This window comes from Shewanella litoralis (genome assembly GCF_009828585.1).
GTDB classification, from domain to species: Bacteria; Pseudomonadota; Gammaproteobacteria; order Enterobacterales; family Shewanellaceae; genus Shewanella; species Shewanella litoralis.
Map to the genome: position 1 here is coordinate 57,672 of NZ_WSRZ01000012.1, position 57,671 is coordinate 115,342.

The 57,671-nt window shown below is 41.3% G+C and carries 47 protein-coding genes and 1 pseudogene; 19 read left to right on the plus strand and 29 right to left on the minus strand.

The features are described 5' to 3' along the window. Positions 1-86: 86 nt before the first annotated feature. From GQA99_RS11095 to GQA99_RS11105, 3 genes are all read right to left on the minus strand, one after another. On the minus strand, positions 87-1,151 hold the full coding sequence (locus tag GQA99_RS11095; protein ID WP_160053952.1) for a CobW family GTP-binding protein: 1,065 nt from the start codon (positions 1,149-1,151) through the stop codon (positions 87-89). Next, the gene (locus GQA99_RS11100) at positions 1,148-2,422 is read right to left on the minus strand and encodes a DEAD/DEAH box helicase (RefSeq protein ID WP_160053953.1); all 1,275 of its coding nucleotides are present in this window, start codon (positions 2,420-2,422) and stop codon (positions 1,148-1,150) included. The genes GQA99_RS11095 and GQA99_RS11100 overlap by 4 nt, the downstream gene beginning before the upstream one ends. A gap of 147 nt (positions 2,423-2,569) precedes the next feature. Beyond that, positions 2,570-5,638, minus strand: coding sequence for an EAL domain-containing protein (locus GQA99_RS11105; protein WP_160053954.1), 3,069 nt, complete (start codon positions 5,636-5,638; stop codon positions 2,570-2,572). Between the two features lie 418 nt (positions 5,639-6,056). Here GQA99_RS11105 and yiaY point away from each other — a divergent pair, with 418 nt between their 5' ends. Continuing rightward, positions 6,057-7,205, plus strand: a complete 1,149-nt coding sequence (gene yiaY / locus GQA99_RS11110; protein WP_160053955.1) for an L-threonine dehydrogenase — start codon at positions 6,057-6,059, stop codon at positions 7,203-7,205. Positions 7,206-7,430: 225 nt separating this feature from the next. After that, positions 7,431-7,796 (plus strand): cytoplasmic protein, encoded by a 366-nt coding sequence (locus GQA99_RS11115; RefSeq protein WP_160053956.1) that lies wholly within the window; start codon positions 7,431-7,433, stop codon positions 7,794-7,796. A gap of 92 nt (positions 7,797-7,888) precedes the next feature. Here the strand turns inward: GQA99_RS11115 and GQA99_RS11120 are convergent, their stop codons facing one another. The 5 genes from GQA99_RS11120 to GQA99_RS11140 all read right to left on the minus strand — a co-directional run bounded on the left by GQA99_RS11120 (position 7,889) and on the right by GQA99_RS11140 (position 11,702). Continuing rightward, positions 7,889-8,257, minus strand: a complete 369-nt coding sequence (locus tag GQA99_RS11120; RefSeq protein ID WP_160053957.1) for an acyl-CoA thioesterase — start codon at positions 8,255-8,257, stop codon at positions 7,889-7,891. Positions 8,258-8,471: 214 nt separating this feature from the next. Continuing rightward, on the minus strand, positions 8,472-9,491 hold the full coding sequence (gene ltaE, locus GQA99_RS11125; RefSeq protein ID WP_160053958.1) for a low-specificity L-threonine aldolase: 1,020 nt from the start codon (positions 9,489-9,491) through the stop codon (positions 8,472-8,474). Between the two features lie 47 nt (positions 9,492-9,538). After that, on the minus strand, positions 9,539-10,129 hold the full coding sequence (tpx, locus tag GQA99_RS11130) for a thiol peroxidase (protein WP_160053959.1): 591 nt from the start codon (positions 10,127-10,129) through the stop codon (positions 9,539-9,541). A gap of 66 nt (positions 10,130-10,195) precedes the next feature. Continuing rightward, a complete protein-coding gene (locus tag GQA99_RS11135) occupies positions 10,196-11,029 on the minus strand; it encodes a mechanosensitive ion channel family protein (RefSeq protein WP_160053960.1) in 834 nt (277 codons plus the stop codon). Positions 11,030-11,054: 25 nt separating this feature from the next. Next, a complete protein-coding gene (locus GQA99_RS11140; RefSeq protein WP_160053961.1) occupies positions 11,055-11,702 on the minus strand; it encodes an OmpA family protein in 648 nt (215 codons plus the stop codon). A gap of 531 nt (positions 11,703-12,233) precedes the next feature. Here GQA99_RS11140 and GQA99_RS11145 point away from each other — a divergent pair. Continuing rightward, a complete protein-coding gene (locus tag GQA99_RS11145) occupies positions 12,234-13,703 on the plus strand; it encodes a peptide MFS transporter (RefSeq protein ID WP_160053962.1) in 1,470 nt (489 codons plus the stop codon). 91 nt (positions 13,704-13,794) lie between these two features. Here the strand turns inward: GQA99_RS11145 and GQA99_RS11150 are convergent, their stop codons facing one another. Next, the gene (locus tag GQA99_RS11150) at positions 13,795-14,916 is read right to left on the minus strand and encodes a response regulator (RefSeq protein ID WP_160053963.1); all 1,122 of its coding nucleotides are present in this window, start codon (positions 14,914-14,916) and stop codon (positions 13,795-13,797) included. A gap of 46 nt (positions 14,917-14,962) precedes the next feature. Next, positions 14,963-15,742, minus strand: coding sequence for an MlaA family lipoprotein (locus GQA99_RS11155; RefSeq protein ID WP_160053964.1), 780 nt, complete (start codon positions 15,740-15,742; stop codon positions 14,963-14,965). A gap of 340 nt (positions 15,743-16,082) precedes the next feature. On the opposite strand from GQA99_RS11155, the gene GQA99_RS11160 reads away from it, so the two are divergent. Continuing rightward, positions 16,083-18,251 carry a flagellar hook-length control protein FliK gene (locus GQA99_RS11160; protein ID WP_160053965.1) on the plus strand — a complete coding sequence of 723 codons (2,169 nt, stop codon included), beginning with the start codon at positions 16,083-16,085 and terminating at the stop codon, positions 18,249-18,251. A 45-nt stretch (positions 18,252-18,296) separates the two neighbouring features. After that, positions 18,297-18,608: an EscU/YscU/HrcU family type III secretion system export apparatus switch protein gene (locus GQA99_RS11165; protein WP_160053966.1), complete on the plus strand. Its 312-nt coding sequence runs from the start codon at positions 18,297-18,299 to the stop codon at positions 18,606-18,608. Positions 18,609-18,653: 45 nt separating this feature from the next. On the opposite strand, the gene GQA99_RS11170 is transcribed toward GQA99_RS11165, so the two are convergent. Both GQA99_RS11170 and GQA99_RS11175 read right to left on the minus strand, forming a co-directional pair. Continuing rightward, positions 18,654-18,992 (minus strand): hypothetical protein, encoded by a 339-nt coding sequence (locus GQA99_RS11170; protein ID WP_160053967.1) that lies wholly within the window; start codon positions 18,990-18,992, stop codon positions 18,654-18,656. A 2-nt stretch (positions 18,993-18,994) separates the two neighbouring features. Next, complete coding sequence (locus GQA99_RS11175) at positions 18,995-19,213, minus strand: hypothetical protein (RefSeq protein ID WP_160053968.1); 219 nt, start codon at positions 19,211-19,213, stop codon at positions 18,995-18,997. A gap of 356 nt (positions 19,214-19,569) precedes the next feature. On the opposite strand from GQA99_RS11175, the gene GQA99_RS11180 reads away from it, so the two are divergent. Next, the gene (locus tag GQA99_RS11180; protein WP_229785902.1) at positions 19,570-20,541 is read left to right on the plus strand and encodes a DUF3187 family protein; all 972 of its coding nucleotides are present in this window, start codon (positions 19,570-19,572) and stop codon (positions 20,539-20,541) included. Positions 20,542-20,804: 263 nt separating this feature from the next. On the opposite strand, the gene GQA99_RS11185 is transcribed toward GQA99_RS11180, so the two are convergent. The 5 genes from GQA99_RS11185 to GQA99_RS11205 form a co-directional block, all read right to left on the minus strand. Beyond that, entirely contained in the window at positions 20,805-21,224 is a 420-nt protein-coding gene (locus GQA99_RS11185; protein ID WP_160053970.1) for a copper resistance protein CopC, read from the minus strand. Positions 21,225-21,323: 99 nt separating this feature from the next. Then, complete coding sequence (locus GQA99_RS11190) at positions 21,324-21,629, minus strand: DUF3240 family protein (RefSeq protein WP_160053971.1); 306 nt, start codon at positions 21,627-21,629, stop codon at positions 21,324-21,326. Continuing rightward, complete coding sequence (locus GQA99_RS11195) at positions 21,626-24,679, minus strand: efflux RND transporter permease subunit (protein ID WP_160053972.1); 3,054 nt, start codon at positions 24,677-24,679, stop codon at positions 21,626-21,628. The genes GQA99_RS11190 and GQA99_RS11195 overlap by 4 nt, the downstream gene beginning before the upstream one ends. Position 24,680: 1 nt before the next feature. Then, positions 24,681-25,712: an efflux RND transporter periplasmic adaptor subunit gene (locus GQA99_RS11200; RefSeq protein WP_160053973.1), complete on the minus strand. Its 1,032-nt coding sequence runs from the start codon at positions 25,710-25,712 to the stop codon at positions 24,681-24,683. Next, on the minus strand, positions 25,709-26,941 hold the full coding sequence (locus tag GQA99_RS11205) for a metal transporter (RefSeq protein ID WP_160053974.1): 1,233 nt from the start codon (positions 26,939-26,941) through the stop codon (positions 25,709-25,711). Before GQA99_RS11205 ends, GQA99_RS11200 begins: the two co-directional genes overlap by 4 nt. Before the next feature lie 170 nt (positions 26,942-27,111). Here GQA99_RS11205 and GQA99_RS11210 point away from each other — a divergent pair, with 170 nt between their 5' ends. Further along, on the plus strand, positions 27,112-27,609 hold the full coding sequence (locus GQA99_RS11210) for a helix-turn-helix transcriptional regulator (protein ID WP_160053975.1): 498 nt from the start codon (positions 27,112-27,114) through the stop codon (positions 27,607-27,609). Between the two features lie 148 nt (positions 27,610-27,757). Here GQA99_RS11210 and GQA99_RS11215 read toward each other — a convergent pair whose 3' ends face one another. After that, positions 27,758-28,717, minus strand: a complete 960-nt coding sequence (locus tag GQA99_RS11215) for a diguanylate cyclase (protein WP_160053976.1) — start codon at positions 28,715-28,717, stop codon at positions 27,758-27,760. Positions 28,718-28,720: 3 nt separating this feature from the next. Next, a complete protein-coding gene (locus GQA99_RS11220) occupies positions 28,721-33,604 on the minus strand; it encodes a PAS domain S-box protein (protein ID WP_160053977.1) in 4,884 nt (1,627 codons plus the stop codon). Between the two features lie 343 nt (positions 33,605-33,947). On the opposite strand from GQA99_RS11220, the gene GQA99_RS11225 reads away from it, so the two are divergent. Continuing rightward, positions 33,948-35,570 carry a methyl-accepting chemotaxis protein gene (locus GQA99_RS11225; RefSeq protein ID WP_160053978.1) on the plus strand — a complete coding sequence of 541 codons (1,623 nt, stop codon included), beginning with the start codon at positions 33,948-33,950 and terminating at the stop codon, positions 35,568-35,570. A gap of 66 nt (positions 35,571-35,636) precedes the next feature. On the opposite strand, the gene GQA99_RS11230 is transcribed toward GQA99_RS11225, so the two are convergent. Both GQA99_RS11230 and GQA99_RS11235 read right to left on the minus strand, forming a co-directional pair. Further along, entirely contained in the window at positions 35,637-36,707 is a 1,071-nt protein-coding gene (locus tag GQA99_RS11230; RefSeq protein ID WP_160053979.1) for an L-dopachrome tautomerase-related protein, read from the minus strand. 11 nt (positions 36,708-36,718) lie between these two features. Continuing rightward, complete coding sequence (locus GQA99_RS11235) at positions 36,719-37,363, minus strand: peroxiredoxin-like family protein (RefSeq protein WP_160053980.1); 645 nt, start codon at positions 37,361-37,363, stop codon at positions 36,719-36,721. A 172-nt stretch (positions 37,364-37,535) separates the two neighbouring features. Here GQA99_RS11235 and GQA99_RS11240 point away from each other — a divergent pair, with 172 nt between their 5' ends. Continuing rightward, on the plus strand, positions 37,536-38,099 hold the full coding sequence (locus GQA99_RS11240; RefSeq protein ID WP_160053981.1) for a TetR/AcrR family transcriptional regulator: 564 nt from the start codon (positions 37,536-37,538) through the stop codon (positions 38,097-38,099). A 78-nt stretch (positions 38,100-38,177) separates the two neighbouring features. Here GQA99_RS11240 and GQA99_RS11245 read toward each other — a convergent pair whose 3' ends face one another. Next, positions 38,178-38,852 (minus strand): TetR/AcrR family transcriptional regulator, encoded by a 675-nt coding sequence (locus GQA99_RS11245; RefSeq protein ID WP_160053982.1) that lies wholly within the window; start codon positions 38,850-38,852, stop codon positions 38,178-38,180. A 108-nt stretch (positions 38,853-38,960) separates the two neighbouring features. On the opposite strand from GQA99_RS11245, the gene GQA99_RS11250 reads away from it, so the two are divergent. Genes GQA99_RS11250 through GQA99_RS11260 form a run of 3 tightly spaced genes read left to right on the plus strand, consistent with a single transcriptional unit; the run spans position 38,961 to position 40,702 of the window. Next, the gene (locus GQA99_RS11250) at positions 38,961-40,133 is read left to right on the plus strand and encodes a phytanoyl-CoA dioxygenase family protein (protein ID WP_160053983.1); all 1,173 of its coding nucleotides are present in this window, start codon (positions 38,961-38,963) and stop codon (positions 40,131-40,133) included. Positions 40,134-40,184: 51 nt separating this feature from the next. Continuing rightward, positions 40,185-40,391 carry a dihydrodipicolinate synthase family protein gene (locus tag GQA99_RS20940; RefSeq protein ID WP_160053984.1) on the plus strand — a complete coding sequence of 69 codons (207 nt, stop codon included), beginning with the start codon at positions 40,185-40,187 and terminating at the stop codon, positions 40,389-40,391. Beyond that, positions 40,388-40,702, plus strand: a complete 315-nt coding sequence (locus tag GQA99_RS11260; RefSeq protein WP_160053985.1) for a dihydrodipicolinate synthase family protein — start codon at positions 40,388-40,390, stop codon at positions 40,700-40,702. The genes GQA99_RS20940 and GQA99_RS11260 overlap by 4 nt, the downstream gene beginning before the upstream one ends. A 156-nt stretch (positions 40,703-40,858) precedes the next feature. Here the strand turns inward: GQA99_RS11260 and GQA99_RS11265 are convergent, their stop codons facing one another. Both GQA99_RS11265 and GQA99_RS11270 read right to left on the minus strand, forming a co-directional pair. Continuing rightward, a complete protein-coding gene (locus GQA99_RS11265) occupies positions 40,859-42,637 on the minus strand; it encodes a putative bifunctional diguanylate cyclase/phosphodiesterase (RefSeq protein ID WP_229785901.1) in 1,779 nt (592 codons plus the stop codon). Between the two features lie 134 nt (positions 42,638-42,771). Further along, positions 42,772-43,902: an FIST signal transduction protein gene (locus GQA99_RS11270; RefSeq protein WP_160053987.1), complete on the minus strand. Its 1,131-nt coding sequence runs from the start codon at positions 43,900-43,902 to the stop codon at positions 42,772-42,774. Between the two features lie 508 nt (positions 43,903-44,410). Between GQA99_RS11270 and GQA99_RS11275 the strand changes: the two genes are divergently transcribed. Continuing rightward, a complete protein-coding gene (locus GQA99_RS11275; protein ID WP_229785900.1) occupies positions 44,411-45,457 on the plus strand; it encodes a GGDEF domain-containing protein in 1,047 nt (348 codons plus the stop codon). Between the two features lie 247 nt (positions 45,458-45,704). Here the strand turns inward: GQA99_RS11275 and GQA99_RS11280 are convergent, their stop codons facing one another. Then, positions 45,705-46,061, minus strand: a complete 357-nt coding sequence (locus tag GQA99_RS11280; protein WP_160053989.1) for a DUF4124 domain-containing protein — start codon at positions 46,059-46,061, stop codon at positions 45,705-45,707. A gap of 260 nt (positions 46,062-46,321) precedes the next feature. Here GQA99_RS11280 and GQA99_RS11285 point away from each other — a divergent pair, with 260 nt between their 5' ends. The 4 genes from GQA99_RS11285 to GQA99_RS11300 are packed head-to-tail and all read left to right on the plus strand — an operon-like array spanning position 46,322 to position 48,697. After that, positions 46,322-47,293, plus strand: a complete 972-nt coding sequence (locus GQA99_RS11285) for a CsgG/HfaB family protein (RefSeq protein ID WP_160053990.1) — start codon at positions 46,322-46,324, stop codon at positions 47,291-47,293. Positions 47,294-47,302: 9 nt separating this feature from the next. Beyond that, positions 47,303-47,605 (plus strand): hypothetical protein, encoded by a 303-nt coding sequence (locus tag GQA99_RS11290; protein WP_160054026.1) that lies wholly within the window; start codon positions 47,303-47,305, stop codon positions 47,603-47,605. Next, positions 47,580-47,981 carry a DUF4810 domain-containing protein gene (locus GQA99_RS11295; RefSeq protein ID WP_229785899.1) on the plus strand — a complete coding sequence of 134 codons (402 nt, stop codon included), beginning with the start codon at positions 47,580-47,582 and terminating at the stop codon, positions 47,979-47,981. The genes GQA99_RS11290 and GQA99_RS11295 overlap by 26 nt, the downstream gene beginning before the upstream one ends. A 5-nt stretch (positions 47,982-47,986) precedes the next feature. Beyond that, positions 47,987-48,697 carry a GNA1162 family protein gene (locus GQA99_RS11300; protein WP_160053991.1) on the plus strand — a complete coding sequence of 237 codons (711 nt, stop codon included), beginning with the start codon at positions 47,987-47,989 and terminating at the stop codon, positions 48,695-48,697. A gap of 201 nt (positions 48,698-48,898) precedes the next feature. Here GQA99_RS11300 and GQA99_RS11305 read toward each other — a convergent pair whose 3' ends face one another. The 3 genes from GQA99_RS11305 to GQA99_RS11315 all read right to left on the minus strand — a co-directional run bounded on the left by GQA99_RS11305 (position 48,899) and on the right by GQA99_RS11315 (position 53,132). Next, positions 48,899-49,594 (minus strand): hypothetical protein, encoded by a 696-nt coding sequence (locus GQA99_RS11305; RefSeq protein WP_160053992.1) that lies wholly within the window; start codon positions 49,592-49,594, stop codon positions 48,899-48,901. 326 nt (positions 49,595-49,920) lie between these two features. Beyond that, positions 49,921-52,389: an alpha/beta hydrolase family protein gene (locus GQA99_RS11310; protein ID WP_160053993.1), complete on the minus strand. Its 2,469-nt coding sequence runs from the start codon at positions 52,387-52,389 to the stop codon at positions 49,921-49,923. A 56-nt stretch (positions 52,390-52,445) separates the two neighbouring features. After that, entirely contained in the window at positions 52,446-53,132 is a 687-nt protein-coding gene (locus GQA99_RS11315; RefSeq protein ID WP_160053994.1) for a DUF6933 domain-containing protein, read from the minus strand. A 513-nt stretch (positions 53,133-53,645) separates the two neighbouring features. On the opposite strand from GQA99_RS11315, the gene GQA99_RS11320 reads away from it, so the two are divergent. Beyond that, entirely contained in the window at positions 53,646-55,052 is a 1,407-nt protein-coding gene (locus tag GQA99_RS11320) for an MBL fold metallo-hydrolase RNA specificity domain-containing protein (protein ID WP_160053995.1), read from the plus strand. Between the two features lie 50 nt (positions 55,053-55,102). Here GQA99_RS11320 and GQA99_RS11325 read toward each other — a convergent pair whose 3' ends face one another. Further along, on the minus strand, positions 55,103-57,169 hold the full coding sequence (locus GQA99_RS11325) for a TonB-dependent receptor plug domain-containing protein (protein WP_160053996.1): 2,067 nt from the start codon (positions 57,167-57,169) through the stop codon (positions 55,103-55,105). Positions 57,170-57,245: 76 nt separating this feature from the next. Between GQA99_RS11325 and GQA99_RS11330 the strand changes: the two are divergent. After that, positions 57,246-57,634 (plus strand): annotated as a pseudogene (locus GQA99_RS11330) (Cd(II)/Pb(II)-responsive transcriptional regulator). Positions 57,635-57,671: the final 37 nt, after the last annotated feature.

A 57,671-nucleotide genomic window follows, 5' to 3' on the forward strand; every position in this document is an offset into this window, starting at 1 on the left:
AAGTATGATTAACGCGGTAAAAACAAAATGGGCATTGATAATTTATCAATGCCCATTCTTTATTGGATTATTGCTGATTGATTAGGTCAATAACATTCAAATAGCTGCTGTTGAAGTGTGTCGCCATCGAGCGGGTTGCCGCTAATGATTTCGATGCGTGAATCAAGCGCATCATCTAGTTCGTCGAGGGTTAATTTATCATCGACCATATTGACACTGAGAATACCGTCAAAGGTAATCACAATGGCTTTTAATCTTATAACATTTAACGATTTTACTGACTCTACCCACGCCATAAAACGTTCAAAGACAGCACTGCGTTGACTGTCTACAATCCAACCGTAACTAAAACAGCACTCACCTTGATTGGTTTTATAAATATAGCCCTGTTCAGCGAGCTGTTGCTGTAATTTATCGTCACCCGAGGTTGGTGTTACCATCGGCAATAACCATTGGTCAGCGGTTCGGGACAATAAAAGACTAGACTTCAATGTTGGCGCAAAGTTGCTTCTTGCCTGGTCGCTACGGCGAGTTAATAATTTAATGATCTGCTGCAGTTGCTCTTTTTGATTAAAATAATCATCACGCTTAATAATCGGTGTATTTGCTCTACCTAATCTCGCCATCAATTCGATTAAGTGTTGCTGTTCTTGCTCACCATATTGCTGAGCTTTGTTAGCAATCACAATGTCGGCAATTTGCAACTGTTGAATAAAAATGTCATGGCTGTAATAGCGGCTGTCACTGACCTTACGAGCATCGACTAAACACACTGTGGTCTGCACATTTATCACCTGCTGCAAATGCGCTGCTTGTAATAATTTGACGATTTCTGCCGGGTGGCCAAGCCCGGTAGGTTCAATCAATAACCTATCAGGCTTAGCCTGTTGAATAATCTGGTTTATCGCAACTTGAGTTGGCACGCCAGCGGCGCAGCAAAGGCAACCACCTGGTACTTCTTTAATCACCACATTTGCAACAGAGCCGGCATTGAGTAAGCCGCCGTCTATGCCAATCTCGCCAAACTCATTGACTAAGACCGCCCACACTTCATGTTCAGGTTTATTGGCCAGCAAGGCTTTAATGAGCGTGGTTTTACCCACACCCAAAAAGCCAGTAATAATATTGGTGTTTATTGGTTTAGTGATCATTTCTTCGCTTTAGCAGCATACTTACCTTTACGCATGGGTTTTGCGGCGCCTTGAGGCGGCTTTCCGCGTTTATGCTTAAAAGCTTTCTTGGGTTTTTCAGGGCTGACATCTCGATATCTAGCGGGCAATGGTGCCCCTTCTTCATAGCCATTTGGGATCAGTGTCGGTAACGTTTGGCCAATAAGCTGTTCAATATCATTGAGTAATTCAAGTTCTTGGGGGCTCACTAAAGAAATAGCTTCACCCGCTAACCCAGCGCGGCCTGTGCGGCCAACACGGTGAACATAATCTTCACACTCTTCAGGCAACTCAAAGTTAATCACCCGTGGTAAAGCTTGAATATCGAGACCTCGAGCGGCTAAGTCTGTGGCAATTAACACTCGTAACTGCCCTGCTTTAAATTCTTCTAAAGCGCGATTACGTGCGCCTTGGCTTTTATCGCCATGGAATACCGCTGATTTAATGCCGTCTAACGACAATTCACGCAATAAATGTTCTGCCGTTTCTTTGCGACTAGTAAACACCATCACTTGTTGCCAGTTGTGTTTACCAATAAGCTCTGACAACAATTCGGCTTTGCGACGGGCATCGACTCTATATACTTGCTGAGCAACGTTCGCAGCAGTTGTGTGGGTCTCAACGTGAACATATTCAGGTTGGTTAAGCATCTTAGCCGCAAGGCTTTTAACATCGTCAGAAAAGGTGGCAGAAAACATCATGGTTTGATGTTGTTTCGCAATAAGGCGTTTGACCTTTTCAATGTCTTTTACAAAGCCTAAATCAAGCATGCGGTCGGCTTCATCTATCACCAGGTGAGTCACAAATGATAAGTCCAATTCATGTTGGCCGATGATGTCAAATAAGCGTCCAGGGGTTGCCACTAACACATCAACGCCCTGCTCTAATGTTTTACGTTGCGGATTAATGCTGGCACCGCCGTAAACGGCTAAACTAGAAAGGTCGCTAAATTGGCTGTATTTAATGAGGTTTTGTTCAATTTGAATCGCAAGCTCACGCGTTGGCGTCATGATCAGCACGCGCAAGCGCTGACTGGGTATAATGTCTGCGATAGGCTGCTGCAGTAATTGATGTAACAGCGGCAACGCAAATGCAGCCGTTTTACCGGTACCGGTTTCGGCACTGGCCAACACATCTTGCCCATTTAGCGCTAGAGGGATCACCGCTTGTTGGACAGGGGTTGCGGTGTGATAACCAGATTGATCAATCGCATCTAGCAATAATTGCGATAACCCTAGCGAAGTAAATGACATAACAGACTCAATAAACAATAAAATAAGGCGCTATTGTATCGTATTCACTATTTCAATTGTACTTGATATTACGCTCATAGCTGACGTATATGACTATCGATAAGGTTTATCATTCGAACAAACTCAATCAACAAACATAAACAGTCTTTAGCCACTGACAAGCTCATTTAATCTCATTGGCGCAACATATTGCTGCATATATTTATTTTCAAATTCTTCGCTACATAAAGCATGCGAAAACAAATAGCCCTGGCCATAATCACAACCGGCAAACTCCAATAAGTTTCGTTGTTGTTCCGTCTCAATACCTTCGGCAATCACTTTCATGCCCAATTTGTGGGCCATCACGATAATCGCTTCACACAAACTTAAATCGTTACTGTCTGGGGTGAGGTTATTCACAAACGACTTATCAATTTTAAGGTAATCGATATTGAATTTTCGTAAATAGGATAATGAAGAATACCCAGTACCAAAGTCATCTAACGACACTTCAAGCCCAGCCTCACGATAAGCTAGCAACTTGGCTTCGACATTTTGTTCTTTTTCTAACAGCAAACCTTCGGTAATTTCGATGCAAATGTTTTTTGCATCGACATGCTGTTCAGCCATTTGTGATAACCAATCGCTGACGTCGGTAGTGTCATCTCTAAACTGTATCGGTGATTTATTAATGCTTATCTGAATATCAACGTTAAAGCGTTGTTTCCATTTAGCCGATTGTGCAACCGCCTGACTAAACACCCAGTTACCAATCTCGATAATCATCCCAGTCTCTTCTGCAATAGGGATAAAGTCGGCAGGGGAAACAAACCCCATGGTTGGATGGTTCCAGCGAATCAGCGCTTCTACTTTAACAATATCCTCACTGCCCAGTTCAACAATAGGTTGATAATACAGCTCGAATTGTTGTTGAAGGATGGCATTCTTTAACTCTTGTACCAGTAGCATGCGTTTTTGGGCATCGTTTTGCATTGCAGGGGTAAAATAATTAAAGCGATTTCGACCATGCGTTTTTGCTGAATACATGGCTTGATCGGCGTTTTTAAGCAAGGCCTCAGTCGTGGTAGCATCATCTGGAAATAGCGTGATGCCGATACTGCCACTAATGTAAGCTGTCTGTTGACCTAAAATATAAGGTTCTGCAAGGCGTTTAAGAATTTGGCTAGCCACCCGCTCCACCCCGTGATTATCATCCAGATTGGTTAATACAATGGTAAATTCATCCCCGCCTAAACGCGCCACCACATCGGTCTCCCGTACGCTGCTTTTCAAACGTTCAGCCGTTTCTAACAACAAAATATCGCCCATATCGTGGCCTAGTGTGTCATTAATCTCTTTGAAGTAATCTAGATCTAAAAACATCAAGGCAAAGTGATTATGCTGTCGGTCACTGTGCAGTACTTCTTTGGTTAAAAACTCTAATAACATTCTGCGGTTAGGCAAGCCTGTAAGGGCATCATAGTTAGCTTGGCGCCAAATGAGTTCTTCCGTTTGCTTTTTCTCGGTAATATCTGAAAATAGCGCCACATAACGTGCTGATTGCGTTTTAGTTTGGCTAATTGAGTTTATCGTTAACAGAATAAGGTAGTTTTCACCATTTTTACGCCGCATCCATACTTCACCTTGCCAACGCCCTAACTGATTGAGCTGTTTATCAAGCTGATCGTAAAAGCGCTTAGGCTGAAGTTCAGATTGAAATACCCGCAAATTTTGCCCCTGGATTTCATCTCGATGAAACCCAGTAATCAATGAAAAAGCGGGATTAGAGTCAACAATAGTGCCATCTGATGTAAATACACTCATCGCTTCACTGGAGTTTTGATATACCGACGCAGCTACATTAAGCGACTCCTCAACCTGTTTAATATCGGTAATGTCACTCAAAGTGCCGCAAACACGCAGTGGTCTTCCTCTATCATCAATATCGACGACCTTCCCTGTCTGTAAAATCCATCGCGTTTCACCCATTAAATTGATCAGTTGGTACTCTATCCTTTGACTGGTACATCGGCCTCGGCGTACATCAATGATTGATCGTAAAAAACGGAACTTATCTTGCGGATGAATCGCATCAACCCAAATTTTAGGTGTTTGGTTTAACTCAGCCACGGAACAACACAAAATATCTGCACTATAACGATTAATCTTCATGGCCTGGCTGTCAACGTCCCAGTCCCAAACCCCTAATTCACTGCTGTCGAGTACCAGATCCAATTGCTCTTTACTTTGTAATAAGGCTTGCTCTGCTTTTTTTTGTTTGGTGATGTCAAGAAAACCGGCAATCACCAAAAAGCCGTTATTTTCGACATTGCGTCTGCACGTTATGGTGATATGGGTGTAAATAATGGACCCGTCTTTCGCCACAAAACGTTTGTCCATTTCATATTCATCAATGTCGCCCTTCACCATCTTGTCGTATAACAATAAGTCTTTATTTAAATCATCTGGATATGTTAATTCTACCCAAGTGCGCGCTTTTAACTCACTCTCTGTGTAACCAAACATTTGGCACAAATATGGATTCACTTTAAGCCAATATTTAGCTTTAGAAGTAATCGATATACCAATATTACCGATATCGAATTGATTTTTAAAAAGAAAGTCTTCTTGAAGCTTTACCTGCATGTCGCGTTCACGAAATACTATTTTCGCCAGTAAGTGACCTATCACCATGGTTAACAGTGGAAATATAATTAAGATCGGCAATGAGACTTGTAATAACGAGTCAATGGCTTGATTGAGCGGTAATAACAATAACGATGACAACAAAACAAGGTGAACAACAACACCAAATAGATAAAACGCTCGTTTACTAATTTGATCAAGGTGGTCTTTGCGGTAATGGCGCCAAATAGCTCCCATAAAACCACTGCAGAATAACATCAGGATCCCGACCAACGCCCCAGAGCCCCCAAGGTTGTATCGATATAACGCCATGCAAGCCGAAGCGATAATGGTAGGAATAAACCCAAAAAACAACCCAGAAAGACACAAAAGTACAGAACGAGTATCGAACAGTAGCCCTTCTTGGAAAGCGAATGGATTCATCATAATAATCACACCAAAGATACCAATCAGCACACCCATGCTAAATTGCCATGCAAATAAGTGAGATTGACGTTGATGAGAAGGAAAAAGCGAATACAAGTATACCAACGCTAACAACAGCGCAGCATTTTCGAAAAAAGAGAAAAAGATATTCAGATTTACCATCTACACATTCCCTTAAGCATCCTTAACAAGCTCATTTGCATCCTTGCAGTCTTTAATTAGTGTAGCAGAATCAAACAAATGACATGATTCTTTTGTACTTTATACCGTATGAGAGGTCATTAATAAATGCCAAATAGCATTTATTAAAAGAACTCAACTTGATGATTCACCATGTTAGCACTCGCTAGGCGATTATTTCATCTTATCAAACTACCGTTATCACCACCAATTGATACCCCATAAAAGACAAACTAAGCCTTGATCACAGTTTGCCATCAAAACACCGACTATGTAGTAAAAGCACCGACAATTAATGCGTTACAGATCGTTATTTAGAGGTGAATCACACAATATCCTTCACCATGTTGGTACTTTTACTACAGAGAAAATTTAAAATTAACATACAGGGGTTCTACTTATGGCGACTAAATTTTTTATTCCAAGTGTCAACATACTCGGTCAAGGCAGTGTCGATGAAGCCATTAATGATATTAAAGCGCTCGGCTTTACTAAAGCATTAATCGTAACTGATAAACCATTAGTCAATATCGGCCTAGTGGCCAGAGTACAAGACAAACTAAATACCCAGGGTATTGAAGTGGTGATCTTTGACGGCGTACAACCAAATCCTACAACAGGCAATGTTACTGCGGGGCTAGAGTTACTCACCAGTAATCAATGTGACTTTATTATCTCTTTAGGCGGCGGCTCACCGCATGATTGTGCTAAAGGCATCGCGCTTGTAGCAACAAATGGCGGTCATATCAAAGATTATGAAGGTGTTGATGTGTCTAAAAAGCCACAAATGCCGCTGGTTGCCATTAACACCACTGCAGGCACCGCGAGTGAAATGACTCGTTTTTGTATTATTACCGACGAAGCCAGACACATTAAAATGGCCATCGTTGATAAAAATACCACGCCGATTTTATCAGTAAACGATCCTGAACTGATGTTAGAAAAGCCAGCTGCATTGACCGCAGCAACGGGAATGGACGCGCTAACTCACGCTATTGAAGCTTATGTATCTATTGCCGCAAACCCCATTACTGATGCTTGTGCAATTAAAGCTATCGAACTTATCAAAGCAAACTTAGTCAACGCCGTTAAAAAAGGTGATGACATTAATGCCAGAGAACAAATGGCCTATGCGCAATTCCTAGCGGGTATGGCATTCAATAATGCCAGTTTAGGTTATGTGCACGCTATGGCACATCAATTAGGTGGGTTCTATGACCTACCACACGGTGTATGTAATGCTTTACTATTGCCTCATGTTCAAGCTTATAACGCTCAGGTTGTGCCTCAACGCTTAAGTGATGTGGCCAAAGCAATGGGTGTTGATGTGAGTTCATTAACCGCTGAGCAAGGGGCCAGTGCCGCAATTGACGCCATAAAAACATTATCAGTAGCCGTTAATATTCCTGCCAATCTAACCGAGTTAGGGGTTAAAGCAGAAGACATTCCAACGCTAGCAGATAACGCCTTAAAAGATGCTTGTGGCTTTACTAACCCTAAACAAGCGACGCATGAGGAAATTTGTCAGATTTTTACTAACGCACTATAAAGGTTAAATTTAGCTTCACGTTTTAACGCTCTCAGCGTGCTGAGAGCGTTATTTTTATGCGAGTAAACTCTCGGCTTTTAAATCGAATATTCAACAATGACAATAGGTTATTTATAATTTAGTAAAAAGTGATGCATAGATCTAAGTTCTCGAAATAACCATTGACCAAAACAAAAAATAAGGACTATGATGAAACCACTTAGATAGCGAATAGGTAGGTAAATAATGACAGCAATCACTCATGTATATAATTACACCGTTCGATGCCCGCACTATAAAGAAAATGAAAAACCCGCAACATGGCTCAACCATATCGAAGTTAATCAATCTTGTGAAATCGCATTAGATCGCATCACCAAATGGCATAACCTTTCAGGCACAAAATCTTTTGAACTCAATGATTTTGTCGTGAGAAAAGCAGATAACGAAGAAGCTTATTTTGCCATGCAAAGTAGCCGACTAAAGCATGATGGACATGCGTTAGTCACTTTCAAAATATATTTAGATAACTGCTGCCAAGAAGCCTCTCCAAATACGATTATGGAGCACTTAATCGAAGATTATCAGCACCGTATTGCTAAAGTTGAATAAGCATTACAGTCCAATTCAATGACAGCTTGTACATTGATATAACGAATTTTCAGGAGCAAATAATCCCTTTATTTGCTCCTTTTGTTTCAAACTTAAGCCGCATTTGCACGCATACCGTGTGGGATAGGCAACCCATTTTCATTAATATTCACAAACACCATTTTATCTATAAACGCGATAGGGGCATGATTCACTTTATTGCGAATTTTACAACGCACGGTCACCGAGCTTTGTCCAAGACTAACGAGCTCAAAACCAAATTCAATAATGTCACCCACATAAGCTGGCGCCATAAAGTTAATTTCAGAAATGACTTTAGCAATATGAAATTGGCTGCGCATTTGGCAACTGGCAAAAATAGTCGCTTCTTCATTCACCCAGCTGAGTAATTGTCCGCAACACAAACTTTGGCTACTGTTAAGGTTAATTGGCATAACCATATGGCGTGTAAAATATTTCATGATGACCTCGCGATTTATCTATTCATTTTATGCCACCAGGCATATACCTCATAATAGGTAGCAACGTTCAGGCCAACTATTTACCTGTTATTATTCAATTAGATAAAATCCACGACCAACATAACAACGTAAAAATGCTCGAATTAAAGGCAATTATGCACCAAAAAAATACAAAGACCGCATTGCGGCCTTGGTATTTAACAAGTAGCTTATGTTACTTAACAAGGAGGATAGCTTGCTTGAGCTCATGAACAAATGTGGTGATGTCGTGCTGGTTGATATCATTATGTGTCACGAGACGTAATTGCTGACTAGCGCTGATTAATATCCCTTTACGACTTAACGCATGTGCTAACACAATTGGATTAATATGTTCTGCTAGCTTGGCAAATACCATATTGGTTTGCACGCTTGCAATATCGACATTTAGCTCGGGGATGTCCGCCAATAATAGTGCTAAACGTTTCGCATTGTGATGGTCTTCTGCCAGGCGATCTACTTGCTCAGTCATGGCTAACTTAGCCGCTGCGGCTATGATCCCCGCCTGTCTCATGCCACCACCGAGCATTTTGCGCCATCGCGTCGCTTTAGCGATTAATCGCTCATCGCCTAACAAAATCGAACCAATAGGCGCACATAAACCTTTAGAGAGACAAATGGAAACCGAGTCAAAATATTGAGTAATATCAGCAATCGCAATCCCTTGAGCCACAGCAGCATTCGCGACCCGCGCACCATCTAGGTGTATTTTTAAGCCACGATTAAAAGCCAATGTTTGCGCTTGTGCTAAATAATCTTGGCTAAGCACTTTACCACCAATAGTGTTTTCTAAACTCAATAAGCGAGTGCGGGCAAAATGCACATCATCAGGCTTAATTGCGGCTTCGATGTCACTGAGTAAAATACTGCCATCCGCTTGATTATTTAGCGGTTGAGGTTGAATACTGCCTAAAACGGCTGCTCCGCCACCTTCAAACTTATAATTATGTGCTTGCTGGCCACACAAATATTCATCACCACGTTCACAATGAGCCATAAGAGCCAACAAATTAGCTTGAGTGCCCGAACTGACAAATAATGCACCGTCAAAGCCAAACATGTCAGCGGCCATGTCTTGCAAACTATTAACCGTGGGATCATCACCGTAAACATCATCACCCACTTCAGCTTGTGCCATCGCTGCACGCATAGCTTGGGTGGGTTTAGTTACGGTATCACTTCGAAAATCAATCATGAGTTACTCTATTTTATCAAAGGTATATTGTTAAACAGTCAAATAGACTATTTGGCTGCTGCAATCTCGGTAAGCGCGGTTAATGCTGCATCATAATCAGGGTGTTCACTCACTTCAGTAACCAGCTCGTGATATTTTAAAATGCCCTGGGCATCAATGATAAAAATAGAACGTGCAAGTAGACCGCGGTCTTTAATTAACAAACCGTATTTTTCACCAAAGTCACGCCATACAGAATCCGACAGCACTTTAATCTTATCTACATTTTCAGTTTGGCAAAAACGTTTTTGAGCAAAAGGTAAGTCTTCACTTACCGTTAGCATTACGACATCTGCGCTAAAGTTAGCAAACTCTTTATTAAACCGTTTGGTTTGTAATGCGCAAACTCCGGTATCTAGACTGGGTACTGCACTGATGAGTACCGTTTTACCTTTAAAGTCACTTAAGCTAATAGGATTAAACTTCTCGTCGACCACTTTAAACAGTGGCGCTGGAGCTCCTATGTTAGGTATTTGACCTTCAAGTGCGACAGGATGACCACCCATCGTAATCATGGTTTTATCACCAGCAAAGCTGAGACTACTGACAACAGACGCTGATACTAAGGTCATTACTGCAAGGGTCGTGATTAATTTCATACAAACTCCTGGTATAAAAAAACCAGCAAATGCTGGTTTTTGTTGATAAACATACGTTGCCGTAATTTATTTTGCTGGAACTTCTTTCACATGTAAATCCATTTGTGGGAATGGAATTTCAATTTCAGCAGCATCTAATGCATTTTTGATTTGCTCAAGCAATTCAAAGCGAACTGGCCAGTAGTCACCAGTGCTAACCCAAGGACGTACCACAAAGTTAATTGATGAATCTGCAAGCTCAGCTAAACCAATTGTGTATCCTGGATCTTTCAATACTAATGAGTGGCTATCTAATACATCAGCAATAACTTTCTTGGTTGTTGCAATATCAGCAGTGTAAGACACACCGATGGTTAAATCGATACGACGCTTTTCTAATGCTGAATAGTTAGTGATTGTGCCGTTCATGATGGCTGAGTTAGGTGCAATAATCACTTTGTTGTCACCCGTGCGTAAACGTGTTGAGAAAATAGTAATTTCATCAACAACACCCGCAGTACCTGCCGCTTCAATAAAGTCACCAACACGACATGGACGGAATAACACCATCAACACGCCTGAAGCAAAGTTAGATAAAGAACCTTGTAATGCCAAACCAACAGCTAAACCGGCGGCACCGATAACGGCAACAAGTGACGCGGTTTGTACACCAACCTGACCCAGTGTAGCGATTATGGTAAATACAAACACCAATGCCCAGGCTAAGTTTCCAACAAATGATACAACCGTCGCATCAACTTTACGGCTGTTTAACACTTTAACCGTTACGCGTTTTGCAACGCCAGCAAGATATTTACCTATAATAAAGATAACAATTGCGGCTAACGCTTTTAGACCATATGTCATAAAGAACTCTGGTGCTTTCTCTATTAGTCCGTCTAAACCTTCTAGGTGTTCCATTTTTCTCTCCCTTAAATTAGCAGAATTATTCTGCCGAAATGATGAACTCAACTCTCCGATTACGCTGACGCCCTTCTACTGTGGCATTATCCGCTGCCGGCTTTTTGTTACTCATCCCCACAACATCAATTGATGCGGGTTGAAATTGGTATTCATTAATCAATAATTCTTTAATCGCATTAGCACGCTTAAGTGATAACGCCATGTTAATTGCTTCACTACCTAAAATATCGGTGTGCCCTTCTAAACGAACACTCACTTGAGGGTGCTGCTCAATATATTGTTGCACTCTAACCAGTGTTGGGCGCTGAGTTAGCAACACATTAGCTTTATCAAAGTCAAAATACACTGGCTGAAGGATTGAACCAAAACAATCTGCGGCAACATTAACATCAGGTTGTTGTCGACATTGTTCGGCAATTAATGCGGCATTATTAGTAATAGTTGCACCAATTTCGCCTTCATCAAACTCATCGTCATCGTCGCCATCTTCATCAACAATCAAGATGTCAGTATCAATACAACCATTGGCCATAACCACAGTATTGACCGGTGTGTCTTTGCAGGCATCTTTCTTGTCAGGGACACCATCAAAATCGGTATCGACCCAAGCCAATGCGCTGTGAGTAAAAAAGATGAAAGTGAACAATGTCAAAGTACGAACGATAGTCATAAGAACCCCTTCGACATAGTATCGAGATGCATGAATAAAACATATTTTAACTGTTTATCAACAAAATTAAAAGACAATACTTAATAATCAATACCTTGCAAAACAGCTGTCACAAAAATGTCATTGTTATATGGTAAGTCTATCGGCCGCGTATCAAAAAACCTAATCGATTAACCGCTCACATTACATTCAAAAACTTACAACTCACTAACAAGTAACCCTTTTTATTTTTAGTACGGACACAATTGCTAACAGGGTTAACCTCTCTGTTCCCCGCATTAACATTGACTTTATCGCCGCTAAAAGGGTATATAAGGTTAGCTTTTTGGTGTTTGGTCAGCTTTTAGCATCAAAATGACATAATTTCTTATAAAAATTAACCAATAAGGTCGCTCAGCAATGCAATCGCTTTAATTTTGTTCTTTTTCACAAGAACGGGTTGAGGTGCATTACTAGACGATCAATGCAAACAAATAATTTCTGTGTCGACATTTTCGCACAGGCAATCACAAGCTTAAGGTGGAAGACTTAATGAGTGAAGCAAAACCACAAGGAACGATGTTTGGACACCCTAAAGGGCTGTTCTTACTGTTTACAACGGAATTATGGGAACGCTTTAGCTACTATGCTATGCGGGCAATCCTGGTACTTTATTTAGTTGATAAAGTTCAAACAGAAGGCGGTCACGGGCTTGGCTGGAGTCAAGCTGATGCTATTTCGCTATATGGCACATTTACTGGTTTGGTATATTTAACCCCGCTGATTGGTGGATGGCTAGCAGATGCTCATTTGGGGCAACGCAAAGCAATCTATATTGGCGGCTTTTTGATGGCTGCTGGACAATTTTTATTAGGTACTCCTCATGCATGGGTACCTGGCATGGAAATCGAAATGTTTTATTTGGGCCTAGGTACCTTAATATTAGGTAACGGCCTTTTCAAACCAAATATCTCAACCATGGTTGGTGATCTCTACGAGGAAGGTGATCATCGTCGTGACGGTGCATTTACTATTTTCTACATGGGTATCAACGTCGGAGCTTTCTTATCTGGTATCGTTGTAGGCTCTGTAGTTGCAGCATACGATGGTAATTTCCAAGCTGGCTTTATTTGTGCAGGTATCGGTATGATTGCATCTTTAATCATCCAATTTTTCTTCGCGCAAAAACTCCTTGGTGATATCGGTACTGTACCTGCTGCTAAACTTGAGCAAAGCAAAAATGAAGCAAAAGGCGAAGTTCGCAAAGAACCGTTAACTAAAATTGAACGTGACCGTATTAAAGTCATCATGGTAATGGGTTTATTTACCATCGTTTTCTGGGCTGGCTTTGAGCAAGCCGGTGGTTTAATGAACTTGTTCACTAACGATTTTACTGACCGTATGATTGGCTCATGGGAAGTTCCTACCACTTGGTTCCAATCACTTAACGCGATGTTCATTGTTCTTTTCGCACCAGTTATTGCCTCAATTTGGATTAAACTTGGCAAAAATGAACCTAACTCACCTGTCAAATTTGCTTTAGGCTTATTCTTTTTAGCCGTAGGCTTCTTGTTTATGATAGGTGCTGTACTTGAAATGGGCGGCGACGCATCAGTCAAGTCAAGTATGTGGTGGTTAGTGGGAGCTTACTTCTTCCACACTATGGGTGAACTGTGTTTATCACCTATTGGTTTATCAATGGTGACTAAGCTTGCTCCACTGCGTATAGCTTCGTTAATGATGGGTGCATGGTTCCTGTTTATTGCTGCAGCAAACAAAATTGGTGGTCTAGTAGGCTCATTAATTGGTCATGGTGGTAGTGTTGAAGACCAATTAGCTAACGCAATGGCAATCTTTGCCGGTATCGCGATTACGTCTGTACTTTCAGGTATTATATTATACCTAATGGCAGATAAGCTGGTTGATTGGATGCATGGCGCTGAAGGTAAGCACGATTCTGAAGAGCAAGTTTTAGAAGAAGAAATCGCTGTTACTGCTGAGCATGAAGCAATTAAGCGTTAATAAAGTCGATTATAAAGTGATGGTTTAACCATAATCATTACGATAAAAAATCCCCTCCAAGTTAACTTGTGAGGGGATTTTTTATCTGGTCCTAGTGACAAGACAACTGCATAAAGCCACCCGCATTGATGTCCGACTGATAAATCAAGCCAGTAAAACGGTTATCCAGCAACTGTTGCTTGTGTTGTTGATGATAAGTACCAATGCATAATTTCTCATCTATCAATAGCGTACGTCTTTGTATGCCAGCTTGATACCAATTAGCATCGCCCAATTGCAGCGCGCTAGGTAATACTAACGGCATCAAGTCATTACCATGACGTAAATAGCATCGCAAGCCATTACCCGCTTGACCGACTGTCACGGTGTACTGCTGTAAATCAACGCAAACATAAATAATATCGGTCAAGATGTGCAAACCTGAGTTCACCATTCGCTTGTTCAAGTAAGCGAGCATATTTGCAGGTTCAATCAAAGTTGTACTTAAACCATTTCTAAATAACTTCAGTTTTTGGTTAACAAAACTGCGCAGTAATACACAACCAAATGCTGCGCTATTGTCTTCGGGATGGAAATGCGCCATATACATGACTAAGTGATGTTCACCGACCATGGTTGAATCAATAAAGTAAGCACTGACATCATTATTTTTAAATAGACTGTAATCAATGACTGCATGAGGGTAATCGATATGAGAAGCAGGAAAAAGCTGTTGTTGGACACTTTTCGCGGCTTGCGCGTTTTGCTCAAGCTGTTGTAAGTTTTCGGTTAATTCCAGGTAAGATAGCTCATTCATTTCATGTAAATGTGATTGTCCACTGGCATTCATGGGGGTTGATGCCGTGAGCATAGCCTGAATAATTGCGTGTTCGATAATGAATAAATCGGCAATGGGTTTTGTCAGGTAATCACTCGCTCCTGTGCGCAAAGCTTCTACCACATCAGACATAATATCGTTACCTGATATCACAATGAATGGCACCGCGGGATTAATGGCTTGCATTTGTTTAAGCATAGGAAGCCCACCAAGACTTGGCAGGCCGAGATCGGCAATCACAATATCAAATAGCGTTTGGGAAAAAGCCGTTACGCCTTGAGGACCATCACATGCTTGGTGAACCCGAGCCCCTTGTCCTTGCAAAAAATCAGCAACGACTTGACGAAATATCGGGTCGTCCTCAACAAAGAGGATATCGACATCAGTTAACGCCATACTACAACCCCGCAAAGAATGCTGTCGGGGTTGTTACACGTCCCGACTATTCTAGCTCATCTAGAAATTCATCAAGTAACTCGTCGTCATCTTGATTTGAAGGCATATCACCATCGTACACTTTGTAATCCATATGCTGTAAGTAAGCATCTTTAGCAAAGGCATAAGGATCAAGAGCATTATCGAGTAACCTTTCTTGATCAATCGCTTCTGCTCGAGAATGAAGCCCTTTAAGCCCCCATTTAAGCACTGATTGCCAGAAGGTCAGTTCCGATAAAGGAAAGTATAGACTATCAACCCAATCGGATGCGATTTCTCTTGTCACAAAAGGGCCATAAAAAGGTGCCATAAAATAGGGACCATTGGGTACACCGTAATAGCCCAACACTTCGTTAAAATCATCTTGTTTACGAGGCATTCCCATCATCTCAGCAACATCGATAACCCCTAGCAGACCGATAGTGGTATTGACGGTAAAACGTCCACCAGCGTTGGCTGCCCAGCCCCATTTTCCTTGGAGGGTATTGTTAACAAGTGAACTGGGTTCTTCCAGATTATAGACAAAATTAATCACCCCAGTCCTTATTGGGTTAGGCACATAGTTTTTATAACCATGAGCAACTGGCCTAGCGATATATTTATCGAGAAATAAATAGTTAAAATCCCACATTGTTCGGTTGATTTCTTCAAACGGATCGCGAGGATCGTTGTAAGTAATCTCAATCGCAGGTTGCGGTGTGGTGGTAACTTGAGGCGTTTCACTCTCGGCATACACTGGTATGCTAAAAGCAACAATCACCTGAAGTAATATCCATTTATACTTCATAAAACTCTCTTAAAAATGACAAAAGGGCCTACTCAACAAACTGCTAATTTTGTCTTTTTACTAAAGCAATTTTTGTTCAAGTCGATATAATTTAACGGGCTTCAGCAAGGCTTTACCTTGATATGTTAATTCTGGAGCACATTAAGCTTGTTCTGTTACCTGCAATCATCAACAAAATAAATTTTGATGCAATGAATTGCCCCAATAGTAGTAACAAGAGCGCTAAGGATACTGCCACTATTGACAATATCAATCAAAAATTTGTAAATGATGGTTATATTAACCGTTCGATGATTATTTTTTTAGCCGCATTTTGTCTTGTTCGCATCATAGGATATGTATGGTTTTGCCTACCACAAATACCGCAACGGCGGTTATCGCCCCAGCACCACCAAAACCTGCCAGCGCAAGTCAAACCAACACACCAGAAAATCAACAAGCTCAAAACACATCTGCTAGCACAAAAAACCTTGAACCCAACATAAAGTCCGATCTTTCAGCTTTATTACTGCCGGTGCAAATACAACAAAAACAGACAACAACGAACAGTAGCACCCAAGTAACTCTGAACATTCAAGACCAACAGTATCAACTTAATAAGACCGCCGAACTGCAAAAATTATTACAGCAAACCTCTCAAGTTGTCATAGCAAGTGATCAAGCTAAGCTCGTCGCAAAACTTGCTGCGTCTCAAATAACAACACCAGCGGAATTAGCTCAACAAAATACACCACAACAGACTACACAGCAGCAAGCGACACAACAAATAGCGTCGAGCAATAAACCTATCTCGACTCAAATCATTTTGTTAGCGCAAACTGTACAATTTGCCTTACCCCAGCCATTAACAGAATTAGCCAAACAAAATGGTGTATCGACGCAGCAATTAGTGTCTTTAGCATCAAGAGCTCAGGGCTATCCATTACCCACAGCGCTAATCGCCCAGGGGCAACTTACATTTACGGATGGACCCAGCCTCAAGCTTCCTAACAATATTGTATTAAACGATGGTCAATACCTTGCTAAAGTGGTCTTTAATCAACAACAATTACAACTCGCATTAACCCCTGTTATTGGGGAAGTGAAAGTTGACTTGCTTAAGCAAGCTCCCATCCTAACCTCGTTGCAGCAAGATAATATCGTCATAACCAAAAATGAACCGGCACAGATTTTAAGCCAATTTTTAAAAAAGCTCGAAGCGACCCCGCTGGTTTCTGCCAACGCTAATCAAACTAACATCAATAAAACCGATTCAAATGCAGTATCGCCAGCAAGTCCAGCGAATACGCTTACTCAACATTTAAAAACAGGTGACAATATTCAGCAAGGACAAATAGCATCGTCAACAAAAGTCGATACGTTAACGGTAAAAGCTGACACCACGAATAGCCATTTACAACAATCACCTGCAACCCTGACGTCCTCGCAGGACAAAAACAGTATTGCTCAAGGCTCAAACCAACTAACAAATAACAACAATGATGCTGATAACAAAGCGGTGAGCACTCAAACAAACGAAGCCAAAAGCAGCATCAATAAGACATCAGCACAGGCAGCATTACAACCCACTTTATCCGCTAATGCGTTAACCGGTAGCAAACAAACTAATGAGGTTTCAGCTCAAAACCAACAGCCTGCAGTCAATAAAGATCCTCAGCCTATCGAAGTGTTAAACAAAGCGTTGTCTAAAGCAGGAGCAATGCCAATAAAACAACAGCAAACCTTGCAAATACCCAACAGTCTGGCCACTGAATTACTTAAGCATTTACCGCAAATGAGCCCACACCCACTGAGTGTGTTAAGCGACCCTAACGTACTCGGTCATGAGCTCCACAGCCTGGCGGGATTAAACCTTGCGCAAACCTCATCACAGGCAAATAGCGCAATAGCCTCAACGCTATACTCTGGCGGAGCTATCACCACCCTATTTCAACTATTATTAGGGGTAAAAGCCAAAACGACAGGCTCAGGGATCAGTGCAAAATTGCAAGAACATCTCAATCAGTTGCAACAACGTACGCTCGCCAAGCTAACGGGTAACTCAGGCTTATTAGGTGCACTTGATAAGCTCGGGGGCGCGGATTCTATGGCACAACTTGCCGGCAGTATCGCAATGTATCAACAGGCAAGTGCCGACCCTAATCAAGCTTTGACTTGGTACTTTGCCTTACCCTACTCTATCAATCAACGAGATGAGCAGTTTGAGGGCAAATTTGAACAAGAAAATGAACAAGATAAAGACAAAATGAAAGGGTGGAAATTACAGTTAAAATTTAATTTAGCGCAAGGTACATTATTAATTTGTGCTCATAAACAAGGCGAAACACTCGACATACAATTTAAAGGCAACAATCAGGCGCTATTGGCAAGAGTGGATAATTTTAATGGCGCATTAGCAGAAAAAATCAGTCAAATTGGATTAACGCCTGGCACGTTTAGTACCCAATTAACCCAAATCCCCGCAACGCTACTGCCAGGGGATCACTTCTTGGTTAAAACCAGAGCTTAGCTAAAACCAGAGCTTAAGCATAAAGTACAAAAACAAGGGCCTAAGATGAATGACGAAACGAAAAAAACTCAACAAGCTGTCGCATTAAGTTTTGATGGTAAAAGTGCGCCTAAAATTACCGCCTCTGGTAAAGATCTCGTTGCAGAGGAAATCATCGCAATTGCCAAAAGCGCGGGTATACATATCCATCAAGATCCGCACTTAAGCGAATTTTTACAATTACTAGAACTTGGAGAAGAAATCCCCAAGGAGCTGTATTTGTTGATTGCTGAACTCATTGCATTTGTTTATATGCTCGACGGTAAATTTCCTGAGCAATGGAATAATCTCCATCAAAAAATTGTGGCCCAAGCCTAACCGCTAACCGCTAACCAACAACATGACAAAGGAATGAACTTCGCATTACAGTAAAAATTGATAGGCAAATTTGCAGATAATAAACACCCCACCTAACCCAAGCCCACCCAGGCACAATCCAGCTAATCGGTCTTGGTCAAATTCAAGCCAATCATTAAAGGCTGCATAGAATCGTAATGAAATGCCATACAGCACAATAACTGCAAGTGAAAGAAAACTATACAGATAATGTTCAGGGTAAAAAAACGTTAACAAGGGAATAAACGCCAACAGATAATCAGCGCCTTTATGTCCAAAGTCAGTTTTTGTTTCAACCGCGATATCTAGCAACATTTGCAGTGGGATCACGATAACGAGTAAGCCAAGTAACAAAAAAAAGTCCATTGTTACCCCTTTAATCCAAAGTATGCTTTCACCCGAAGTTGCGGGTGATGAGACACGTATATCTTATGAATAAAGGAACCAATAGCAGGGAGATATATTTCAAGATAATGTAAAAAATAGGCATTAAAACCAGGCAAGGATTGGCGCAGCAATGAAAAGACATCGCTAGAGGCCACAAAGATACAGGCGCGATAACGCAGGTATAGCGCAGAATAATCCATTATAAATTCCATTTAATCATGTTCATCCATTACAAATTTATTCAAAAAACTCAGAGCCTAAATTTGTTTTTAGCACTTACTTTATACCGTACTATTAAAATATAATCAATGCGTTACATCTAAAGTTTAATCCACAATAACTTTATATTGATAATGATTGCGTGTTACGGTGCATCACATAATTAACCGACAATACCTCTCAATATATTTGTTTGGCATATTATGTTCACTTTTTGTTGTTTAAATTTATATTGCACGCAATCATAATGTGGACCATGGTTTTATAACAATAGCCATTCAATGTAATCTGCGTAATCGCTAGCGGTAATACACCACGCAAATGAAATGAGAAAACTATGCTGATGAAAAAGAATCTATTGCTTGCACTCCTAGGGGCAATATCGTTACCTGCGGCGCAAGCTCAAATGGCCAATTTTGACGATTACGGTCCGCTAAGAGTGTATGCTCAATCACCAATGCAATCGATCAATCACACACCACTATTACGCTCAGGATTTTCATTACCTCAAGGACAGCGCGAATGGTATATCACAGCTAACATTGCCAGTATGTGGTCGGAATCAGATGTACTGCTGGCCGATTACTATCAAAATACTGTTACCGGTGGCATAAAATGGCAGATGTCTGATGCCCTAATGTTAGATGTCAATTATCGATGGGGATTTAGTGCTGATAACCATTTAGACTCACTGACAATGTGGTTTCATGATGCGTTTGGGTTTGACCAAAATGGTCGACAAAATCAAGCCAAACATCAAAACCAAATTCACTCGAAAGAGTATGGTATTGAGATTAATGATTTTAGCGGGGAAACCCTCGAAAATGCATTAACTGCATACCTAGGTTACCAGCTTATACAAAGTGAGCATCATGGGTTATCGGCTGGTGCCAGCCTATATTTCAAAGCGGTAGAGAGCGGCCCATTTGCTGAGGATTCATTTGCCCAAAGCATTCAAATAAACTACAGCTACAAAAATGGTCGACACCATGTTAACTCAAGCTTTGGCGTCAGCTTTATTGAAGACACTGAATCGATATCAACCAATCAATATGATTCTCGTTTTACCACGTTTGGGATTGGTTACGAATACCGTCGTGGACGCCATGGTTGGTTAGCCGAAATACACCGATACGATGGATTAGTTAGCTGGGATGAAAACTTCTCTGATGCGTCTCATGAAGCCTTACTAGGCTACCGTTATTATTTAAACACCGGTGCAATTGAATTCACCCTGGTTGAAAACTTTGAAAATATGGATAACAGTGCAGATATTGCTTACACACTGGGGTATCGTCATAAATTTTAATCAACAGTGTTGAACCACAAAAAATAAATTTAACTCACATAAAACACAGAACAACTCAAACTTAATGCAATTTTCTTATCAATAGCGTCATAAGACGTTCTTTTGAAATTCGTTCAACGAATGGATTACTCTAAAGCGTGAGTGTCTAAGTACAACAGCTTAAATGACTAGGTGTAACTGCTTTTTATAGTCTCAGAAAACAATTCAGCTATAATTCTGCTTTCTCCTTAGCGGCATTTTCAAAACAGTTGTCGTCTACATTTCTAGTGATGTAATTTTCTATGTAAAATACCATAATCTGGTTTTTTAGTAGAAGGCCTTGGATAAGTATCATCATGTAAAGTGAACGTAGCTTCACCAGAGAATATTGGGCCATCATCAACCTGAGTTTTCCACCTTACAAGATACTCAGCGGGAGGTAACTTAGGAAGATTAAAATAGAAAACAGCCGCGGGATCCCTTGTCACTTGGGTATCTAAATTCAGTAAATAACCATTATTATGTTTAATGGCCATTGAATGCAAAGTCACGGCAGTGTCAAAAGTCACTTTCATGGTTCGTGTAGGCGCTTTAGCATACTCGATAATCACATCGTGACTATCAACCGATGGCTCACTCGCAAAAATAGTGTTTGATATCAGTAAAGTGAATAAAGTCAAAACTAAACATCGATAAAGTTTCATTTCAATATCCTATCTATTTACTACATTTAATCAGTTGATTGCATAACTCAAACAAACAGCCACGGTAAAAGGTATCCCTCTCTAACTTTACCGTTATAACTAACATAATGTACCGGTATGTATAATGGGCGTAATCCAATAACGGCAAGGGTTATGCTTACAAACCGCAGACAAAGCTTCTAGTAACACATCTTGATGATCAACAGGGTGCATAATTTCAAACTTATAAAATTCCCTGTAGCCTTCAACTTGCTCTTTGATATTAAAATGGCTATGTTCGCGGCTAAAACCACAAATGTTACCTAAGCTAAAACCAGATAAAAACTCAAGTTCAATCAAGGTATCAACGATGTCGTCCTTAATATCATTTTGGGCGATCAGCACTAACAATTGCTCCGTGATCATTGACGTTTCTCCAGCCAGTAATAAAGGATTGGTAACAAATAAAGGGTAGTAATAGTCGATGTCAGCAAACCGCCAATTACAACAATGGCTAATGGCTTTTGAATTTCAGCACCCGGCCCTGATGCAAACACTAAAGGCATTAAACCGAACATGGCTGTGGTTGCAGTCATCAAAATGGGTCTTAGCCGTCTTGTAGCGCCTTGCTCAACTCGCATTAGCAAACTACTAAACACATGCTTGGTCTGCTCGTAATAACTCACCATTACCACACCGTTAAGTACCGCTACGCCCAGTAATGCGATAAAACCAACCGATGCAGGAACAGATAAATACTCGCCCGAAAAATATAAGCTTACAATGCCACCCATCATGGCAAACGGAACGTTAGCCAAAATCAAGCCTGCTTTAGCAAGCGAACCAAAAGTGGTAAACAAAATAAGAGTAATAAGCACTATGGCAAGAGGAATAACCAGTAATAGGTTATTCGTTGCACGTTGTTGATTTTCAAATTCACCACCGAAACTGACACTGTAACCACTAGGTAACTTAATCTCAGCGTTAATTTTCGTGTTAAGTTCTTCAACAAAACTGACGATATCTCGCCCTTGTACGTTACTAGTAATCACTGAAAAACGATCGCCTTGTTCGCGTTCGATTAAAATGGGGCCTTCTTTGTAAGTTAATTTAGCAATATCGATAAGACGCTTTAAAGAATGATCAGGCATCACCAACAATTGGTTTTGCAACTCATGAATACTACTCAGCCCGGCTTGATTATTCGCAATCAACACTGGGGTACGTTTTTTACCTTCCAGTACCTCTGTCACGAGTACACCTTCAAGTTGACTTTTTAAATACCGAGCAAACTCCATGGTGCTCATACCAAAACCACGAGCCAACTCATTATCTAGGGTTAAATTAATAAATGGACTGCCTTCAATCATGGCCATTTTAACATCGACACTTCCACTGGTGGCACTGACTAATTGCTCAATTTGCGCGGTTAATTGACCAAGTGTATCGATATCGGTACCAAAGACTTTAATCGCCACATCACCAATACTACCTGTAAGCATTTCAGACACACGCATCTGAATAGGCTGAGTAAAATTAAAATTGACGCCAGGAAAATTAAGCAATTCAGTACGAATGGCGTCAATCAATTGTGCCTTATCAGTAAATCGCCACTCATCTCGCGGGGCAAGCTCCAAAAACACGTCAGTTTCATTTAGCCCCATAGGATCTAAACCTATTTCATCAGAACCGGTACGCGCCACCATTTGTCTAATTTCAGGTACATTTTCTAGTAAAGTGATTTGAATTTGCTTGTCGATAGCAATGGATGCTTCAAGCGATATCGAAGGTGATTTTTCTAGCTGTAAAATAATATCGCCTTCATCCAATGTCGGCATAAAGGTTTTACCCACCAAACTAAATAACCCTAAACTCACCACCAACAAGGAAAAAGTGACGATCATAAACGGCTTTTTATGGATAAATGTCTGTTTTAAGCTCCTTAAATAGGCAGCCTTGAGCTTCTCAATCGCTTTAGGTTCTTGAGCCGACTTCTCGTTAACCAAATAAGATGCAATGACCGGAATAACCGTAAGCGACAAAACTAAAGCAGATAACATGGCAAAAACAATCGTGACAGCAACGGGTGTAAATAATTTGCCTTCTAATCCTGTTAAGGTTAGGAGCGGAGAAAACACAATCATGACAATGACAGTGCCAGACACCACTGGAATAGCCACGTCTTTTGTGGCGCGATAAATAAGATGCAAACGAGGCAAACGTTGCTTAGTCGCAATGAGGTTAACCATGTTCTCAACCACGACCACCGAGGAGTCGACCAACATACCAATTGCGATGACTAAGCCACCAAGGCTCATTAAATTTGCGGACAAATTAAATAAATCCATCATCAAAAACGTCATTAATGCAGCAAGGGGTAAAGACAGTGACACCACTAAAGCGGCCCGCACATTACCTAAAAAAAGCGCAAGTAATACAATGACTAATAACACCGCTTCAAATAACGCATTTGAAATAGTATCAATTGCGGTATTAATTAAATTTGCACGGTCATAAAAAACATTAAGATCGCTTCCTTCTGGTAGCGAAGTGCTTATTTGCTCCAATTTAGCTTTAATACTCGTCACAACCTGTGCAGTATTAGCATCTTTAAGAGCAATAATTAGTGCTTCTGCGGCCTCTTCACCGTCTTTTGACACTGCACCATATCGAGTTAAATGACCTATTTGTATGTCTGCCAAATCTCTCAATCGGTATATTTGGGAATCATTAGCTTTAATCACTAACTGTTTCAGTTCGTCAATATCATCAATTCGACCTTCTGAACGCACAATAATGGTATCCGTACCAATGGATAATTTACCTGCACCTTCATTATGATTATTGTCAGTAATCGCTTGCTGTAAATCGGCAAAACTGACGCCAGCAGCAGCCATTGCAGAAGGGTTTGGACTAATACTAAAACTCTTAGCATAGCCACCTAAAATATTAACATCAGCGACTCCTGTAACCGTTCGTAACAAGGGTCTAATTTCCCATTCCAACAACTGTCGACGTTCCATCAACGATAAGTTCGGATTTTCAAGTGTGAACATAAAAATCTCACTTAACGGCGTACTCATTGGCGCCACACCACCAGAGACTCCATCAGGAAAACTATCCCATACTGCAGATAATCGCTCGCTCACCTGCTGTCTCGCCCAATAGATATCAGTCCCTTCAGTAAAATCTAACGTGATATCACTAATGGCATACTTAGTCGTAGATCGTAAAATGGCTTGATTAGGGATCCCCAACAGCTCAGTTTCAACAGGCACAGTAATCTGCGCCTCAATTTCTTCAGCCGTCATACCAGGAGCTTTTAAAATAATTTTAACTTGCGTAGGTGAAATATCCGGAAAAGCATCCAGAGGAATATTAAACCAGGCACGAGTTCCGGCTAACATCAATATCAACGCCACTATCAGCACAAACAACCGCTGAGTCAGTGAAAAACGGATTACAGAAGCGAGCATATTATTCGCCTCCTAAACCAAGCAGTATGCCTTTTACAGCCGCAACTGATTGAGACAACACTTTTATTTGGCTCAAATCTTGATCACTGGCTATAATATAGTCATCCGCAGTTGATCCCAACACATCGATACTCAATGCGATCAATGATTGGTCTTTTTGGGTAAAAACCTGGCTATCTTGTTGCCATGTAAACACACTCACTTTAGGCACTAAATACACCGCTTTTTGGTATTCAGGTATTACAGTAATTTGTTGCCCTAAGAGTAAATGACATGTCTGTGGCACAGGATTAGACCATGCCGTTAAAAATACCCCTTCAGCAATAGCTGACACCTCATCAATCGCAATATGACATTGATTAATGTTAACTGCCGATAGAGAGGTTGATTGACTCATAGGCACACTCACCTTCACTCGAATACTGTCAGCAGGGATAATCGAGAATAATTGAGTACCAACACTGTATGGGCTATTAAGATGATTCAGATTAACAATGCCCGCTACAGGAGCCATGACCACCAACGATTCAGTATCAGTATCAATGCTTTTTACCATCTCCATAAAGTGCTGCATGTGTTCGTATTCAAGGTGAGCACTAAAGTATTCTTGGCTTATCTCGCGCCACTTATCAGCTCCAATACTGCCATTTCGTAATAGAGGCTGATTGCGGTCATAACGCTGTTTAGCTAAATCATATAGTGTTTTAGCCGCCTCTATTTGAGCTAAAAAATGGAATACTTCTGGTCCCGTTAATCTAACAATGGCTTGATTTTTACTAACAACTTGGCCCTGTCCAACTAAAAATGTGACTTGCTGTATATTTTCAGGAGCCATAACCCAATAATCATTACCCGGTAAGCGCGCTATTTGTGCTGGTAGTGGACTTCCTTCATAACTGGCCACCTTCTTTGGCGACGTATAACCCACATCTAAATGACCTAACTCACTAAGTGAGATGGTTTCAGCACTAACGGACACCATTGATAAACCGAGTGTGATACATAACAGGCTATTGCAAAATTTGGCCATCATAATGAAATCCCTAAAGCTTGCAGTTGCTGAGAGTAAAGTTGCTGCAGAGCAACTTGATTGAGAACTAAACATGATTCGGTATCTAATGCATCCATGTAACGGCGTAACCATATTTCGTAACTCATTTGATTTTGGTCTTTTACCTTGGCTAACTCTTCAGTGATGGTTCGACTCAATGAGACTCCTCGCTGCAACAAGGCCTGCTTTTCACTGAGGTTATGCTGTTGTAACATCAGTTTTTGTGATTGGTTTTTGAGCTCTAAATATAGATCTTCGCTTTTAATCCGCTGCTCTTGATAATCTTTCTTCCAAACTGACAACTCACTTTGTGATAAAGCTGAACCGAAACCGAGCGGAATACTGATCCCAACGCCTAAGTGCTGATCGCTAAATTGCTCACCCACGGTTTCTTTTGCAGTTAATGACACAGTCCAAGGATCTTGATCCCCCGCTTTTTGGCTTATGATCATGGTATCTTGTAGTTGCTGTTGCAGAGAATGTAGTTGCAATAATGGATGCTGCATCAATACGACACCAACACCATGGACAGATTGCGGCTCAATATCATAAGCGCTCTCTTCTATATTGACGGGGATCTCACTCAAACCAGTGAGCGATTGAAACAATGCCATCGCCTCATCTTGCTGCTGTTTCAGTTCAATCTGCGCTAGATCAATATCCACTCGTTCTCGATCTAATAGCAACGAATTGACTTTAGGTAACTCACCCGCATCAGACTGCTGCTTTTGCTGCACATTTAGCTGTTCTAATAATAAAGATTTTCGCTTTAACTGCTCAAATTTGACTGACGCAATGCGGTATTCCCACATACTTTGTCTAAGCAAACCTGATAAATATAATTTTTGAAGTGCCACCTGCTGATCAAGTAACGCATTCGTTAGTTTTTTTAGTTTGTTATCGCTTTGGTGCAAGCTAAATGATTTTAACGGGAGGTTGAGTGATACTTCTTGCTCATAAATGTTACTATTATCCAAGTCGCTCAGATAATTTACGCTAATACTTGGTAAGCCAGTCAACCAAGTTGAACTGCTCAATTGTAATGAGCGGTTATCGTTTAATTGAGCTGTTTTAAAGGCCGTATTATTTAACCGTGCTTGGCTTAACTGCAACAGTGGTGACAGATCATTGCTTGTAGCACCATAGCTAAAAGAGCTAACCGCTAGCGCAATAATAAGACATATTTTGATACTAAACTTCACGACAGACATAAGTGATTTCACTAACCCAAAAGATATAGTCAGGTTATTATCTTCAGGTCAAATTAGCATGGGGAATATGTATCATAAAAGCCATTATAGTACATATGTACTATGCAATAATTGATTGATTTTTATAACAATAATTATTTAGTTAACACACTCATTTTTTGGAAGATGTCATGAGAAAAGATGTATTCATTATTATACTACTTCTGTTAATCACCTTGTTTAAGTTGTTTGATATCTTTGCCGATCTACAACTGAACATTCCCGCTTGGCATATTGCCCAAGAAGCCATGCTGGTAGTATTGACTATTGCAGCAAGTATTTTTTTAGGTTACGACCTCATTCGCAGTTCTCGTCAAGTCAAAGCACTTAAATCAAAACTCAAAAAAGCAGATAAAGAAATTAATCACATGTCAGCTCAAATGCGAGCTGCAAGACAAGATTACAGCCTAACCATCGCTGCTCAATTTGAATCTTGGCAATTTACAAAAAGTGAGCAACAAGTCGCACTTTTGCTTTTAAAAGGACTCAGTTTTAAAGAAATTGCAGAAGTGCGACTGACCAAAGAAAAAACAGTACGCCAACAGGCGTCAACGATTTACAGTAAGGCTCAAGTAGATGGTCGTCACACTCTATGTGCTTGGTTTATGGAAGATTTTATTCAAGAGTAATCCTCTAGCATAAATAGCATCCGGTTCTATTGCACAATAAGAATGAGTTATTCTAGATTTTTAATAAAACCTTTGAAATCTTATTCCCGCAGAACAACAATACAACTTCAATAAAAAGCAAAGTCATGAAGTACGCTGCTAAATTGCTTTAAACTATCACACTATCTTTTATTACTACCTGCGCGCCTAGCACTCTATTTCTGCCGCGCTCTTTTGCTAAATAAAGCTGTTTGTCAGCGGCTTCAATTAATCGTTTTTCGGGAATGTCTCTGGTTGGCACTATGGTTGATACACCTGCGCTGATGGTAACAAAGGAAGAAACTTGCGAGGTTTTATGCGCAATTTTAAGCGATATAATACTGTCGACAATTTGCTGGGCAACATAAGTGCCGCCGGTTAAATCGGTATTGGGCAAAATACAAATAAACTCTTCGCCGCCAAAACGCGCGACTAAATCGTAAGGACGATTAACGGTATCTTGAATTTTCTGAGCAACTTTTCGTAAACAAGCATCCCCCTCAGTGTGTCCATAGGTGTCATTAAATAGCTTAAAGAAATCGATATCCAATAAAATGATCGTCAATGGTTGTTGTTCACGGCAACCTTGCAACCAACTCACAGGTAACACCTGCTCAAACTTACGCCGATTTGCCACACCGGTTAAGCCATCGAGCAGCGCAATAGAACGAAGCAAGTCAGATTGCGACTTTAACATGAGCTGATTCTTTACCCGTGCTTTAGTAATAACCGGATTAATGGGCTTATGAATAAAATCGACTGCACCTAAATTAAACCCTTTAACTTCTTTCTCTTCATCAAAATGTCCGCTGATAAAAATAACCGCGATATCTTGTGTAGCGGGATCATTTTTAAGATGTGCACACACATCAAATCCATTTAAGATTGGCATCTCAATGTCTAACAACACCATGTCAGGATTGATTTTTTTACACATATCAATCGCTTGATGCCCATCTCTGGCCATATAAATGTCATAATCATTTTGCAGTAACTGGTGCAATATTTTTATGTTGACAACCTGGTCATCAACGATCAATATTTTCCCTTTTACTGGAGCAACACTAGAAATATACTCATCTATGAACACGCATCACTCCTTAATTATCGATTTTAGGGTATCGATAGCATCCAAAAACTCGAGCTGACTGACCTGGGATGTTAACTTTAACCACTCTTTATCTGATACCAGATTAACTGATAATTGCTCAAGATAGCTAATCGCATCTAAATTTTGCTCAACTAATAATGCCATTAACTTATCCATTTTATCTGATGATATACTGGTTATCGGCAATAATTGCGTTTTATCCAATTCATTTGTTGTTAACGCCACCGTTTCATCAGGAAATAAGGTGTCAAGTACATGCAAACTGTCGTTAATTTGCCCTTGGATCTGACTCAAATAAACATCCGCATCTATTTTAACATTATGTTTTATGTTCAGTTCAAGCTGCGCGGCAAAAGCAGCTAAACGCCTCGCACCAATATTACTGGCTGTACCTTTAATGGTATGAGCAATAATGCTTATTTTATCGGTGTCTTGTTGTGTAAACGCCTGGGTTAATGCTGTGAGCTGCTCTGACATTTCTACCGCAAAATGGTGTTTTACATCGATAAAGAATGCTAACTCACCACCAAAGCGCCTTAATATCGACTCAGGGTTTTCAATAATCACATCATTGTCGCCAAGCTCATTAGGTAACTCAATAAATGCATTTATATCATTTACACTGCCCAATGACGGCGCAGTTTGACCTAACAACCCCAACATACAAGGCAGTAAACGCGTCATGTCTATTGGCTTGCCAATATGCTCATTCATTCCGGCATCAAGACATAACGCTTTGTCAGCCAATGAAGCGTTGGCGGTCATCGCTAAAATCATCAAATCATTAAATCGACCATCAGCACGGATTAAACGCGTTGCCTCTAGACCATCCATATCCGGCATTTGCATGTCCATAATCACAATATCAAATGTGTTGCTAGATTCGGTTACCCACTCCACACCTTCAACACCACCTTTGGCTAATGTAACAACTGCACCTTGTAATCTAAGTAGCTCATAAATAACTTGGCGATTTAATTGATTATCTTCAACCACCAGCACTCTAATGCCTTGTAAGGCTAAGTGGGTCACTTTTTTTGTTTCTAACGGTATTTCTTCACCGCTAATAGCCTGATGTACCGCCTCAAGCATCAAGTTAGCCGTGATTGGTTTTGTTAACATATTCACAAACGGTTGTTGCTTATATTGCTTGGTTTGCTTCATGACCTCAGAGCCATAAGCCGTCAGCATAATTATGGCAGGGGCTTTGCCAACAGGGAACATAGATTGAATATGCTGTGCGGTTTCTAAACCATCCATGTCTGGCATGCGCCAGTCCATAATAATCACGTCATAATGGTTGGTGGCATGCAAACTTTGCTCAATAAGATTAATCGCCTGCTTACTGTTACTTGCTTCGTTAACATAAGCGCCATGAGCCATCAGTGTTTTTGATAAAATTTTACGGCTCATTTTACTGTCATCAACAATCAGGATATTTTTACCTTGCAAATCGATGTCTAAATAAGTGTTATTCATCTCAACAACAGTAAAAGACAAATCAAATCCAAAACGACTGCCGTGACCTAACTCACTCGTTAGCGTTAATTCACCGCCCATTAACTCCACTAAACGTTTGGTGATAGCAAGCCCAAGCCCAGTGCCGCCAAATCGTCTTGAGGTGGATGATTCTGCCTGTACAAAGCCTTGAAATATTTTACCAGCTTGTTCTTTGCTGATCCCGATGCCGCTGTCAGTCACTGAAATGGCCAGTTTCACTTCATTCTGGCTATGCTGATGACAATGCACCCCAACAATCACATGGCCCTGAGAGGTAAACTTAATTGCATTACCGGCAAGATTTAATAATACCTGGCGCAAGCGCAATTCATCGCCTTCGATAAGATAAGGGATGTCGGGATCAAGGTCGAAAATGACTTCCAGATTTTTACTGTGAACATTGGTCGCCACCATTACCGCCAGTTCACGCATCAAGGTTTCCATTTGAAATGGATGGAGATCAAGGTCAAGCTTACCGGCATCAATTTTGGAAAAATCTAAAATGTCATTGAGTAACCCTAACAAGGATTTTGCCGCGATTTCTGCTTTGGTCACATAGTCAAGTTGTTGCCGGGTCATATCAGAATGCTGCACTAACTGAAGCATGCCCAATACTGCATTCATGGGTGTGCGAATTTCATGACTCATATTGGCTAAAAATGCCGACTTGGCCGCACTTGCCGCATCGGCTGCCTGCTTGGCTAAGCGTAATGTTTGCTCTAACTCACGCTGCTCGGTAATATCGCGGTTAATTCCCACAACACGTACCGCCTTACCCATTTTATCGTAACTGATTTGACCACCAGCATGGATATAACGCACCTGATTTGCGCGATTAATAATTCTAAAGGTCGATTCATAAGTTGAATGGCTCTCAATGGCCTGCTGCAATGCTTGTTCTGCCATGTACAGATCATCTGGGTGAATGCGCTGTTGCCAATGTTGGTAATTAAGGCCTTCTTCTTTTATCTCAATCGGGTAGTCGTACATCACAAACATACGATCGTTCCATTGCAAGTCACCCGTTAATAAATCAAAATCCCATATACCTAGCTCTGCAACCTCGGCAGCCTTAATCAATTGATTACTGGCCGACACTAACGCCTCTTGCTGCTTCAATATTGTATCAATATTAACCGCAACCCCAAGATAACCAACAAGTTCACCCGACTCATTACGCATGGCAGTGACCGATAACGACACCTGGCATTGGCTATAGTCTTTACGCACATAAGTCCAGGTGCGCGTCTCAGGACCAAAGTTTCTGGGCTTATAAACCATTACATCAAATGCACTTATCTCTTCGCCAAACTCCTCGGTTAACTCTTTACCACGCGCCCTAACTTCGCCAGGCACATGCAATATTGCTGGACTCATTTTACCGACGACTTCACTCGCACTATAGCCCAGTAATAATTCAGCACCGCGGTTGAATATGGTAATTAGGCCATCGCTGTCTGTTGAAATAATGGCAATTTCAGAGGCAGCAGCAAGCACATTGGTCAATAATGAGGTCAGTTTAAGATTTTCAAGTTGAGTATGCTTACGCTCAGTGATATCAATTCGCAAGGCAATACAACGTTCTAATTCACCATTGTTATCAAGAATCGGAGTAATGACCGTATCAAACCATTTCGCATCCCCCTGCTTATCATGGTTGCACACTTCACCATGCCAGCTTTTACCATTAATAATGGTTTGCCACATGTCTTTCCAAAATGCATCGTCATGGTGATTAGATTTTAAAATAGAATGTTTTTGGCCAATCATCTGCGCGCGTGTATACCCAGAAGCAATACAAAAATAGTCGTTAACCGCTAATATCAAGCCATCTTTATCTGTTTCAGAATATAAGAGCTGTTGGTTAATATTATCGAGTAAGGTTTTATTTTCAGAAAGGGCATGCTGCAAAGCTTGTGTGCGCTGAGTAACTTTTAATTCAAGTTCGGCATTCAAACGTAAAATTTGTTTTTCAGCGTTTTGTTGCGCGGTAATATCTCGAATGGTTTGACTCACCCCAGTAATCACACCAAATTCATTGTAAATGGCTAATGAAGTCATCGTGGTTGTGAGTAACTCATTATCTTTACGCTTATGTTGGCCAATAAAGTTTAATAATGGTTGACCCTTTAACACTTGTTCAAATTGGGCGATTTCTTGGCTTTTGCCTTCTTCGGCAACAATAAAACCATGCTCTTGATGGCCAATAACCTCATCATTAGTATAACCAAAGGTAAGCTCAGCACCTTGATTCCAGCCAGTGATAACGCCATCACAATCATAACTAATAATGGCATCTTGCGAATGTTCTAAAATATTGGCTCGTCGTTCATTATCGGCTAACACTAACTGCCTTCGGCCTAAGGTATAGCTATAAAAGGCAATAAAAGATGCCAGCAACAAACTCAAAATTAAGCCGTAAGTAAACACAATATTAGGCGAGGTTAAATGAAATCCATTAACAAAATTGGGGTAGGCAACTAACGATATCTGCCAATTACGGCCAAAAACTTCACGTTCGACAGTCACTATATGTTCAGTTAACGGACTTGAGTCGTCGATATGGGTTTCATAAAAAGTCACAATGTTTGCAGCGTCGGTAATGTCTTTGACTAGTAACTTAGTACTTGGTCGCGACAGCGAGACATCGTCAAACACTTCATTGGCTACCAGTGGTGCATAACTCCAGCCAAAAGCTTGTTGCTCCCTTAACTCTGGCGTATCAGGTGTTCCGCCTGTACGATAAATCGGCATTAAAATTAAAAATGCTTGTAATGGATTACCTGTTGCTTGAACTAAGGTAATAGGCCCGGTTAATCTCACCTCGCCAGTTAAAATAGCATCTAACGCGGCTTTTCTTCGGTTTGCTTCCGAGGCAATATCTAGCCCTACCGCGGAATAATTACGCTCCACTGGTTCAATATATTGAATGATATAGCGTTCACCGTCATGAGCGTTAAGCTGCCTAATTTCGAACGTAGGCCAGCCATCTAATTTCGCTGCGCTAATAAAATTGGCTTCGTCAGTCACACTCACTCGCCGAATAAACCCAAACCCTCTAGCGCCAGGAAACTCCTTATCGATATCGCGCGTCTGAGTGTATTTATTAAACCCTTGCCGATTAATCCCATCTTCACCTGCGGTAAAAATAATACCGCGAGCACTGCGTAAGCCGTACTGATACAGCTGAATACGATCAGTGATATTATTTGTCACTTGCTCTGTGACGCCCTTTAGCTCATCGACAATGATGTTATTGTTTTGATTTTTAACACTTAAAGCAACACCCACACTAATGACTAGGCCAACAGCGAAGACTCCGACACCCAATTTAAGCGCGTTTTTATAATTTGCAAATCTAGTCATGATGATATGAGTTTCAGGCAAAGGGAGTTTAACTGTGGACGATATCCCATTTATTTACAAGCTACACATTGAAAAACATAGTTTTTTTTAAGTTGTTATAATGATCAAAATTTAACCTTGAGTTGGCTTTTGATTGCATTTTCGCCGAAAACATTAAAGAGATCATGTCGTGTACCGATAAATGTTAGCAGCTCAAACTGTCATCACTCTATCGGCTATTGCGCAAAAACATATGTCACTATCAGAATTAAAAATACAACAAACATTATAAAAATGACTATGATTTAAAAACGTAATAATGGTATACAAACCGACCACATAAACAGACAATTTAAGGATAGAAATGAGAAATATCAACATTGGAAAATTGTTATTACTGGGTTTTTCTATTCCTGTTATCGCTATTATTGGATTAATGTTACTGTCATTGTCGCAAATGAATACCATTAACCAACAATCCACTGAAATATCAAATAATTGGCTTCCTTCAGTACAGTTAATTGAACGCATTAACACTCAAACGGCTGATCTCCGCAACGATGAAGCGGTGCATATTATTTCGACTGACGCTCAAACCATTCTGCAAGTAACAAATCAAATAAATAAAAAAAAGCAAGTCATCGAAAAAACCATCAGCGATTACAAAATACTCATATCAAGTCCGCAAGAGCAGGCTCTTGTTGATGAATTTGATGGGTTTTATCATCAATACCTAGCCATTCAAAACGATTTACTTCGTCTATCTGAAAACAATAACAATGATGAAGCAAAGGCCATGTTTCTTGGAAAGTCGCTCGCGGCTTACAGTAAATATTCAGACACGCTAATCAAATTATCAGAGCTAAACGAGAATGGCGCGATTAAAGCCAGTGAGTATGGCGATGTCATTTACGATCGTTCTATTACCATCCTGGTGGTGAGCGTGGGTGTTGTAGCAATTATTATTATATTTATGGCTTTGCGTATATCCACTATTCTCGTTAATTCAATCACTGTGATCCAGCACGCTATGATAAAAATGTCTCAAGGCGACTTGAGTGTGCGTATTGATAATCAGGGTGAAAATGAACTTGGGATATTAGCAAATTGTTTCAACAAAACATCAGAGCAGTTTGCCAAATTAACGCAACAGTTAATCTCTGTAGCCGAAACAGTAGACAGCTCATCTCAGGCACTTTCAGTCACAATGGAGCAAGCGGATAACAACTCGCAAAACATGTTAATGCAAGTTGAACAAGTGGCAACGGCAGTTAATGAAATGTCGAGCACTGCCATGGATATTAGCCGTAATGCAACAGATGCAGAATCATCCGCAATTGAAGCAAATCAAAGTGTTAATAAAGGTCATCACGCATTACAAGAGTCGAACAAAATTTCCGATAAGATCAACCACTCTATTAAAGAGTCGACTGAAATTGTTAATCAGTTAAAAAGTTACTCAAATGAAATCGGTGCTGTTATTGAAGTGATTAATGGCATTTCTGAACAAACCAATCTATTAGCACTTAACGCCGCCATTGAAGCCGCACGCGCGGGAGAACAAGGCCGCGGCTTTGCTGTAGTTGCAGACGAAGTTAGAACCTTGGCAGGTAAAACACAAACATCAACCATTAATATTCAAGAGATTATTACTAAACTGCAAAACCAGGCATCTAAGGCAGATGAATACATGCAATCTAATGCATATTTAATCGATGAAGCTCAAAAAATGGCTCAAGAAGTAAGAGACTCTTTCTCAGACATTGCTTTATCAGTGTCTAAAATCTCAGAAATGAATTCATTAGTGGCAACCGCATCAACAGAACAATCAAGCGTGACAGACGATATTTCGAAAAATATTACGCAAATGGTCGATATGGTTAATCAAAACGTTGCAGGCATTAGTGATAGCTCTAAAGCAAGCATTGAGCTGTCGAAACAATCATCTAACCAGAAAAAAGTGCTTTCATTTTTTACTATCGGCTAATCTTTTAGGGACAATATTACAAACATAAAGGCTACCCGAGGTAGCCTTTATGTTATGTGTTAATCATTATCGGCCTACGGTAGTCTCGGCCAGCGCGTCAAATTGGATAATATAATAACGCCCATCACTCATATCTTGTTGGTTATTCACCGCTGGCGATAAGTGTAATTTGTTTACCGCCACCAGGATTTTGCCATCAGCGGTGGTAGCAAAACCATCTGCCCAACTGAATTTATCGGCGTCTTGATGCAAAAGATGATATTGGCGATCCGTATCGATGTAGCCCACAGCATTGTGGGTCATATCTGTCACATAAATGTTGCCGCTATTGTCTATGGTAATCCCATCACTGATGGGTTTATTGGCATAAAACTCAACTTTGCTGCGCAACATATTGGCCGAAATTTTGGCGTCTAATAAATATTGAGTGTGTACGCGATACAACTTCTCACCACTTAGCGCGCCAAAATATACCCACTCACTATTAATATCTAAGGTAATCGAATCGATACCAATACGAATAGGCTGACCGCCAATCGATAATGTTTTGCCATCAATCACAGCATCAATATCTTCTGGACGAGTATAAATAGTGCTATCGAGTACCCTGCGGGCCTGACCGGTGGTTAAATTAACCACAATTAAACCTGCGTTATCGCCACCAGCAGGATCGCTGATATAAACCGCTTCATGCTCGCGATCGACCGCTAAATCATTTAAAAATGAATTCACTGGTAACACTGCGGCCGTTAATTCAATCGTTTTATACAGTTGATTATTTAAGGTGTCCCAACCGATTAAGTGCCCTGCTCTGTCATGACCTGTGGCGGTTTCTAGCATCCATAAAATACCCTGATCATCAATCACAACCCCAAGCACAGGGTTAAGCTTTTGATTAAATTCACGGCTAGGATAATCCATTATCGTACCGTCTTGCTTAAGCTCTACAATTCGCGCATCCACACCATAAAAGTGATGATTACTCATAAAAACACGGCCTGTAGCAGATACAGCTACATTTCCTGGAGGGTGTTGTTTATCGAGCTCACGAAAAACAGAATAATCAGCCGCTACCGCGAGATAACTAAACAGTGTCAATGCGGTAAACATTGACGCTAAGACCAATTTAATTGACATAGAAATAAACCTTATAATGTCTTCAACGTTGCAATAATGTCTTGTGGGTCCATGCGATAAGTATAATCAGCATTCACAAATGCATTGGCAATAATGCCATCTTTACTCACCACAAACGTCGCCGCTAATGGGAAATCAAATTGACCCGTACCGTTGTGTTTCTCGACTTCCACACCAAATTTAGCGTAAAGCGTACGGATCTCACCGGGTAATGAAAATACAACCCCAAGTGCTCTTGCATAATCAGCATTAATGTCAGACAACACTTCAAAGTTAAGTTCATTTTTTTCAGTGGTCGTTAATGATATATCGGGTAGTTCTGGGGTTATCGCGACAAATGTGGCCCCAAACTGAGCAAACGTATCTAGGTGCTGCTGATATGCGCGTAACGCTAAATTACAATAAGGACACCAACCGCCACGATAAAAGGTCACTACCACTGGCCCGTTGGCGAGTAAATCACCCAAATTACGAGTTTGACCTAATTGATTTGGCAGCTCAAAATGCATAAATGTATCACCGATTTTCGGCGCCTGCTCAACAAGGCCAGATAATCGCAGCTGTTGTGTCGCATCCGACATAATGGCCATTAATTCAGGTGGAATGTTAGCGGCACTGGTTGCACGTTGTTGATCGAGTTGGGCAGATAAAGACATTATTACGCTCACTTATAACTTGAATATGCATTCAAAATAACGATTATAGTTAAGATAAGCAAGCTTTTTTGAACAATCATTCAAGTGATGCTATTATTTGACAATCAGCCCTATGAATAGCTCATTCAATCAGGCTATTTGAAATATGCAGTACGATTGAGGAATAAGCGCAATGGCAAAGAAACAGTATCAACGAGAAGACGTTTTAGATAACGTCATTACATTATTTTGGCAACAAGGTTTTGCGGCATCGAGTATCCAGCAAATCACCAAAGCCACAGGATTAAAACCTGGCAGCATTTATCATGAATTTGAAAGTAAAGAGAAGCTGTTTCAGGAAGCATTAGCGCGCTATGCCGCCTCCTCAATTGATTCTATTCACAAAAAAATGGCCAATGCCTCAAACGTCAATCAAGGTATTAAGCAAATATTGACCGATTTAATTGAACAGTCTAAAGCGTGTGATTATTGCGGCTGTTTTTTGATCAAAACACAACTTGAGTTGGCTTCACAAGGTAATACCTTGTACCAATTTGCATCGGCGCAATTAGCCAGCATAGAAAAAATTTATGCCCAATACCTCAGTCGCGTTTATAGCGACGAACTGGCTAAAACGTATGCAGCACAACTGATGACGGTCATTTTTGGTATTCGTATATACGGTTACCAGGCAGACTCGGCCAATACCATCACCCAAACATTTAACGCGCTACTACCCTGGTTAAATGAGCACTAATCCGATAAGTACAATAAGTGCGATAAGTGCTCATTATCGCCATATCAACAGAGCTTTCAGGTCAATAACGGCTTAAAGCTAAAGCGGTGTATCTGTAAGTGATTTAATGATCTCATAGAGCCGCTCTTGAAATGACGGCGTAGCATCTGCGGCCAGCGTGATAAAAGCCCCAATCAACACCTGGACACGATATTCAGCCAAACTAATATAACCATTTACCCAATCATGTCTGGCCAAACGTTGGCAACCAAACAATTGTTTTGCCAACCAGGCTACATCAACCTGCCCCTTTAAAAAACCATTGTTTTTGGCATCGACACACACTTGTGTAGCGATCGCTAACGATTTATTAAAGATGCCGTTAGGTAATTCATGATCAAAAAACTGAGTGCGTTCACCTGCAACAAATGCCGCCTTATAAAAGGCTTCATTGGCCGTAAAAAGATCTAATAAACTGTCAATAAACGCTTCTGTAGCCACAATAGGATCGTGAACATTAGGCTGCGCTAAAGCGACTTCAACCTTAGCCACCATCTCAACAACAAGCTGTTCAAAAATATCGCTTTTTTTACCCAATAAATTATGGACAGTAGGAATACTCAACTGTGCCTTAGACGCCAACTCATTGATGGTAAAGGCTTCAAAACCATTATTCGAAATAATCTCTCTGGCGATAGAGAGTAACCTCTCTTTTCTTAACGCTTTATTTGCTTGGCGAGTGGCATTACCGCGGGCATTACTTGTTTGTGTCATCAATATAAGCCTAAATAAAACTTGACCACAGATTTTATTGTGAGTTAAGTTTTACTAACAATAAAAACTGCAGAATAAAAACTGTAAAATAAAAACAAGGCCCTCATTATGAACCAAGATATAACTAAATCAATCAACGCATGTGCCGCGCACTATGGCGAACACGCAGAACAAATGAAATCCTATCTGCTTAATGGTCAAGCCCAGGCATATAAAATGAATAACCGCGGCCCGATTAAGTTTGATGAAAGCGGCGCCCTTGCCAAAGATATTCTTGCTGCCTATCAGCAATGTGGCTTTTACATATTTGAAAATGTACTCAGTGAAGCCGAGCTTGATGACGTTAAAGCTGATTTAGCCCAAATGCGTAGCACATTTTCAGCCGAGCCTTATGGAAAAACAACCGCAGACGGCAAGCCAGCACTCGGTGCAGACAATATTGCGCCAAGTTTAATCTGGTCAAAATCATTAGGCGATCCCCTCGGCGGAACGGCAATAGCCAATGGCCGCCACCAGGTAAAACTCTTTGAGCCAACAGCGGCTAAAGGCTCGCCAGAATATGCGCCATTTGTATTACTAGGCTCATTGCAATTTTCAGAGGCGTGTTTACGTATTTACGGCCACCCACAATTATTACGTGTGGCCGAGTGCATCAATGGCGCCGATTTTGCGCCTTTTCATGAATGCTTATTTATTAAAGATCCGGGTGTAGGCGCCGCAGTGTCGTGGCATCAAGACGGTGATACTCATTGGAACAGCCAGCATTTTGATGACGGTATTCATGGGTTTAACTTTATGGCTCAAGTGTATGGCAGCACAGCAGTCAATGGCGTTTGGGTATTACCTGGCAGCCATAAAACCGGCAAAATCGACATCAAAAATCTTATCGAAGCATCAGGAAGCGAGCGTATTGAAGGGCTGGTACCTTTACTGTGTGGCCCAGGCGATGTGGTCATTTGCAACAGACAGCTGCTACATGGATCATTTGCCAATACCTGCTTTGAGCCACGTGTCACCGTCAATTTCGGATTTCATCGTCGCTCATCAGTGCTCGGCGTCATGGGGGCTGGCATGCACAGTGAAGCGCAAGAATACACAGAAGCACTTATCGATGAACGCTCTAAAGTGATTGGTTACGCTATTGATGCCCGTCAGCAAAAATACCCAGACGAAACCCCTTATCAATATCAACCTTTTATCGATAAAGGTGTGCAGTACACCTGGGATCAACATGCTAAAAAAGACATTAAAGATTACAACCTACGCGATCTCAGTATATAACGTTCACGCTTTCTGGTCTCAACGACAGAAAGCGCACTTTTAGGTTTTAAGATGCCCATACCACGCGGAATTTATCCTGTAATACATACGCCATTACAGCCAGACCAATCACTCGACATGGTCAGTTTTGAGGCTTGTTTAAGCCGTTATCTCAAGAAAAATATTGCTGGAGTTACCCTTTTGGGCTGTGGCGGAGAACTCCCTTATTTTAGCGATAATGAGCAATACCAGCTCGTAAAGGCTGCACACACAAGGTGATTCCGGCTAATGAAGAATTAGTAGCCAATAAGGATATTATTGTGGGTGTTAATGTCTACTCAAGCGCACAAGCCATTGATAAAACCAGTAAATATGCAGGTTATTGCGATGCTATATTGTTACTGTTAAGTCACTATTATCCTGTGAGTTTTAATCAATACTATCAATCAATTCGCGCTATTGCCCATGCATCTACAACCCTCATATTGTTTTATTATTTTCCGCAAATCACTCAGGTATTTCTCAGCGTAAAACAACTGCCAGCTCACAGGTACAAATCAAAACAGCGCTTAAATATATGGGTATACTAATAAACTCCACTGTGAAGGCACCATTAGCGGGAATAAGTGATGCTGATGCAAACAACATACAGCTGCTAATCAAGAAATTTCAACGTTAATCGATATGAGCTGTGCGAGTTACTGGCACAACCAAATTAAGTATATCTTAGTATTACCCACAAACTTTTACTGAGGTTGCTCGCATTTGGATGCTTCGAAATAAATACATTCAAAATCCGTAGCAGACATTGGCTTGTATAAATAATACCCTTGAGCTAAATCACAATGAAATTTTTGTACATACTCAAGCATAAATTGATCTTCAATACCTTCGGCAATAACAATCAAATCAAGGTTATGGCCAATATCAATAATCGTTTTAGCAATGGCTGCCGACGAGCGATTACTTTCAACATCCTGTAAAAATGCCTTATCGATTTTGAGATAATGTAGCGGTAAAAACTGCAAATAACTAAACGATGAATAGCCTTTACCAAAATCATCTAAAGCAAAGGTAATCCCATAATTATTGAGCAACAACATGGTTTCTTTGATACTGAACTTATCTTCCATAAAAATCGATTCTGTCAGTTCAATAATCAACAATTTACCTTCAATATTAAACTCCGTAAGCGACAGGATTAAGTGGTTGATTAGTGCTTTATTTTGAAATTCCAAACTACTCAAATTTATTGATATTGCGACATCATAAATAGCCATTTTTTGCCAGGCGGCTAGCTGTTTACATGCTTGAGTAATCACTGAGCACCCAATATCAATAATTAACCCCGTTTGTTCAGCTACAGGAATAAAAACATCAGGCGGGACAACTGTGCCATCAGGTTGTGTCCAACGGCATAATGCTTCAACACTCACCACTTTCATGGAGTGTAAATCCACTTTGGGTTGATACACGAGATATAATTCATCATTCGCAATGGCGCTGCGTAGGCTTTGTTCTATGGCCAATTGCATGAGGGCTTCTTTTTCAAGTGCCTGGCTATAAAAATGAAAGCTATTCTTACCTAATGACTTTGACTGATACATCGCAAGATCCGCTTTGCGGATCAAACTATTGGCATTGTCATCATCATTGGGAAACAATGCGATTCCGATACTAGATGTCACCACAAATTGGCGTGAACCAATCGTAAAAGGCTGCTGGATCAAGGCTAACAGTTCTTGACACACATGTTTGACCGCCATTTCAGAATCGATATTTTCAAGCACTATAATAAATTCATCCCCTCCCTGGCGCGATAAAGTATCAAATTCTCGTAACCGACTTTGCAAGCGTCTCACGACCTCTTTTAATAATAAGTCGCCTGCATCATGACCTTCTGCATCATTGATTTTTTTAAAATCATCTAAATCTAAAAATAATACCGCAAGCTTTTGCGCTTCTCTTTTACTGGCAGCGATAGAATGCTCAATCCTGTCGAGTAATAATGCCCGATTAGGTAGCCCCGTTAACGCGTCATGAAATGCATGGTACTCAATGGTGGCTTCATATTGTTTTTGTGCCGTCACATCACTGAAACACCACACTCGACCAATAATCCGTTCATCTTGTATTTGCGGCAATGAACGATAATCAAAAAAACGTTGGTCAAGTAACTCAAATGTCCCACTTAACTGTTGGAATGGATCGGTATGTAAACTGTCGATAATAGACAACATGTGTTGCTTATCTTTCAGCACACTCAAAAATGCTTCCCAATGCGATACGGGTTGAAGCCCTAGATCCTCAAAAAAAACTTTACCCATGCTATTAAATGACTTTAGTTCGCCATTTAATGCATAAACAAAAATAATTTCGCCGGTGGCATCAAATGTTGCATTTAATAATCCAACCGAGCGTTCAAGCTGATCTTGAACACTTTTCATTTCCGCTAACTGATTTTTTAATGTTTCATTGCGTTCATTTAGCTCATTAGAAATAAGGAATAAAGCCCGTTCTAACATTTTTATACTTTGCTCATTTTGAGCATAGGCAGCAGAAACCGACGTCAAAAGGCGATTGTTATTTTCAATAAATCGTTCATCTTTTTGACATCGGTTAAGCTGTCGCAAAAGTAATTTATGTGTATTCAATATGGCTACTTCTCTGACAGTAACGTGACAGCCATGGTCTGGTTGTGTAAACCACATCGACCAATCGATTTAATAGGAGATATTTCACCGTATGAATAAAACCCCGTTATGCTACAGGCGCCTGGTAGTTCTTGCTTGATGATCTCAAGTTCTTCTTCAACTTGCTGCCCTAAAACCAATCTACGGCCAATGCAACTGATTAAAATAGCCAATTCAGGCTCACATCCATCAATCGATGCTAACGCTTCGTTAGCAGCATGTTGAGCACCCTCTAATAAATCTTCGCCATTGGCATACATTAATTGACATCTCGCCCCTTCGGGTAAGTTCCCCGCAAACGACATGCTTTTTTGATGTTCATCAATGGATAATATTGTCCGAACAACAATCTCATCTTCACCTTGCTGTTGTAACGCTAAAGGATACAACAAAGCTGATGCAGGCAAGTCTGCTGAGAATTCACCTAAAAAAGACCGATAGAGATCCAAAGCAGGTTGACCATCAAGTTCAAATAAGATGTTGTTGCGCGCGCGCGTAATTAAACGCGTAGGTCCAAAAGGTCGCCAACCACCTAAATAACCATAACCAACAGATAAGCGCTCACCATATAAGCCCACAAGCACAATAATGCCAGAGCCAATATGGTCATTGTGCCACACGGTAGTTTGGTTAAATCGGTCACCGTCTCCCGCGAGTCCACCTGTGGCTCTAACGCCTTGAGGCAAGTCTTGATATAAACCATCTACCAGCTCAGAACCATTGATGATATTGCCATCAGACATCACTAAAACATGACGTAGATTGTCTTTTGGCAGTTGTGCGATTAAATGCTTAATTAAGACAGAGCAATCTGCGTGTGACTTCACAGAGTCACTCACAACATGAACGTCACTATGCTCAAAGGTAATCGCTGTAATACACAGGCTGTCATCATAAAGCTGGTCACTTTGAATTTCACCACTGGTGCTGCCACCAATAATATCGGCGTTGGGAAATGCCGTTTTTAATGCACTAACGCAATCAGCTTGTTGCATTAGTTCCGGCGCACCGTAAACCAATACAAGCTGGGCATCACTGTGTTGCTCAAGCGGTTTACTCCATTGACCATCTTGGTATTTTGCTTGGAAAGTATTCAATACGTCCTCCTAACTGTTGGTGACAGGCAATCCGCAATACATGAACTTCTATTAATGATTGGCGATATGAACATACTGCAGATTGATGATGTCGAGCGCCGTATTGGGCTTTATACCATGAGTCACATCAGGCTAAAACCTTGTTTTAAATAAGCCTATTGGGTACAAAGCGCACGTATATTTTAGTATAGAACAAGTTTAACAACAGAGGTTTATTGACGCATGAGCAACCAGGCTTTATATGGTGGTGCTTGTCTATATGTTTGTCATCACGACAAGCGAGAATGAAATGCCTGAGGTTTTCTCAAACAATTAATTTATCCGGTTTTATTGTTGGCAGCCACTTCGAGCCTTTTTGGCACAAATATCATTGGACAAACGACTGTTTTGTGGCAACCTGAACTCACTACGTATCGCATTTCTTTTTGACGAAAATTAGATGACATGAAAGTAGCTTAACCAATATGATGTTAATTTATACTGTTTAATACTGATGAAGGATCCATCATTGCTAGCACTCATCAACAAACACCAAAATAGTGACGCAGGGCTTCAACAAGCTCGGGTTATTTCGTTGTTTTCATTAGTTGGCATGTCAATCACCTTATTGATGGGGATCGTGAGTTTATTTGGTGAAAACACCACCCTCACAATCGTGTTGTTTATTGCCAGTATCACCTACTTGATCGCCTTCTTTTCTGTCAAAAAGTTTGATCTCAGTGTTAGTGCAACACTGGTTATTTACTCACTGTATTTATTGATGTTTTATCTGGTGTTTAGTGGCGGTGTTTCCCAAACCGGTCCACTGTGGATTTTCATTGTCGCCCCCGTCTCTGTATACGTATTAGGCTTACGCCAGGGCTTAATTAACTTAACCATCTTTCTAAGTATCATCTGCATTATTATGTTTTTACCTCAGCAATGGGTTAATCATGCGCAGTACAGCAATGCATTTGTGCTTAGACTGATTATTTCGTTTTTAACCATGTCATTTTTATCTGCCCTGTATGAATACTCCAGAATGCAATCCTACAAAAATGCACTTGAGCTAAGCAGACAATACCAAGAACTGGCCATGCGCGATCCACTCACCAAATTAGCCAACAGACGTAACGCCGCCGCCATTTTAGAACAAGAAAAATCAAGGTTGCAGCGTAACAATGAACCGTTATCGGTATTATTGTGCGATTTAGACCACTTTAAATTGGTTAACGACAAATACGGCCACAATGGTGGAGACATGGTGCTGACTGAATTATCAGCCCTCTTTAAAGAACAAGTTCGACAACAAGATTGTGTCGCCCGTTGGGGCGGCGAAGAGTTTTTAATTATTCTGCCGCAAACCTCAGCAGAGCAAGCGAGCATCATTGCTGAAAAAATCCGTAGCAGCGTTGAGCAGTTCACCATCAACTTTGTTAAACACCAGATCCGCGTCACCATCAGTATTGGCATATCACAACTTGTTGAAGATCAAACTATCGATGAGCTGATCAACAATGCCGACAAATGTTTGTATCAAGCTAAAACATTAGGGAGAAATCGGGTTTATCCTTAATACCATTGTGCGTTAATAAGTGATGACTCAGAATGCATCCAGCGTTTTTTGTGTAAGGAGTCGCTATGTAGTAATGGTTGTTCCCTTTCAAATAGCGAGAACGCAGAGCAAAATCCGCTGGGGCATTCCTTTGTGGCGAGTTTTAAAAGGGCTTACACTGCGTTGCATGACTTCGAAAGAGAATAACTATTCATTCAGTCATTCGCCTTGTTTAAGCCCTTTTAAATTCTCGCTGAGAGATCACTTACTAACGCGCAATGGTATAATTAAACGTCACATCGACCGTGGTCGAGTATCGACTGATGTTTTTCATCACCACCGTGTAAGAGTCACCCTCACAACGTTTTTGCTTAATGACGATCGCTGCACCTGCATCCATGGTATTGACCGACTTTTTGCGTTTGACGCGCACCGGCGCCGCAAGATCATCTGGCGAGTAGATCACAATGGGGGATTTGGGCTGGTAGATCCCTTTACTGACATCATTAGGATCACATGGCACTTGGGTGAAATGCGTCACACCGTCGATTTCACATTGGTACACGGCAGCGAACATGGTTTGCAAAGGCCAAAACAGTAATAAGCCTAGAATAGTGCGGTACATCTCAAAATCCTTTTTTACGCAAACTAATGCAAATGGCAACGTCTATGAAACCAATCTTAAAAATAGGTTGGCGATAATCGCACTGTGATGAGATGAAAGGGAGCCTAACGTGACATACCCTGCTCTAAATCGATAGCGCTTCATTTGCGCATGTCACTGAGGCTTACGAATAAATCCACTGTTTGAATATTCACAGATAGACGAGAAATAAGCAAAGTGATAACCTTTATGTCCATTTAACTTATAAGGATATTAATATAATGAACAAAGCCTTACCGCTTATTGTTGTTATGTGTGCCTCCCTCACCACCGCCTGCGCTACACTTGATAAAAAGCAGGTTGTCGCCACGGCTCAACCGGCTGTTGCAGTCAGCGTTACCCAAACTGACGCAGCGTTAAATACCAAATCATTAAAACGTAAAGTCGCTATTGGCCGATTCACCAATGAAACCACATACGGACAAGGCTTTTTTATTGATGAAGATAACAATCGCATCGGTAAACAAGCGATGGATATTTTGTCTTCTAAACTGTTTCAAACCGGCAAATTTATTATGCTTGAACGCGCAGATTTGGGGCAAATTGAAAAAGAGCTCAAGATGGGCGGCAGCGCCACCCTTAAAAATGCCGCTGATTACCTGATTGTCGGTTCAATCACCGAGTTTGGCCGTAAAGAAGTCAGCGATGTCGGCGTGTTTTCACGAGTGAAAAAACAAGAAGCCAATGCCAAAGTGAACATTCGTATTGTCGATGTTTCGACTGGACAAATTATCTATTCTGAAGAAGGTAAAGGCATCGCGTATTCTGAAGCCGGATCTGTGATGGGTGTGGGCGACAGAGCAGGCTATGACAGTTCGTTGAACGATAAAGTATTGGATGTGGCGATCACCAACCTTGCCTCAAACGTCATCGAAAACATGTTAGACAAGCCTTGGCAGTCATACATTTTATCGTATGATGAAGGGAATGTGATTATCTCTGGCGGCAACTCACAGAACATTACACCCGGCACCCAATTTGAAGTCATCAAAGAAGGTAAGAAAGTCAAAAACCCGCAAACAGGCATGTTCATTACCCTGCCAGGCAAAGCCATTGGCGTGATTGAAGTCACCTCTTCATTTGGGGATACCCCAGAGTCAGAAGTGTCTTTTGCTACTATCGTCAGTGGTAATCTTGATCAATATATCAAAGCCCAAGATTACACCGGCTTATTTATTCAAGAAATGAAATAAGGATCCATGATGAATATCATTAAAATACTTATCGTCAGTGCAATGTTATTTGTTGTCTCTGGATGTGGTTATAACAGTGGCATCAGATCTGAAGCGGCAGCGTCTTATTTGTATTTCACAGGGGAAGCTGAAGGCGTTGAAGTGTCAATTGATAATGTCCCTGCCTTTACGGTCACTAAAACAGGCATGGCTAACCAATACCGTATAACCCCAGGTAAACACCTCATCGTAATCACCCGTGATGCTCAAGTCATCGTGAAACGTGAACTGTTGATTGGCGACGGTCATGAAAAAGAAATTTATATCCCATAACAATACGGAAATTACCTTGATGAAAATGAAATTAGTCAGCCTACTTGGGTTTGCGATCTTATTAAGTGGCTGTGCTGCAACTGAGAAGCCGATGTACGAATACGGTGAATACTCTGAAAGCTTTTACGCACTAAAACGTGATGCGGGAGAGGAAAATGCTGCGAAATGGAAATCGTCATTAGAAACGATTATTACTAAATCAAGTGAGCAATCACTTCGCGTACCACCTGGAGTCTATGCAAACTTAGGGTTTATACACCTAAAAGCAAACGATAATAATAAAGCCGTTGAATACTTTGAACTGGAGAAAAAGATTTACCCAGAAGCTGAAGTTTTTATGAATAACTTGATTAAGAAAGCTAACGCGCAAGGATAAGTTCAATGTCTGTGTTCAAACTATTAAAACCTGTTTTGGTAACGTTCTTTGCATCGACCATGCTAACGGCCTGTGTGGCACCGACTTATGTAACAAAAGGCACTGAATTCCCAGGGATGTACACTGAAAAGCCTAAATCATTATTGATTATGCCGCCTATCAACTTAAGTACGGCTGCAGATGCAAAAGATTACTACTCAACGACGGTTGAAATGCCGGTTGCATTCCATGGCTACTATACTTTCCCTTACGAACTCACAGCTGAAGTCTTAAAAGAGCAAGGGATCTACGACAGTGAGTTGGTCTACGACATTCCGCTCAACAAGTTTCAGGAATACTTTGGTGCTGATGCGGTCTTATTTACTAAGATTGTTAAATGGGACACCTCTTACGCTGTCGTTGCATCTAACTTAACGGTATCGATTGAGGCTGAGATCAAGTCAACCAAGACCTCTGAAGTATTATGGAGCTACACTGGCACTGTGGTGGTAGATCTGTCTGGAAACTCAGGTGGTGGCGGTGGATTAGTCGGATTACTGGCGAATGCGATTGTCACGGCTATCAATACAGCCGCAGCGGACTATACCACCTATGCTAAGCAAGCCAATGCGCGTTTTATCTATAGCGTACCGGTTGGGCCTTATCACCCGCAGTACTTAAAAGATCAAGAAGTTAAGATTATTCAGCAACAGCAACCGAAGCAAGAAACAAATTAGCTTCTGAATATCAGCCTCAACACATGTTGGGGCTTTTTTTATATTCCCTTTTTTGCTCAATCCTCACAGTACTAAGCTCTCTCAACCTTACGCATTCCTGTGTATCCAATCACTTAAGCAAGAGGTTAAAATTGATAACTCGTTAAAAAGCAAATGTAGGTTAATGATGTGGCCAATTTTTTCACATACGTTCAATATCTATCAATACTTTATATTTAGCTTTGCATATTTTATTAATGCGCGGATTAAAGGAGCGCTATCGTTTTTACCTTTATTGATTGCGACTTGTGTAGAAAGCTTTTTATATTTGAGGATTTCATCTACGACTTGCTTTGGAGTGTAATCGTACCGAATGGATAAGCTGACTAGCATATCACTATCAAATTTAACCGATTGTTCCATTGCAGCGTTAATGGCACGAACGCCTTGAAGCTTCAATGCGATTTTACGCTCACGAGTGTTAATTAAGCTTTCTTTCACACGGCGTTTATGTGTTTTGAATGCATCAGGTGATTTTAAAGATTTTATATCGCTGATAATCACTTCTATAGGAAATGGCAAAGAGGAAGTGAGATAGTGAAGTAAATCTGCTGCGTTCAAACCGCGTTTTAAGTATAAAATATAAACTATCTTATCCCTGCGACATAATACCTCTGGATCGATGATTTCAAGCTCAACACTCACTTCGGTAAAATCTGCCGCTTCATGTTGCTCATCAAGTTGCTCAGTGATGACAATATTTGACAGTCCCTGATTAACCGTTTGCTCTGCTAGCGCGTCATTTTCCTTTGCTTGCTCTGGTACTATCGCATGCGTATCCTGGTAGTTATTAAAGCTGCCAGATACACCTTTAGTGACCGTTTTTTTGTCATCCGCATTGTGTTCTTGATTAGGCATAACAAACACTCGAGCTAGATTTTCTGAGAGATAAAAATATAATTATCATAGCCTTAAATAGAGTGATGATAATCGCGTATAAATAAGCATACACTTAATCACCATAAAGTGAGTTATTTCTATTTTCGATATTATAGCCAAGATTAACATCAATACTAAATGCTAGGTTTATGTTTAAGGGCAATGCCACGTTTATCGTTTCATTCTTTTACCGTAATAATACATCTATGACATTCTGCACTAAAATCAGTAACACTATCTTAAGCGATTAGAAACATAACAGCCCCGACATTACGGGGCTGTTATAAGAAAACCTAGGTTAACGACTACTTGTCAGCTGTTTCAGGGTAAAGGCTGTTCCACCATTGTGGCTCGTCTTTAAGTTTCATATCAAACCAGGCCATAGTGGTGTTCCACCAGTCAAAACGCGCCTGGCGAGTGTTGATGTGATGGTCTTGGTCATTAAACTCCACCAGCTCGACCTCTTTACCCAACAACTTAAGTGCGGTGTACATGTAATGGCTTTCGCCCACTGGCACGTTAGTATCAGCATTTCCATGGATTAATAATAACGGCGTAGTGATTTTATCAGCATGATAAAGCGGGCTTTGCTCGACATAAAGCTCAGGATTATTCCACGGAAAACTGCCGCGACTCGCCACACCAGAATACCCATAGCCCCACCAGCCATGTCCCCAGTACGATGACAGATTACTGATCCCTGCATGCGACATCGACGCGGCAAAAATATCAGTTTGCGTGGCCAAATACATGGTCATAAAGCCACCGTAAGATGCGCCCATATTACCCACGCGTGTTGCATCAACATAGCTGTGGGCACTTAAGAATGCTTTAGTGCCTTCAATAATGTCATCTGCGCTGTACTTGCCCCATGCATTAACATGGCGTCCGCTAAAGGCCTGGCCGTAACCGGTGGCGCCATTAGGTTGCAACACATACACCACATAGCCTTGAGCGGCCCACAAGTTAAATGGCCAGCGTCCAGTAAAGTGACGTCCAACCGGTGACGTGCCGCCATAGTAGTACACCAATGCAGGATACTTTTTGTTGGCATCAAAATCGGCAGGAAGATACACGCGACCATCTATGTTATGGCCATGTTTGTTGGTAAAATCAAAGTCTTCGATTTTCCCTAGACGTGTATCGGCATAATTTTGCTTTTGGCTGTCAAATAACACTTGTTTACGGCTTGAATTAAGCGACATGCTGTAAGCTTTTTGCGGCGCAGTGGCCGAGGTGCCTGCAACCACTAAGGTCGGTGTCGATTGCTTGGTCGCAACACTAAAACCATCAACCATATCAACACCAGTGTCGATAAGACTAAAACGGCTTTTACGCTTATCAAACAAATACAGCGGTGAGCGGTCGCCTTCGGTAACCGTGACCAACAAATCATCATTTTCAAGCTTGGTCATACTGCCAATCGCGGGGTCAAAGTCTTTGCTTAATGCGCTAACATTGCCCTTTGCATCACGCCAATATAACTGACCGTCATAGTCATTGACTTCAATATTGGGATCTTGCATGCCAACGCCATTCATAAAGCGCGGACCGGCGGTAATGTACATGCCATCATCAGCATATAACGCACCACTGAAGCTGCGGTATTCACCAATTATAGTTTCGCTTAAATCCGCTACCTTAAGTTCGATGAGCTGAGTGATACCATGAGCAGGTGCTTTGTAATCCACAGGTGAACGAGTCAACAATAAAGTGCCTTTATCGGCATTGCTGTCTAACAGCGAACTGGTGATTTTACTGTCGGTAAGTTGGCGAATAAACCCCGAGGCCACATCTAATTGATAAAGCTGACTGTTGTTACGCCAATAGCTCCAGCGATCTTCTAATGCTTGAAAACGCTTTGAAGTGGCTTTGTCATCGGCTTTAAACGGCTTTTCCCAACTAAACAGTAAACTGTCGCCAAACCACTGCAAGCCAGACACATTTTCAAGCTCAGTGGCGGCGATATCGATAGTTAAATCAGCGACATTGAATAACTGAATTTGTTTATTCGCCACAAACGCGAGGTGTTTTGAATCATCAGACCATACCGCACTGCTCGGGCGGCTATCTTGCCAGCGATACAGCACGCTGTTGTCTGGCAATTTGCGCAGTTCTGTCACTTGAATAGGTTTATCGCCCTGGGCGGCTTGATACTCAATGGTTGATTGCAGTAGATATTTACCATTTGGCGATAGGGTTAAGTTGCTGATGACCTTTGAGTCAAAAAGCTGCTCTGCCGATACGCGTTGTGATTTTTGCGCGCTAAAATCGAGCTCATCAACATCGCTTTTACCTTGCCAATCCAGGCTAAAAGACACGTCTTTTTGCAAGCCATCTGCAAGCAACATAAGTTGATAATCACCATTGGCGAGTTTAAGCTCGACCTTGTCGGCTGATTTTACTAGCTGACCGTTAAGATATACCTGTGGGTTTTCAAGGCCTTTAACGGTTAATGTACCTTGCGTAAAGCGCTGTGTAGAAACCGACAAACGGTAGGCTAACCAGCCCTCGCCTTCGGCTTTCGATGTACCGGCTTGCCAGGAAAGCGCTTGATTAAATACTTTTACCTTACTGGCTTTATGCTCTTGGCTGAGTTTGGACACCAAATTGGCACGCAAGGCATCCGCCTGAGCGCTTTTAGATAACGCCGTAGCAGAGGCTTGGGTTACAGGGCCAATTCGCTCAATATGCTTGGCGTCAATTTCGGCGCCTTGCGCCATGCCCGAAATGGCCATCGCTAAACTGGTTAACACCAGAGAAAAAACTTTCATTACACGTCCTTATTATTGTTATTTGTATTAACCTTGCGATACATCACTCTCAGTACCTATTTTCTATAATCACTGAGAAAAACAATATTCGACAGATCATCAACGGCATTGTTAACGCCAATGTCTTGCAGCCAAACATCCATAAAGGCCTTATTTGGAAAAAAGTGCTTGCCTCGCCCTTTAGCATTGCGAGGGATTTGTCCAACAAAAGCACTAAATGCAGTCCAATCATATGGTTCTAACAGCATGCCCTCTTCAAAGCACTGCCGTTCTAGGTGCCAAGCAACATCATTTAAATGCCCTTGAACACTGCGATCCCCTCTGGCATGAAACGCACAAGTATTATATTTATTGTCATATTGCTCTAAAGCCAGTTCAACCTCTACAGAGTCAATCCCTGCCAACTCAGCTAAAAACTCAACATTACTCTTTAACATTTGCTCAAACGTATTAAGAAAATTGATTTCATCACCCTTTTTTGTCGCCAAGAACGTTATGCAATAACGGCTAACATAATCCATCACTAATAAATATTTTTTGCGTTTAACGGTGACACAGTGCACCACCCAATGCCATTGAGTACCATCGTGTTCATGTGGTTCAACATCTGCGGGGAAAACAGGCATTTCCACTGACTCGGCAATGGTTTTATGCGGTGCGGCTTCTAAGCAAGACAACACTTCGCCTTTACGAGTGACACTAAAAAACTCCGCCGCCGCTTTAGTACAGTTAAACACTAACATTGGTATTCCATTGGGTAGAAACAAAAATTGAGCTGATTATATCAACAACAGGATAATAACGACCACAACACAAGGTTAATTAATGCCAAATATCATGCTTAGGGCCTGTTGATCTTTCAAGGTTGTTTTTGCAGCGAATTGTTGGCCATTACTCACATATACAACTGCGCGGCAGAGACTTCGAGATGTAGTTATTCTACATAACAAGTCGATAACGCAGTAAAAATAACCAACAAACGCTGCCCGAAGGGTTCGGCTAAAAACGTTTTACTCTTTGTTGAATGAATTTTGCTTAGATGACTAGGCATCAATCCATTCGCCTCGATTAAAACGTTTTTAACTCGAACAAAATTTAACCAACAAAGATCAGCAGGCCCTAATTTGTAAGCGCTTATTATCAGTAGTATTACTCGTGAGCGCACTGCCCTTTGCCATCGTATGTTAATGGTTATCTCGCAAAATACGGTATCCACTGCTAAGTTAACGAGGGACTCATTCAATTAAAGGATTAATATGCAGATTATTCACCATGGCGCAGTTAATGGGGTAACTGGCTCGTGTCATCAGCTCGATATCAACCCACAACTTCCAAGCAGTTATCTTATTGATTGCGGCTTATTTCAAGGAGCGGAAACTGCTGGTAAAAACTCTGCAGAGCAACTGCAAATAGACTTTAACATCGACAACATCAAAGCGTTAATCGTCACCCATTGTCATATCGATCATGTTGGCCGGATCCCCTACCTACTCGCAGCCGGTTTTAACCAACCTATTTACGCCACTACCGCAACGGCGTCGTTATTGCCTTTAGTGATTGAAGATGCCTTAAAAGTGGGCGTGACTCGCGACCAAAAGCTGATCCAGGCCTGTTTAAACCAGCTGAATAAACTCATTGTGCCGGTAGACTATAACCAGTGGGTTTCATTGCCGATAAACCTCAACAATGCGACTCAACCTGTTAAGCAAATTAAGCTAAAGTTTAAACCTGCGGGGCATATTTTAGGCTCGGCCTATGTTGAGCTTGACCTTAAAGGACCAAGCTACCAGCATAGAGTGGTATTTTCAGGTGACTTAGGCGCAACCTACGCTCCATTGCTGGCGAGTCCAAAAAGTCCGTACAGAGCAGATACCTTAGTGATTGAGTCAACCTACGGCGATAAAAACCATCAGGGCCGTAAAGATCGCAGCAAACAACTCAAAGGAATTATTGAAAAAGCAGTTAACGATAATGGCGTCGTGCTCATTCCAGCCTTTAGCATTGGCCGTACACAGGAGTTGTTATACGAGTTTGAGCACATTATTTTTCGTAATCAGCACAATCCTATGTGGCAAAATATCGACATTATTGTCGACTCCCCTATGGCGGCCAACTTTACTCAACAGTACCGTGCATTTAAAGATTTGTGGGACAAAGAGGCCAAGCGAAAACTGTCACAAGGCCGTCATCCACTCGATTTTGCACAACTCACCACCATCGACAGCCATCAAGATCACTTAGCGGTGATCAACTATTTAGATTCGGTCAATAAACCCGCCATCATCATTGCCGCATCGGGCATGTGCACCGGTGGCAGAATTAGCAATTATCTTAGTCGCTTCTTACCCAAGGCCACTACCGACGTATTATTTGTCGGCTATCAAGCCCAAGGCACCACTGGCCGAAACATCCAACAATATGGCCCACAAGGCGGTTATGTGTATATTGATGAACAGAAAATAGACATTAAAGCCGTTATCCATACCATTAGCGGTTACTCTGCCCACGCCGACCAACACAACCTCATCAACTTTGTTAAACGCATGCATCACAAACCTAAGCACATTCGTATCGTTCATGGCGATGATGAAGCTAAACAAGCGTTAGCCGACGCGTATCAAACCTTATTACCCACAGCAGAGATTGAAATTGGTAAAGAATAATTACGCAAAACGACAATCAAAAACAGCTTAAGGTTAAGTTATATGGAATATTAATGACCAAATTTAATTCTAACGCCGGCGTTAGCAATAAACCCATCGTTACGCGACCAAATATCAGTGGTCCATTGGCCGCTAGGCGCGCGACTCGGCAGTAACATTGGGTGCTCGTCGGTTTGTTTCACATCGAGTAGGTTTTCTAAATTAATAAACCAACTGACACTGCCCACCGTAATTTCACCCATTAAGCCTAAATGCCAATAGGGATTAGTTTCATCAATATACGGATTATCATTCACGCGCTGCGTGCCAGTGTAATAGGCCTCAAAACCGGCTCTAAAGTTGCCATGCTGCTCCCACATTGCCACAAAACCGCCAGAGTGTTCTGGGGTTAAGGCCATATCTCGTCGCCCTGCTCCTTCAGGTGACTCCTCGGTTGCATCTAAGTATAAATAGCTTGCCGTGAGTTTGATGTCGCCCAGATAGTAACGCAGCAACACTTCAGAGCCGCGAATTTGACTTTCGCCCGATGCATTCACTAATCTCACCGCATCTAGTGCGCCGTTGTTGGTAGAAAAAGACTCTAGCGTGGTGACGTTATCGACATTCGAGCCAAACAAGGTCAAACTGGTTTCGACATCGTCAAAGCGATAAGTAAAATCAAGCGACGCTGTTTTAGCACGCTCTTCTTTTAAGTCTTCAATTGGCGTTAAACGAGATAACCCAGCCGCTTCAATCTCTTCAACAAACGGTGTCGGAGCAAAGTATCCCTGCCCGTAAGAACCTCTAATGGTTAACTCATTTGGGCGATAAAGCACCGACACTCTTGGGCTAAATTGGCTGCCATATTCACTATGGTCATCAATACGGGCACTGTAAGAAGTGGTGATTTGATCGGTTAACTCATAATCAAGCTGGGCAAATGCACCCGGTACGTCATATGAATAATCAAATTCAGGAAAGGTATCTGAAGCAAAGACTTCAGATTGATACGCTAAACCCACCACCCAATCACCGTTGTCGGTGTAACCTGCAATGCTATTTTCAAATAAATAACTCTCATGCGTATCTTCTTCAATATCAGTACCGTAAACATGCTCATGATCTTGCACCATCGCCGAACCGCGAGTGGTCATGGTTAAGGTGTCTAATAACGGCATGGTAAACACCAGCCCGCCATCAAGTCTTTCTGAGTCTTGTGATTGCTCAAACGTTGTACCATCAGCAACCGTATTATCACCGAGAGTCCCGCCTGTGCGATCTTCGGTCATAAAGCCACTGGTCACATACAATGTTTGTCCAGCTTCGCCTTCCCAAAATAATCGAGGACGCACGGTATAGCGCTCATAGCCCGCCAGATCGATCCAGCCGTCGCCATCGATATCTTGCTCATCTTGATAATGCGCCCCAGCCGTCACCGACCCTTTTAGGTTCTCGCCAAGTGGTGACTCAACATAGGTGGTGACATCCTGACCATTACGCGTGGTTCCATTAACCAACACTTCACCACTGAGTTCATCGCCAGGCGTGCGAGAAACAAGGTTAATCACCCCACCTAGAGCAGAACCACCATAAAGCGATGATGCCGAGCCTTTAATAATTTCAACACGGCTTAAATCGGTTGGCGGTACTTGCAACAAACCAATCGATGCCGCCTGATTACCATACAGCGGTAAACCATCAGCCAGTAATTGGGTATAGCGGCCATACAAACCTTGTAAGCGAATATTGGCACTGCCGAGCGCTGGCGAGGTGGTTTGTAATCTCACTCCGCCAGTTTCAGCCACCAGCATAGAAATATTACCCGGTCTCATTGCCGCTTTTTCTTCAATTTCTTCGCGGTTAATCACCTCGACACGAATAGGCTGTTCATCGGCAATTCGCCCTGAACGAGTGGCTTGTATCACAATGGTTTCCATTGTTTCTTCATGTTCATGCTCGTCATCATGCTCATCTTTATGCCCCTCATCATGATGTTCTGCATCCGCACGAGGCTTATCATGAGAGGCTGAGGCGTGTTGCTCAACCGTATTAACCGAATGGCTCTCATCACTTGCGTGACTCATCCCCACAACACTTAGCGACAACACTAACGATGCCGTAGCACAATAGCTAAACATACAACTTCCTTATAACAACACATGATCTAAAAATGATATGATTGAGCTTAAAGGTTACAGTTACTGGAAGGTCAAGTTGAAAATAAGTGAATTGGCATCGATTGCACAAGTATCGGTTAAAACCATCCGTTATTACGAGCAGATTGGATTATTATCCGCCCCTAATCGCAGCGATAATGGTTATCGGTTTTATCAACAAAAAGACATTGAAACATTAACGTTTATTAGACGATGTCGAGAATTGAATATTGCATTAGATGACATCAAACGCCTTGTCGATACCCAACAAGATCCAAAGTCTTCATGCTCACTCGTTGATAACATCATTGCCAGCAGCTCGAGCGTATTCAACAAACTCAGCGAGAGCTGGCATTACTAGAACAATCACTCGCTGCGCTAGCCTCTTGCTGTCAAAGCCATCAGATAAAAGATTGCAGTATTTTACACACACTTAAATCGTCATAGGTTCAATGCACTTATCATTAAATAAAAGATGGCTGCG

Bases quoted from the DNA above. Each gene is read 5' to 3' on its own strand.
- GQA99_RS11095 (WP_160053952.1), bottom strand. From the start codon at position 1,151: ATGATCACTAAACCAATAAACACCAATATTATTACTGGCTTTTTGGGT.
- GQA99_RS11100 (WP_160053953.1), bottom strand. From the start codon at position 2,422: ATGTCATTTACTTCGCTAGGGTTATCGCAATTATTGCTAGATGCGATT.
- GQA99_RS11105 (WP_160053954.1), bottom strand. From the start codon at position 5,638: ATGGTAAATCTGAATATCTTTTTCTCTTTTTTCGAAAATGCTGCGCTG.
- yiaY (WP_160053955.1), top strand. From the start codon at position 6,057: ATGGCGACTAAATTTTTTATTCCAAGTGTCAACATACTCGGTCAAGGC.
- GQA99_RS11115 (WP_160053956.1), top strand. From the start codon at position 7,431: ATGACAGCAATCACTCATGTATATAATTACACCGTTCGATGCCCGCAC.
- GQA99_RS11120 (WP_160053957.1), bottom strand. From the start codon at position 8,257: ATGAAATATTTTACACGCCATATGGTTATGCCAATTAACCTTAACAGT.
- ltaE (WP_160053958.1), bottom strand. From the start codon at position 9,491: ATGATTGATTTTCGAAGTGATACCGTAACTAAACCCACCCAAGCTATG.
- tpx (WP_160053959.1), bottom strand. From the start codon at position 10,129: ATGAAATTAATCACGACCCTTGCAGTAATGACCTTAGTATCAGCGTCT.
- GQA99_RS11135 (WP_160053960.1), bottom strand. From the start codon at position 11,029: ATGGAACACCTAGAAGGTTTAGACGGACTAATAGAGAAAGCACCAGAG.
- GQA99_RS11140 (WP_160053961.1), bottom strand. From the start codon at position 11,702: ATGACTATCGTTCGTACTTTGACATTGTTCACTTTCATCTTTTTTACT.
- GQA99_RS11145 (WP_160053962.1), top strand. From the start codon at position 12,234: ATGAGTGAAGCAAAACCACAAGGAACGATGTTTGGACACCCTAAAGGG.
- GQA99_RS11150 (WP_160053963.1), bottom strand. From the start codon at position 14,916: ATGGCGTTAACTGATGTCGATATCCTCTTTGTTGAGGACGACCCGATA.
- GQA99_RS11155 (WP_160053964.1), bottom strand. From the start codon at position 15,742: ATGAAGTATAAATGGATATTACTTCAGGTGATTGTTGCTTTTAGCATA.
- GQA99_RS11160 (WP_160053965.1), top strand. From the start codon at position 16,083: ATGGTTTTGCCTACCACAAATACCGCAACGGCGGTTATCGCCCCAGCA.
- GQA99_RS11165 (WP_160053966.1), top strand. From the start codon at position 18,297: ATGAATGACGAAACGAAAAAAACTCAACAAGCTGTCGCATTAAGTTTT.
- GQA99_RS11170 (WP_160053967.1), bottom strand. From the start codon at position 18,992: ATGGACTTTTTTTTGTTACTTGGCTTACTCGTTATCGTGATCCCACTG.
- GQA99_RS11175 (WP_160053968.1), bottom strand. From the start codon at position 19,213: ATGGATTATTCTGCGCTATACCTGCGTTATCGCGCCTGTATCTTTGTG.
- GQA99_RS11180 (WP_229785902.1), top strand. From the start codon at position 19,570: ATGCTGATGAAAAAGAATCTATTGCTTGCACTCCTAGGGGCAATATCG.
- GQA99_RS11185 (WP_160053970.1), bottom strand. From the start codon at position 21,224: ATGAAACTTTATCGATGTTTAGTTTTGACTTTATTCACTTTACTGATA.
- GQA99_RS11190 (WP_160053971.1), bottom strand. From the start codon at position 21,629: ATGATCACGGAGCAATTGTTAGTGCTGATCGCCCAAAATGATATTAAG.
- GQA99_RS11195 (WP_160053972.1), bottom strand. From the start codon at position 24,679: ATGCTCGCTTCTGTAATCCGTTTTTCACTGACTCAGCGGTTGTTTGTG.
- GQA99_RS11200 (WP_160053973.1), bottom strand. From the start codon at position 25,712: ATGATGGCCAAATTTTGCAATAGCCTGTTATGTATCACACTCGGTTTA.
- GQA99_RS11205 (WP_160053974.1), bottom strand. From the start codon at position 26,941: ATGTCTGTCGTGAAGTTTAGTATCAAAATATGTCTTATTATTGCGCTA.
- GQA99_RS11210 (WP_160053975.1), top strand. From the start codon at position 27,112: ATGAGAAAAGATGTATTCATTATTATACTACTTCTGTTAATCACCTTG.
- GQA99_RS11220 (WP_160053977.1), bottom strand. From the start codon at position 33,604: ATGACTAGATTTGCAAATTATAAAAACGCGCTTAAATTGGGTGTCGGA.
- GQA99_RS11225 (WP_160053978.1), top strand. From the start codon at position 33,948: ATGAGAAATATCAACATTGGAAAATTGTTATTACTGGGTTTTTCTATT.
- GQA99_RS11230 (WP_160053979.1), bottom strand. From the start codon at position 36,707: ATGTCAATTAAATTGGTCTTAGCGTCAATGTTTACCGCATTGACACTG.
- GQA99_RS11235 (WP_160053980.1), bottom strand. From the start codon at position 37,363: ATGTCTTTATCTGCCCAACTCGATCAACAACGTGCAACCAGTGCCGCT.
- GQA99_RS11240 (WP_160053981.1), top strand. From the start codon at position 37,536: ATGGCAAAGAAACAGTATCAACGAGAAGACGTTTTAGATAACGTCATT.
- GQA99_RS11245 (WP_160053982.1), bottom strand. From the start codon at position 38,852: ATGACACAAACAAGTAATGCCCGCGGTAATGCCACTCGCCAAGCAAAT.
- GQA99_RS11250 (WP_160053983.1), top strand. From the start codon at position 38,961: ATGAACCAAGATATAACTAAATCAATCAACGCATGTGCCGCGCACTAT.
- GQA99_RS20940 (WP_160053984.1), top strand. From the start codon at position 40,185: ATGCCCATACCACGCGGAATTTATCCTGTAATACATACGCCATTACAG.
- GQA99_RS11265 (WP_229785901.1), bottom strand. From the start codon at position 42,637: ATGTTAGAACGGGCTTTATTCCTTATTTCTAATGAGCTAAATGAACGC.
- GQA99_RS11280 (WP_160053989.1), bottom strand. From the start codon at position 46,061: ATGTACCGCACTATTCTAGGCTTATTACTGTTTTGGCCTTTGCAAACC.
- GQA99_RS11285 (WP_160053990.1), top strand. From the start codon at position 46,322: ATGAACAAAGCCTTACCGCTTATTGTTGTTATGTGTGCCTCCCTCACC.
- GQA99_RS11290 (WP_160054026.1), top strand. From the start codon at position 47,303: ATGAATATCATTAAAATACTTATCGTCAGTGCAATGTTATTTGTTGTC.
- GQA99_RS11295 (WP_229785899.1), top strand. From the start codon at position 47,580: ATGAAAAAGAAATTTATATCCCATAACAATACGGAAATTACCTTGATG.
- GQA99_RS11300 (WP_160053991.1), top strand. From the start codon at position 47,987: ATGTCTGTGTTCAAACTATTAAAACCTGTTTTGGTAACGTTCTTTGCA.
- GQA99_RS11305 (WP_160053992.1), bottom strand. From the start codon at position 49,594: ATGCCTAATCAAGAACACAATGCGGATGACAAAAAAACGGTCACTAAA.
- GQA99_RS11310 (WP_160053993.1), bottom strand. From the start codon at position 52,389: ATGAAAGTTTTTTCTCTGGTGTTAACCAGTTTAGCGATGGCCATTTCG.
- GQA99_RS11315 (WP_160053994.1), bottom strand. From the start codon at position 53,132: ATGTTAGTGTTTAACTGTACTAAAGCGGCGGCGGAGTTTTTTAGTGTC.
- GQA99_RS11320 (WP_160053995.1), top strand. From the start codon at position 53,646: ATGCAGATTATTCACCATGGCGCAGTTAATGGGGTAACTGGCTCGTGT.
- GQA99_RS11325 (WP_160053996.1), bottom strand. From the start codon at position 57,169: ATGTTTAGCTATTGTGCTACGGCATCGTTAGTGTTGTCGCTAAGTGTT.